This is a genomic window from Paenibacillus sp. EB106-05-06-XG162 (assembly GCF_058791655.1).
The window spans coordinates 1-57,671 of the sequence record NZ_JBYTDT010000004.1 but is presented as its reverse complement, the minus strand read 5'-3'; the positions used below and the strand labels follow the sequence as shown (position 1 = coordinate 57,671).

Annotated in this window: 55 protein-coding genes and 1 other annotated feature (1 of these 56 running past the window's edge); of the genes, 43 read left to right on the top strand and 12 right to left on the bottom strand. The window is 46.7% G+C overall.

Annotated features, from left to right (window positions below):
• Positions 1–205, bottom strand: partial view of a YitT family protein gene (locus AC3WU2_RS11340; RefSeq protein WP_018755343.1) — the beginning only. Its footprint begins 665 nt before the window's first position; the window shows 205 of its 870 coding nt (coding positions 1–205); it begins with the start codon at positions 203–205; its stop codon lies off the left edge, out of view.
• A gap of 175 nt (positions 206–380) precedes the next feature.
• Here AC3WU2_RS11340 and AC3WU2_RS11335 point away from each other — a divergent pair, with 175 nt between their 5' ends.
• The 32 genes from AC3WU2_RS11335 (at position 381) to AC3WU2_RS11180 (ending at position 30,455) form a co-directional block, all read left to right on the top strand.
• The gene (locus AC3WU2_RS11335; RefSeq protein ID WP_314585437.1) at positions 381–722 is read left to right on the top strand and encodes a nucleotide pyrophosphohydrolase; all 342 of its coding nucleotides are present in this window, start codon (positions 381–383) and stop codon (positions 720–722) included.
• A 70-nt stretch (positions 723–792) separates the two neighbouring features.
• A complete protein-coding gene (locus AC3WU2_RS11330) occupies positions 793–1,341 on the top strand; it encodes a tetratricopeptide repeat protein (protein ID WP_492454146.1) in 549 nt (182 codons plus the stop codon).
• Complete coding sequence (gene dapB / locus AC3WU2_RS11325; protein ID WP_492454144.1) at positions 1,325–2,128, top strand: 4-hydroxy-tetrahydrodipicolinate reductase; 804 nt, start codon at positions 1,325–1,327, stop codon at positions 2,126–2,128. The genes AC3WU2_RS11330 and dapB overlap by 17 nt, the downstream gene beginning before the upstream one ends.
• Positions 2,129–2,173: 45 nt before the next feature.
• Complete coding sequence (mgsA, locus tag AC3WU2_RS11320; protein ID WP_379348155.1) at positions 2,174–2,596, top strand: methylglyoxal synthase; 423 nt, start codon at positions 2,174–2,176, stop codon at positions 2,594–2,596.
• On the top strand, positions 2,593–3,291 hold the full coding sequence (gene bshB1 / locus AC3WU2_RS11315; protein ID WP_492454141.1) for a bacillithiol biosynthesis deacetylase BshB1: 699 nt from the start codon (positions 2,593–2,595) through the stop codon (positions 3,289–3,291). The genes mgsA and bshB1 overlap by 4 nt, the downstream gene beginning before the upstream one ends.
• 59 nt (positions 3,292–3,350) lie before the next feature.
• Positions 3,351–4,520 carry an N-acetyl-alpha-D-glucosaminyl L-malate synthase BshA gene (gene bshA / locus AC3WU2_RS11310; RefSeq protein ID WP_492454139.1) on the top strand — a complete coding sequence of 390 codons (1,170 nt, stop codon included), beginning with the start codon at positions 3,351–3,353 and terminating at the stop codon, positions 4,518–4,520.
• Entirely contained in the window at positions 4,521–5,861 is a 1,341-nt protein-coding gene (locus AC3WU2_RS11305; protein ID WP_492454137.1) for a CCA tRNA nucleotidyltransferase, read from the top strand.
• Entirely contained in the window at positions 5,848–6,828 is a 981-nt protein-coding gene (locus AC3WU2_RS11300; RefSeq protein WP_492454135.1) for a biotin--[acetyl-CoA-carboxylase] ligase, read from the top strand. Before AC3WU2_RS11305 ends, AC3WU2_RS11300 begins: the two co-directional genes overlap by 14 nt.
• A gap of 265 nt (positions 6,829–7,093) precedes the next feature.
• Positions 7,094–7,975, top strand: coding sequence for a 3-methyl-2-oxobutanoate hydroxymethyltransferase (gene panB / locus AC3WU2_RS11295; protein ID WP_492454699.1), 882 nt, complete (start codon positions 7,094–7,096; stop codon positions 7,973–7,975).
• Positions 7,972–8,850, top strand: a complete 879-nt coding sequence (panC, locus tag AC3WU2_RS11290; RefSeq protein ID WP_492454133.1) for a pantoate--beta-alanine ligase — start codon at positions 7,972–7,974, stop codon at positions 8,848–8,850. The genes panB and panC overlap by 4 nt, the downstream gene beginning before the upstream one ends.
• Positions 8,851–8,864: 14 nt before the next feature.
• Positions 8,865–9,248, top strand: coding sequence for an aspartate 1-decarboxylase (gene panD, locus AC3WU2_RS11285; protein WP_492454131.1), 384 nt, complete (start codon positions 8,865–8,867; stop codon positions 9,246–9,248).
• Between the two features lie 101 nt (positions 9,249–9,349).
• The gene (locus AC3WU2_RS11280) at positions 9,350–9,979 is read left to right on the top strand and encodes a tetratricopeptide repeat protein (RefSeq protein ID WP_018755355.1); all 630 of its coding nucleotides are present in this window, start codon (positions 9,350–9,352) and stop codon (positions 9,977–9,979) included.
• Between the two features lie 73 nt (positions 9,980–10,052).
• Positions 10,053–12,944, top strand: coding sequence for an ATP-dependent DNA helicase DinG (gene dinG, locus AC3WU2_RS11275; RefSeq protein WP_492454129.1), 2,892 nt, complete (start codon positions 10,053–10,055; stop codon positions 12,942–12,944).
• The gene (locus AC3WU2_RS11270) at positions 12,922–13,587 is read left to right on the top strand and encodes a redox-sensing transcriptional repressor Rex (protein ID WP_018755357.1); all 666 of its coding nucleotides are present in this window, start codon (positions 12,922–12,924) and stop codon (positions 13,585–13,587) included. Before dinG ends, AC3WU2_RS11270 begins: the two co-directional genes overlap by 23 nt.
• On the top strand, positions 13,562–14,875 hold the full coding sequence (locus AC3WU2_RS11265; RefSeq protein WP_492454127.1) for an amidohydrolase: 1,314 nt from the start codon (positions 13,562–13,564) through the stop codon (positions 14,873–14,875). Before AC3WU2_RS11270 ends, AC3WU2_RS11265 begins: the two co-directional genes overlap by 26 nt.
• An 11-nt stretch (positions 14,876–14,886) precedes the next feature.
• Positions 14,887–15,381 carry a cell wall elongation regulator TseB-like domain-containing protein gene (locus AC3WU2_RS11260; RefSeq protein ID WP_018755359.1) on the top strand — a complete coding sequence of 165 codons (495 nt, stop codon included), beginning with the start codon at positions 14,887–14,889 and terminating at the stop codon, positions 15,379–15,381.
• A 100-nt stretch (positions 15,382–15,481) separates the two neighbouring features.
• Positions 15,482–15,883, top strand: coding sequence for a cytochrome-c oxidase (locus AC3WU2_RS11255; RefSeq protein WP_492454124.1), 402 nt, complete (start codon positions 15,482–15,484; stop codon positions 15,881–15,883).
• A gap of 148 nt (positions 15,884–16,031) precedes the next feature.
• Complete coding sequence (locus tag AC3WU2_RS11250; protein ID WP_492454122.1) at positions 16,032–16,571, top strand: hypothetical protein; 540 nt, start codon at positions 16,032–16,034, stop codon at positions 16,569–16,571.
• On the top strand, positions 16,564–18,069 hold the full coding sequence (locus tag AC3WU2_RS11245) for an AAA family ATPase (RefSeq protein WP_492454120.1): 1,506 nt from the start codon (positions 16,564–16,566) through the stop codon (positions 18,067–18,069). The genes AC3WU2_RS11250 and AC3WU2_RS11245 overlap by 8 nt, the downstream gene beginning before the upstream one ends.
• Positions 18,070–18,174: 105 nt before the next feature.
• Positions 18,175–19,047: a 3-hydroxyacyl-CoA dehydrogenase family protein gene (locus AC3WU2_RS11240; RefSeq protein WP_492454118.1), complete on the top strand. Its 873-nt coding sequence runs from the start codon at positions 18,175–18,177 to the stop codon at positions 19,045–19,047.
• Positions 19,044–20,249: an acetate/propionate family kinase gene (locus tag AC3WU2_RS11235; protein ID WP_492454116.1), complete on the top strand. Its 1,206-nt coding sequence runs from the start codon at positions 19,044–19,046 to the stop codon at positions 20,247–20,249. Before AC3WU2_RS11240 ends, AC3WU2_RS11235 begins: the two co-directional genes overlap by 4 nt.
• Before the next feature lie 34 nt (positions 20,250–20,283).
• The gene (gene asnS / locus AC3WU2_RS11230; RefSeq protein WP_018755365.1) at positions 20,284–21,579 is read left to right on the top strand and encodes an asparagine--tRNA ligase; all 1,296 of its coding nucleotides are present in this window, start codon (positions 20,284–20,286) and stop codon (positions 21,577–21,579) included.
• 42 nt (positions 21,580–21,621) lie between these two features.
• Entirely contained in the window at positions 21,622–22,332 is a 711-nt protein-coding gene (locus AC3WU2_RS11225) for a DnaD domain protein (protein WP_492454114.1), read from the top strand.
• Positions 22,333–22,433: 101 nt separating this feature from the next.
• Positions 22,434–23,408 carry a 2-hydroxyacid dehydrogenase gene (locus tag AC3WU2_RS11220; RefSeq protein WP_492454112.1) on the top strand — a complete coding sequence of 325 codons (975 nt, stop codon included), beginning with the start codon at positions 22,434–22,436 and terminating at the stop codon, positions 23,406–23,408.
• A gap of 251 nt (positions 23,409–23,659) precedes the next feature.
• Positions 23,660–24,580 carry a COX15/CtaA family protein gene (locus AC3WU2_RS11215; RefSeq protein ID WP_492454110.1) on the top strand — a complete coding sequence of 307 codons (921 nt, stop codon included), beginning with the start codon at positions 23,660–23,662 and terminating at the stop codon, positions 24,578–24,580.
• Between the two features lie 187 nt (positions 24,581–24,767).
• The gene (gene cyoA / locus AC3WU2_RS11210) at positions 24,768–25,676 is read left to right on the top strand and encodes a ubiquinol oxidase subunit II (protein WP_492454108.1); all 909 of its coding nucleotides are present in this window, start codon (positions 24,768–24,770) and stop codon (positions 25,674–25,676) included.
• A gap of 39 nt (positions 25,677–25,715) precedes the next feature.
• Positions 25,716–27,689, top strand: coding sequence for a cbb3-type cytochrome c oxidase subunit I (locus AC3WU2_RS11205; RefSeq protein ID WP_492454106.1), 1,974 nt, complete (start codon positions 25,716–25,718; stop codon positions 27,687–27,689).
• Positions 27,689–28,315 carry a cytochrome o ubiquinol oxidase subunit III gene (cyoC, locus tag AC3WU2_RS11200; protein WP_492454104.1) on the top strand — a complete coding sequence of 209 codons (627 nt, stop codon included), beginning with the start codon at positions 27,689–27,691 and terminating at the stop codon, positions 28,313–28,315. The genes AC3WU2_RS11205 and cyoC overlap by 1 nt, the downstream gene beginning before the upstream one ends.
• Positions 28,316–28,642 (top strand): cytochrome o ubiquinol oxidase subunit IV, encoded by a 327-nt coding sequence (gene cyoD / locus AC3WU2_RS11195; RefSeq protein ID WP_492454102.1) that lies wholly within the window; start codon positions 28,316–28,318, stop codon positions 28,640–28,642.
• On the top strand, positions 28,639–29,502 hold the full coding sequence (gene cyoE / locus AC3WU2_RS11190) for a heme o synthase (RefSeq protein WP_492454100.1): 864 nt from the start codon (positions 28,639–28,641) through the stop codon (positions 29,500–29,502). The genes cyoD and cyoE overlap by 4 nt, the downstream gene beginning before the upstream one ends.
• Before the next feature lie 23 nt (positions 29,503–29,525).
• The gene (locus AC3WU2_RS11185) at positions 29,526–29,861 is read left to right on the top strand and encodes a c-type cytochrome (RefSeq protein WP_492454098.1); all 336 of its coding nucleotides are present in this window, start codon (positions 29,526–29,528) and stop codon (positions 29,859–29,861) included.
• 18 nt (positions 29,862–29,879) lie between these two features.
• Entirely contained in the window at positions 29,880–30,455 is a 576-nt protein-coding gene (locus AC3WU2_RS11180) for an SCO family protein (RefSeq protein WP_492454096.1), read from the top strand.
• 70 nt (positions 30,456–30,525) lie between these two features.
• Here the strand turns inward: AC3WU2_RS11180 and pdxR are convergent, their stop codons facing one another.
• The 9 genes from pdxR to AC3WU2_RS11135 all read right to left on the bottom strand — a co-directional run bounded on the left by pdxR (position 30,526) and on the right by AC3WU2_RS11135 (position 40,246).
• Positions 30,526–31,962 (bottom strand): MocR-like pyridoxine biosynthesis transcription factor PdxR, encoded by a 1,437-nt coding sequence (pdxR, locus tag AC3WU2_RS11175; protein ID WP_492454094.1) that lies wholly within the window; start codon positions 31,960–31,962, stop codon positions 30,526–30,528.
• A gap of 327 nt (positions 31,963–32,289) precedes the next feature.
• The gene (locus tag AC3WU2_RS11170; RefSeq protein ID WP_492454092.1) at positions 32,290–32,934 is read right to left on the bottom strand and encodes a methylthioribulose 1-phosphate dehydratase; all 645 of its coding nucleotides are present in this window, start codon (positions 32,932–32,934) and stop codon (positions 32,290–32,292) included.
• On the bottom strand, positions 32,931–33,617 hold the full coding sequence (locus AC3WU2_RS11165) for a 2-hydroxy-3-keto-5-methylthiopentenyl-1-phosphate phosphatase (RefSeq protein WP_492454090.1): 687 nt from the start codon (positions 33,615–33,617) through the stop codon (positions 32,931–32,933). Before AC3WU2_RS11165 ends, AC3WU2_RS11170 begins: the two co-directional genes overlap by 4 nt.
• Positions 33,614–34,831: a 2,3-diketo-5-methylthiopentyl-1-phosphate enolase gene (locus tag AC3WU2_RS11160; RefSeq protein ID WP_492454088.1), complete on the bottom strand. Its 1,218-nt coding sequence runs from the start codon at positions 34,829–34,831 to the stop codon at positions 33,614–33,616. Before AC3WU2_RS11160 ends, AC3WU2_RS11165 begins: the two co-directional genes overlap by 4 nt.
• Before the next feature lie 4 nt (positions 34,832–34,835).
• The gene (gene proC / locus AC3WU2_RS11155; protein ID WP_492454086.1) at positions 34,836–35,684 is read right to left on the bottom strand and encodes a pyrroline-5-carboxylate reductase; all 849 of its coding nucleotides are present in this window, start codon (positions 35,682–35,684) and stop codon (positions 34,836–34,838) included.
• Between the two features lie 60 nt (positions 35,685–35,744).
• Positions 35,745–36,989 (bottom strand): glutamate-5-semialdehyde dehydrogenase, encoded by a 1,245-nt coding sequence (locus tag AC3WU2_RS11150; RefSeq protein ID WP_492454084.1) that lies wholly within the window; start codon positions 36,987–36,989, stop codon positions 35,745–35,747.
• Between the two features lie 32 nt (positions 36,990–37,021).
• Positions 37,022–38,119 (bottom strand): glutamate 5-kinase, encoded by a 1,098-nt coding sequence (gene proB / locus AC3WU2_RS11145; protein WP_492454082.1) that lies wholly within the window; start codon positions 38,117–38,119, stop codon positions 37,022–37,024.
• Positions 38,120–38,184: 65 nt separating this feature from the next.
• Positions 38,185–38,398: a binding site (T-box leader), on the bottom strand.
• A gap of 60 nt (positions 38,399–38,458) precedes the next feature.
• A complete protein-coding gene (locus tag AC3WU2_RS11140; RefSeq protein WP_492454080.1) occupies positions 38,459–39,682 on the bottom strand; it encodes a pyridoxal phosphate-dependent aminotransferase in 1,224 nt (407 codons plus the stop codon).
• Positions 39,683–39,781: 99 nt separating this feature from the next.
• Complete coding sequence (locus AC3WU2_RS11135) at positions 39,782–40,246, bottom strand: hypothetical protein (protein ID WP_379348082.1); 465 nt, start codon at positions 40,244–40,246, stop codon at positions 39,782–39,784.
• Positions 40,247–40,391: 145 nt separating this feature from the next.
• Between AC3WU2_RS11135 and AC3WU2_RS11130 the strand changes: the two genes are divergently transcribed.
• On the top strand, positions 40,392–41,189 hold the full coding sequence (locus AC3WU2_RS11130) for a carbon-nitrogen family hydrolase (RefSeq protein ID WP_492454078.1): 798 nt from the start codon (positions 40,392–40,394) through the stop codon (positions 41,187–41,189).
• A gap of 61 nt (positions 41,190–41,250) precedes the next feature.
• Here the strand turns inward: AC3WU2_RS11130 and AC3WU2_RS11125 are convergent, their stop codons facing one another.
• Positions 41,251–42,591 (bottom strand): SEC-C metal-binding domain-containing protein, encoded by a 1,341-nt coding sequence (locus tag AC3WU2_RS11125; protein WP_492454076.1) that lies wholly within the window; start codon positions 42,589–42,591, stop codon positions 41,251–41,253.
• Positions 42,592–42,695: 104 nt separating this feature from the next.
• Between AC3WU2_RS11125 and AC3WU2_RS11120 the strand changes: the two genes are divergently transcribed.
• Positions 42,696–44,594 (top strand): glycoside hydrolase family 3 protein, encoded by a 1,899-nt coding sequence (locus AC3WU2_RS11120; protein WP_492454074.1) that lies wholly within the window; start codon positions 42,696–42,698, stop codon positions 44,592–44,594.
• Here AC3WU2_RS11120 and AC3WU2_RS11115 read toward each other — a convergent pair.
• Positions 44,582–45,502 carry a LysR family transcriptional regulator gene (locus tag AC3WU2_RS11115; RefSeq protein ID WP_492454072.1) on the bottom strand — a complete coding sequence of 307 codons (921 nt, stop codon included), beginning with the start codon at positions 45,500–45,502 and terminating at the stop codon, positions 44,582–44,584. The genes AC3WU2_RS11120 and AC3WU2_RS11115 overlap by 13 nt on opposite strands.
• A 357-nt stretch (positions 45,503–45,859) precedes the next feature.
• Between AC3WU2_RS11115 and leuC the strand changes: the two genes are divergently transcribed.
• From leuC to AC3WU2_RS11070, 9 genes are all read left to right on the top strand, one after another.
• Positions 45,860–47,281 carry a 3-isopropylmalate dehydratase large subunit gene (gene leuC / locus AC3WU2_RS11110; protein WP_492454070.1) on the top strand — a complete coding sequence of 474 codons (1,422 nt, stop codon included), beginning with the start codon at positions 45,860–45,862 and terminating at the stop codon, positions 47,279–47,281.
• A 42-nt stretch (positions 47,282–47,323) separates the two neighbouring features.
• The gene (leuD, locus tag AC3WU2_RS11105; protein ID WP_018755391.1) at positions 47,324–47,917 is read left to right on the top strand and encodes a 3-isopropylmalate dehydratase small subunit; all 594 of its coding nucleotides are present in this window, start codon (positions 47,324–47,326) and stop codon (positions 47,915–47,917) included.
• Between the two features lie 200 nt (positions 47,918–48,117).
• Positions 48,118–49,626, top strand: a complete 1,509-nt coding sequence (locus AC3WU2_RS11100) for an N-acetylmuramoyl-L-alanine amidase family protein (RefSeq protein WP_492454068.1) — start codon at positions 48,118–48,120, stop codon at positions 49,624–49,626.
• A gap of 179 nt (positions 49,627–49,805) precedes the next feature.
• Complete coding sequence (locus AC3WU2_RS11095) at positions 49,806–51,311, top strand: N-acetylmuramoyl-L-alanine amidase family protein (RefSeq protein ID WP_492454066.1); 1,506 nt, start codon at positions 49,806–49,808, stop codon at positions 51,309–51,311.
• Between the two features lie 15 nt (positions 51,312–51,326).
• Positions 51,327–51,842 carry a GerMN domain-containing protein gene (locus AC3WU2_RS11090; protein WP_492454064.1) on the top strand — a complete coding sequence of 172 codons (516 nt, stop codon included), beginning with the start codon at positions 51,327–51,329 and terminating at the stop codon, positions 51,840–51,842.
• 88 nt (positions 51,843–51,930) lie between these two features.
• A complete protein-coding gene (locus tag AC3WU2_RS11085) occupies positions 51,931–54,813 on the top strand; it encodes an S-layer homology domain-containing protein (RefSeq protein ID WP_492454062.1) in 2,883 nt (960 codons plus the stop codon).
• Between the two features lie 98 nt (positions 54,814–54,911).
• Positions 54,912–55,577 carry an endonuclease III gene (gene nth, locus AC3WU2_RS11080; RefSeq protein WP_018755396.1) on the top strand — a complete coding sequence of 222 codons (666 nt, stop codon included), beginning with the start codon at positions 54,912–54,914 and terminating at the stop codon, positions 55,575–55,577.
• A 30-nt stretch (positions 55,578–55,607) separates the two neighbouring features.
• Complete coding sequence (locus AC3WU2_RS11075) at positions 55,608–55,880, top strand: hypothetical protein (protein ID WP_018755397.1); 273 nt, start codon at positions 55,608–55,610, stop codon at positions 55,878–55,880.
• 79 nt (positions 55,881–55,959) lie between these two features.
• Positions 55,960–57,671: dynamin family protein (locus AC3WU2_RS11070; RefSeq protein ID WP_492454060.1), on the top strand; the 1,712-nt coding region annotated here is incomplete at its 3' end.

Here is a 57,671-nt window from a genome sequence, read left to right as displayed (position 1 = left end):
AGAACAGAGGGATATTAAGCAGTAATGTTGATAATGATGGCTTGACGTTAAAAGCATAGTTCAGGATAAGCGCAATCCCTGTCAGACCGCCTTCCATCAACTGATTAGGAATAATGAAATACAGGAGTCCGAAAGCATAGATTGCCGTACCGCATAGGATTGGAATGACGGTCTTGATTGTGCTGCCTAAGTTATGTAATTTCATGGGATCCCTCTCTATATTGTTCATAATATCATTAGTATACCTTCTTTAGGTTGTTTAAAAAATGATTTGTTTTCAAAGGTGCTTTGAAGTAACATATGGATAATAGTACATGTTCATAAAGTGGTCAAAATGAGTTAAATGAATTGACAACAATGCGATAGGAGTAAAGAACCGCATGGAAGAGAAATCATTAGCTGGCATTCAGCGTGAAGTCGATCAGTATATCTCGCAGTTTAAGGAAGGGTATTTCAGCCCGCTCGCACTACTCGCACGGATGTCCGAAGAAGTCGGGGAACTGGCGCGTGAAGTGAACCATGAATTTGGCGAGAAGAAGAAAAAAGCATCCGAAGCCGATAACTCCATTGAGCTGGAGCTCGGAGATATTTTATTCATTACGGTTTGTTTTGCAAATTCATTAGGTATTGATCTGACCGAAGCGCATAATAAGGTCATGCATAAATTTAATACACGAGATGCAAACCGTTGGACCAAGATTGAGAACGCAGCAAAAGAATAAGGTGGAGGATACACCGAAACCATCCTCGCATCATATGCTTAACCAAGTGTACTGATAGAGAGGTGAGCGTATGACTGCGGAGGAGTGTATTCATAAAGCATTTCAATCCATATTACAGAACGACTTCGAACAGGCGATCGATTGGTTCGAGATGGCGATCAAGCTTGAGCCGAATAATCCCAATCATCATTATAAACTCTCGATGACGTATATGCGCAGCAACCGTCTGTCGAATGCGCTCGAACAGGCGCGAATAGCTTTGCAATATGACCCGAGCAATGAAGGATTTCGCACGCATTTGAATTTCCTTCTGGCAAAGCAGCATACACAGGAGGCAGAGAAGGTGCTCACACAGACAGTTCGTGAGACCCATTATGCCATTCTGCTGCTGCGAGAAGCCGTTCAACTGGATCCGCTCGCAATTGAGTCATATATCATGCTAGCGATGGCTTATGCGGAGTTGAAGGATTATCACCAAGCCATTCAAGTGATCAAAGAAGCCCAGCAATTAGATCCTTATAATAGGGCGGTTGAAAATTTATTGGAACAGTATAAAGATCATTTACATTTGGATCTGAACAATATATCGAAGGAGAGTTACTATGTCACAGACGATTAGCGTGGCGGTTGTTGGAGCAGGCGGCCGTATGGGTAGAGAAGTCGTTAAAATGGTGTTAGAGGATGAGAAGCTGCAGCTTGTTGCAGCCATTTCCCCGAGCAAGGTCGGGCAAGACGCAGGAACGATGGTTGGCCTGCCGGCTTGTGGGGTGGAGGTCACAGGGGATCTTGAGCTTGCGCTGGTGGAATCGAAACCTGATGTGATGGTAGACTTCACAACCCCACATACGGTCCTTGCCAATACTCGCTTAGCCATTCAGCATAAGGTTCGTCCGATCATCGGTACTACCGGGTTCACCCCAGAACAAATTGCAGAGTTGGACGAGCACTGTAAGCAGCAGGGCATTGGAGGACTCATCGCCCCGAATTTCTCAATTGGCGCGATTCTCATGATGAAGTTTGCTGCACAAGCAGCAAAATATTTCCCGAATCTTGAGATCATTGAGTATCATGGCGATCAGAAGCTCGATGCACCATCAGGTACAGCGGTGAAGACGGCGGAACTAATTGCGGAGGTTCGCGAGGAGCTGCGTCAGGGCAACCCGAATGAGCATGAGACGATCGAAGGGGCACGTGGCGGATATTATAATGGATTCCGCATACATAGCGTACGCCTGCCGGGTGTATTTGCTCAGCAAGAAGTCATTTTTGGCGGATTTGGCCAGACGCTCAAAATTCGTCACGATTCTTATGAGCGTGCGGGTTATATGCCGGGTGTCAATTTAGCCGTGCATAAAGTAATGGAATATACAGGACTCATTTACGGTTTTGAACATTTTATTGATTGATCCAGCATGAGGCTGGAAATAGATAAGAGAGTGGAGAGATGAGACATGTTGAAGATTGCATTTATCGCACATGACCGCAAGAAAGATGAAATTGTGAATTTCGTTATTGCCTACGAGCAGGTTTTTAAAGGACATCATTTATATTCGACTGGGACGACAGGACTTCGTATTATGGAACAAACTGAACTCGATATCCATCGTTTCATGTCGGGTCCGCTTGGCGGAGACCAGCAAATTGGTGCGCTAGTTGCTCAGAATGAGATGGATCTGATTATCTTCTTGCGTGATCCATTGATGGCGCAGCCCCATGAACCGGATATTATTGCTTTGCTGCGTCTATGTGATGTACAAGGCATTCCTGTTGCGACCAATATTGCAACAGCGGAGATTCTTGTGAAGGCGCTAGGCCGTGGGGATTTTGCATGGAGAGAGCTTGTCCATAAATATAAACCAGGTGTAGAAGAATGAGTGTAGGTTTAGATATCCTCGTGTTCGGCGCGCATCCAGATGATGCGGAGATCGGCATGGGGGGGACAATTGCGAAGCATACGAATGCAGGGCAGCGTGTTGGGATTTGTGATCTAACCTTTGCCGAAATGTCCTCGAATGGGAATGTAGAATTAAGACAACAAGAAGCACAGACTGCGGGCCAAGTATTACAATTGGCAGAACGAAGCATTCTAGGACTACCGGACAGAGGACTTCGTTCAGTTCCGGAGCAGATCGATCAGATCGTAGCAGAAATTCGTCGATTGCGTCCGCGAATCGTGTTCGCACCCTACTGGGAAGATCGTCACCCCGATCATGTTCAATGCGGACGGTTGGTCGAAGAGGCTGTCTTTAATGCCAAGCTTCGTCGCTATATGCCTGAGGTAACTCCATGGACGGTAGAGCAGTTTTATTTTTATTTTATTAACGATCTAGGACCTGCGACGATGATGGTGGATGTTACAGAAGTGTACGATCAGAAGATGGACTCTCTACGTGCATATGGCTCTCAATTCGAAGCGCCAAAGGCAGGGAATGATATCGTTGCTACACCGCTGAATCAAGGGTATTTGGAGCGGGTAGAGGCTCGTGATCGGATGCTTGGGCAGAAGCGTCTTGTAGGTTATGCAGAGGGTTTTGTGAGCAAGCCACCTTATTTGGTTAATCTTTTTTAGAGAATGACGGAATATAATTTTGTAGCTAAGACCCTTTAGTTATTAGGAGGACCGAGAGTATGGGAGAATCGTTGAAAATTGGAATAACCTGTTACCCTTCTCTAGGCGGTTCGGGTGTTGTGGCGACAGAATTAGGAAAACTATTAGCAGAAAAAGGACATCAAGTTCATTTTATTACGCACAGCATTCCGTTTCGCTTGGGAGCATTTCAGAAAAATATTTTCTATCATGAAGTCGAAGTGAACGATTATTATGTATTCAAATATCCACCTTATGATCTTTCGTTAGCTTCGAAGATGGCTCAGGTTGCTAAGATGCAGCAGCTGGATATTCTTCATGTTCATTATGCTGTGCCTCATGCGGTATGTGCTTATCTCGCGAAGCAAATGGTTGGTGATCATCCTTTGAAAGTGGTCACGACACTACACGGCACCGATATTACGGTACTTGCTCAAGATGAGTCCTTGAAAGACCTGATTCGGCTTGCAATTAATCAGAGTGATGCCGTCACAGCGGTCTCCAAGGATCTGATTCGTGAGACGCATGAGTTGCTTGATATCACGAAGGACATTGATCTCACGTACAACTTCGTGGACAAACGTGTATATTATCCGCGTAACTGTAACGGATTGCGTAAAGAGTTCGCCTTGCCTAACGAGAAGATCATGATGCATATCTCGAACTTCCGTCCCGTCAAACGCGTTAGCGATGTAATTGATGTGTTCGCGAAGGTTCAGAGCAAGACCCCGACACGATTGTTGCTGGTTGGCGAAGGTCCGGATTTACCGAAAGTTCAGTCTAAAATTCGTGAGCTCGGCATAGAAGATCGCGTGACATTCCTAGGTAAACAGGACGATGTCGCACAGGTGATCTCCCTTGCAGACCTGCTGTTGCTTCCTTCGGAGAAGGAAAGCTTCGGTCTCGTTGCATTAGAAGCAATGGCGTGCGGTGTTCCAACGATTGGTTCAATCGCTGGAGGAATTCCTGAACTCGTCACGCATGGCGAGACAGGTTACTTGGCAGAGATTGGCCATGTTGATGATATGGCAGATTATGCGCTGCGTCTCTTAACCGATCCGCAACTAATGGAACGATTCAGGGTAAATTGTCTCAATCGGGCTCGCAATGTTTTCTGCAATGATCTTATTACAGCTGAATATGAGAAAATCTATTATCGTGTACTGGGGCGTCCCATTCCGGAGTCCTTGATAAAGGTGGGCTGCTCGTAAATGTGGGATCAAATTCAAGCGGATGCATCTTTGATTGCGGGAGCGAAATCCGTGCTTGTGCAGTTAAATGAGGCTGGATTTGAAGCCTATCTTGTTGGGGGCTGTGTTCGAGATACCATTCTCCATAAACCCATTCATGATGTTGACATTACAACCTCTGCGTTACCAGCAGAGGTTATGTCTATTTTCGACCATACCATTCCAACAGGGCTTCAGCATGGAACGATTACGGTTGTAATCGACGATAACTTGTTCGAGGTAACCACATTCCGCGAAGAATCTGAATATGAGCAATATCGACGACCAACGGCAGTTGCTTTTATTCAGAATCTTGATGGCGATTTGCAGCGCAGAGACTTTACGTTTAATGCCATGGCATTAGATGTCAAAGGCAAGCTTCATGACCCATTTCAGGGGCAGAGTGATTTGATACATCGTATTGTCAGATGCGTCGGTGAGGCAGATGCGAGATTTCAGGAGGATGCGCTTCGGATGCTTCGTGCGATCCGTTTTGCAGCCTGTTATGATTGCGAGATCGATGAACCGACTTGGCATGCGTTGCAGATGCACCGAGATAAGCTGCAATTTATTGCAATGGAGCGCGTGCGTACGGAACTGGAGAAGATCGTAGAGAAGTCTCTATTGAGCCTTGTACAAGGGATGAGGCTTCTCGTACGAAGTGAACTATTATCTTGTACCAAGTCATCTCTATCCGAGCTTGTTATAGACGATAATCTCTTCCAATCCCGGATTGAACTAGCCAGCGATACGGTATTTAGGGAATCATGGGATGGTTCAGCAGATGCTATTACGCGATGGGCTCTACTCTTCACACGCTGTGAGGTCTCACCCGGGACGGCAGGAAGTCTGATGCAGCGATTGAAATTTGCTAACCATACAGCTGCGAATATCGTCCAGCTGCTGCAGTTGGTAGAGCGAGTCGAGTCTGCACAGCAATTAGGTGTACAGGGGCTGGTACGTCCAATATGGACACGTGCGATCGTGGACTATGGCAAAGTAACTGCAGGAAGAATGTTAGACCTGCTTAAGGTCGATCAGCTATTTGCGCTGCGCTGGTTCAAGGATAGTGAACAAGAAGGAACCTTGCTCCATGAACTCAATATACATGGAGCAGCATGGCTAGCGGCACTTGAGATCAGCCAGTTAGCTGACCTGGCCGTGCGAGGACAAGATATTGTCAAGCATCTCAAGAAATCGCCTGGGCCATGGCTTGGGAATTTATTGAAACAAATGTTGTACCGCGTTGCGACCGGAGAGATTCCGAATACTCGCAGCGCAATCCTAGACGAAGTGAATCGAGTGATCCATGAATATGAGTGAACCCTTATTACAATTGTTGTTAGCCAATACGAACTCGTACATCTCAGGTGAGGAAATTAGCCGACAGCTGCAAATTAGCCGTACGGCGGTATGGAAACAAATCAACAAACTGCGGAATCAGGGGTATGAATTCGACGCTATTCCGCGTGTCGGTTATCGTCTGAAGCAGAAGCCGGACCGATTGAATACCCTTATGCTGCTCAGTCAGTTGAAATCATCAGTGATGGGTCAGCAGATCAAATTGTTGGAATCAACACCCTCAACTCAGATCATAGCCCAGCAAATGGCTGAGCAAGGAGCGCCGGAAGGAACTCTAGTCATCGCAGAAGAACAGACGTCTGGGCGAGGCCGCATGGGGCGAGCGTTCCATTCTCCATCTGGTAAAGGGATCTGGATGAGTCTGATCCTGAAACCGCAGACATCATTACAGTTCACACCACAGTTAACGTTACTTATTGCCGTGGCATTATGCCGTGCCCTTCAAAGACTTGTTCCGATATCGATTGGCATCAAATGGCCGAATGATCTCCTCGTGGGAACGAAGAAAATTAGCGGAATTCTGCTCGAGTCAAGTGCAGAGGATGAGCGGGTCCGCTACTGTATCGCAGGCATAGGTATTAGTGTGAATTTGGATCCGGAAGACTACCCTGAGCCGCTGCGAGAGGTTGCCACTTCGCTTAAGATTGAATCTGGCTCTAAGGTAGATCGTACAGTGATTATTACAGAGTTTTTGGCTGAATTCGAGACGCTGTACGCGCTCTATAACGAACAAGGCTTCGCGCCCATCCGAACATTGTGGGAGGCATTATCGATCTCGCTGCACCGTCCGATTACCATCAATACGCTGCAAGGCAAGGTGATAGGGATCGCAGAGCAGCTGGACGAGCTTGGCGCACTATGGATTACCGAATCAGCAACAGGCGAACGACGCAAAATTTTCTCAGGCGATGTGGAATTTCACAGATGAAAATATGCAATGAATTTGTTATACTGGTCTGTATAGAGGCAGTATCAATCTCAAATTGAACTGCACTCTGACAGATTTGTACTAGCATTCCAATTGAACTCTATATCTTAGTGGACTATGGATTCTGCTCTGAGCCGAAGGGACCGAGACAGAAGGATCAGCACCATGATTCTTTTTTGTACGGTGACCTTTTTAGTGGAAATGCTAAAAGGTTTTTTTGTTTTGCGCACAATACAAAAAAGAAGGGATGATGAACATGACAGAAATGAAACGCAAACAACGACTGACAATTCCGAAGTTCAAACAAATGAAGGTGGATAAGAACCCCATCACCATGATTACAGCGTATGATTATCCATCTGCGATTTTAGCGGAGGAAGCCGGGGTAGACATGATCCTCGTAGGAGATTCCTTGGGGAATGTGGTTCTTGGTTATGACTCAACACTTCCGGTGACGATCGATGATATGGTCTATCATACCCGTTCCGTCGTTCGTGGTGCCCAGGACACCTTTGTGGTCGCTGATATGCCGTTCATGACGTATCACGGCAGTGTAGATCAGACGCTTCGCAATGTGGCGCGGTTGATGCAGGAAGGTAGAGCGCATGCGGTTAAGATGGAGGGCGGGGCAGAGATTGCACTTGCTGTGGATGCGGTCGTCAAAGCAGGCGTACCTGTCGTCGGACATATTGGCTTAACACCACAGTCGGTTCATCAAATTGGCGGATTCCGTGTACAAGGGAAGGTCCCGGAGGATGCAAAGCGATTGCTCGAGGATGCCAAAGCATTGGAACGTTCCGGTGCATTTGCCATCGTCTTGGAGCTCGTAACGGAAGAAGTGGCGACATACATCTCGGAGCAGCTAAACATTCCAACCATTGGCATTGGTGCAGGGCGCGGATGTGATGGGCAAGTGCTCGTATTCCATGATGTGGTCACCTATGCATCACCTTATCGGAATAAGAAATTCGTCAAAACCTATGTCGATGTTGGATCGTTAATCCGGCAGGGCATTTCACAATATGTGCAAGAGGTTAAAGAAGGCAGCTTCCCAGCGCCTGAACATGTCTTTACAGCAGAAGATACCGTTGTAGAGAGCCTCTATGGCGCACGCAAGCAGGAACGAAAGGCGGAAACCGTGCAATGATCGCAATCGAGCAAATTACAGAGCTACGCCATCAGTTAGCTCATTTACGTCAAGAGCGTTCAAATGAAGGACGTATCCCAACAGTTGGCTTTGTGCCGACGATGGGCTATTTGCATGAAGGCCATGCAAGTCTAATACAAGCAGCGAAAGAGCAGTGCGATATCGTAGTATTGAGCATTTTCGTCAATCCGATTCAATTTGGTCCGAACGAAGATCTCGATAAGTATCCTAGGGATGCGGAGCGCGATTTAGCACTCGCTAAGCGGTTAGGCGTGGACCTTGTCTTCTTGCCAACGGTGGATACAATGTACCCGACACCAACGAAGACGAAAGTCAACGTCGATGAAGTTACGACGCTCCTGTGCGGAGCTAGACGCCCAGGACATTTTGATGGCGTTACGACGGTCGTCTCCAAATTGTTCAATATCGTTCAGCCTGATTATGCTTTCTTCGGCATGAAGGATGCACAGCAAGTGGCTGTAATCCAACAAATGGTCTCTGATTTGAATTTCCCAGTGACGATCGTGCCATGTCCGATCATTCGCGAAGAAGACGGACTTGCGCTAAGCTCGCGCAATGTCTATTTGTCGGAACAACAGCGTCAAGAAGCACTCGTCTTATCACAGTCCTTATTCCAGATTGATACGTGGATGCAATCCGAAGAAGTCTCAACCGTAGCACAATTACGGGATCGTATTATCCAGCATATTGAGACATCGCCAGGGGCGGATATTGATTATGTAGAAATCTTATCCTTTCCGCAATTAACGGAGTTAGATGCAAGTGCATCGCTTCAAGCGCATAAAGGTCAAGCGATCATCGCACTCGCGGTTCGATTTGGTACAACACGCTTAATCGATAACCGAATTTTATAAGGGGTTGACGGAATATGATGAGAAATATGATGAAATCGAAGCTGCATCGGGCAACAGTAACCGAAGCGAACTTGAATTATGTTGGAAGCATTACGATTGACCGCGATTTAATGGAAGCAGCAGATTTGTGGGAGAATGAGCGCGTACAGATCGTGAACAATAACAATGGCGCACGACTAGAGACATATGTCATCCCTGGAGAGCGGGGGTCAGGCGTGATTTGTCTGAATGGCGCTGCCGCAAGACTTGTTCAACCGGGCGACCAGGTCATTATTATTTCTTATGCGATGATGTCGAATGAAGAAGCCAAGAATTATCAACCACAAGTTGTAATTCTTGGAGCGAATAATCAAATCGTAAGCCAGACCAATCAGGAAATTCACGCCACGATTCTTTAATCGTTGGTTTCCAGTATGAAAAGCCCCGCCTTTACGAAAAATGAACATGTAGCTGTTGTACATCATCATTATTTCACTTTCGCTAGAGGTGGGGTGCATTTATGTTTCAACATTTATTTGCGACGATGAACGAAATGTTGGATGAGATTCTTGTGCATTATCCAAAGGCTCAAGGTGGGGCTAAGCAGGACTTGCAGCAAAAATTAACTTTGCTGAAATCCATGAGTGACGGGATTGTCGAGGAATGGCTCCGGTTCGAAGAGAAGATGGGAGTGCTGCGTGAAAGTCAGCCTGATCATGCATCGGTGACTGTACTTCCTGAGAGCCAGAGTGAAGCTTTTCAACGTGGACAAGGATATTACAAATTATGTATGTATGATTTGTCCGCTGAAGCGTTCGAGCAAGTGATCCGGCATTATCCCGATTCATTGGTTGGACGTATTTATTTGGCCATGGCTTACCTGCAGCTGAATGAGTTCAATGATGCTTATCGACATTTTCAATTTATTATTCCCCTTACCGAGAGCAAGAAGCTGAAGGCCATCTCTTACAATGCTCTAGGCTGTATTCAAGCGCAAAATCAGAATATCGAGAAAGCGCAAGAATATTTCCATCATGCCCATCAAGCGGATCCGACTTTTCAAGAACCGCTCACCAATTTGAAGCTATGCGAAAGCACGGAATACGAAGGCGCTTATCAGTATGGCAGCGAATTAACTTCCTTTATGTAATCCATTCTGATTCCAAAATTCCGGGTGATCTGTTATGCTTAAGAGATCATTGGAACGAAGGGACCTTATTACGATGAAATTCGCAGTTCTCGATTTTGAGACAACAGGAAACCAGCCCACCGATGAAATTATTCAGGTTGGGCTTGTTATTATAGATCATGATTTATCCATAGATCGAATTTTCACTTCTCTTGTGAAACCAAGCACGAATATACCACCTTTTATTACCCAATTAACCGGGATATCAATTGATGATGTGGCTGATGCACCAACGCTAGATGATGTGATGATGGAGATGGTATCTCTCCTTGGTGATGTCGTGCTGGTGGCACACCATGTCGCATTCGACTTTAACTTTCTGCAGCAGGCACTGGATCAGACGGGTTATTTGCCATTCACAGGTCGAATCTTGGATACGATCGATTTCTTGCGGATTTGCTTTCCTGCATTAACGACGTATCAATTAAGCGCAGTAACATCGTGGTTTGATATTCCGCACGAGCGTCCTCATCAAGCGGACAGCGATGCCTTAGCCACTGCTCATGTATTACTGAAGTGTCTGGAGAAGTTGGATGATCTTCCGCTCTTAGCTATTCAACGATTAGCTGATTTGTTCGCGCAAGATGACAGCGATCTGAACTGGTTCATGCATGAACTGCTGGCTGACCGAGAGATGCGTCCGGTCATTACCGATGATAGTGGTCGTGCATTTCGTCAGTTCTCGCTCCATATTGAGGATTGGACGGAGATTCCTCCGCCTCGAGAAGAACTGCTTACCAACCCGCTAGAAGGTCAGAACTTCGAACAGTTCTGTACCGATTCGATTGATCGTCTACGACAATTCCTTCCTCAATTCGAACAGCGTGAAGCGCAGAATATTATGTTCCATGAAGTGAATTCAGCGCTAGAGGATGATCATCATCTTCTGTTGGAAGCGGGTACAGGAACGGGTAAATCCTTAGGGTATTTGATCCCTTCGATTTATTACAGCGTCAAGAATGACAATAAAGTGGTCGTCAGTACACACACGATTAATCTGCAAGAACAGATTCGACAGCGAGACGTACCGCTCCTCAAGACGATATTACCGGTTGATTTCAGAGTATCGGTATTAAAAGGTCGCAGCCATTATTTGTGCTTGCGGAAGTTTGAACATAAAATAAATACAAAAGATTTCATTACGCCAAAGGAAGATATTATTACAGCAGCACAGATGCTGGTATGGCTTGCCGAGACAGAGCATGGCGATAATGAAGAGCTGCATTTTGGCAATAAAGGAGCCGATTTCTGGGATACGGTTGCTAGTGATACGGATTCTTGTCTGAATCGAGCTTGTCCTTGGTTCCGCAAATGCTTCTACCATCGCGCTCGCCATGAAGCAAATATCGCAGATGTGATTATTACGAACCATTCCTTATTATTTACAGATATCAAGGTGGATCATCGATTCTTACCTGTTTATGATCATCTTGTCATTGATGAGGCCCATCATCTCGAGGAAGTCGCCGGGAAGCATCTCGGTCTGCATGTGAAATATTTCAGTCTTGTTCATACCTTGCTGCGCTTGCTTAAGGATAGTAAGAATGGACAATTGCCGACGCTGCGCAATCGTCTCCATGTTATTCCTGATGAGAAGGCACAAATGGCATGTGAAATTATTGAAGATTCCTATTCGCAGCTTGTTGATGCCAAAGAGATGTGGGATAAGTTAACGGAAATTTTGTTCAGTATGATGCCGCAGCGGACAAGTGATGCGAATCAAGAGCAGGGCCAATTTGTATATCGACTGCAGACAGAAAAAATGCCAAATGATTGGGATGCAGCTTCGGTACTTGAAGATCAGCTGAATGCCCTCTTGAACGAAATCGTTCGTAAATCTGAGCGTTTGCTGCAAGATCTGCGGGATATACAGGAGGAATATGGGATTCAAGCGGCCGTGACGGATTTATCCGGAACAGTGAAGGATTTGGCGCGTGCGCGTGATGACATCCGATACTTTATGAAAATGAAGGAGCCGAATGTCGTATTCTGGATGGAAGCAAGCAGTCATTTCCGTAGTAAATCCTTGCAATTATTCGCTGTTCCAGCGGATGTCAGCGCTCAGCTGAAGGAATATTTCTTCGATGCGAAGAAAAGTATCGTGCTCACATCAGCAACCTTATCGGTTGATAAATCTTTCCAATACATGATTGAGCAGTTAGGATTGCAGGAAGCCCAGGATCAAGGACGGCTTCAGAGCATGGTGCTCCCATCGCCTTTCCAGTATCGTAAACAGGCGCTAGTGGTGATCCCACGCGATTTCCCGATGCTCAAAGGATCGAATCCGGATGCACATTTCGTGCAGACCTTAGTGAAGTCTCTGGCTGACGCAGCTGTGGCTACGCATGGCAGAATGCTCGTCCTGTTCACATCGTACCGGATGATGAAGCAGGTGTACGATCCACTCAAGGAGCTTCTAAGCCCGCATCAAATTCAGGTTATCGGACAAGGGATTGACAGCGGGAATCGGAGTAAGTTAACTCGCAGGTTCCAGGATCAATCGGCGTCCGTTCTCCTCGGTACAAGCAGCTTCTGGGAAGGCGTCGATATTCCTGGTGATGCGCTAACCTGTCTGGCGATTGTGAGGCTTCCGTTCCAGCCGCCGAATCATCCGCTCATTGAAGCAAAGTCGGAGCTGCTGCAGAAGGAGAAGAAGAATCCATTCATGAAATTGTCAGTTCCGCAGGCGGTTATTCGCTTCAAGCAAGGGTTTGGGCGATTGGTACGTACCGCGCAAGACCGTGGGATCGTCATTATTTATGACACACGTGTTATTGAATCTTATTATGGCAAGTATTTCTTATATTCTTTACCAGGTCCGAAGATGGAGCATATGCGGCTAGATCAAATCGTGCCTCGAATGCAAGAATGGCTGTCGGACGAGGAAGAGAGGGGAGTCATCCATGAAAACAATGAAAATATCTGAAGCAGTTGTACGCCGTCTTCCCATTTATTTGCGCTATTTGAGTGAATTGCAGCAGCGTGAAGTCCTTACGGTCTCCTCGCAGGATCTCGGATTGAAGCTGGATTTAAATCCAGCTCAAATCCGTAAAGATTTAGCGTATTTTGGCGAGTTCGGGCGTAAAGGGATTGGCTATGATGTTGCTTATTTAATTCAGAAAATCCGCCAAATTTTGAAGCTGAATCAGCAGATTAATGTCGCTCTTGTCGGGGCAGGTAATCTTGGCCAAGCATTAAGTAACTACAATACATATCTTAAGGATAATATGAAAATTGTAGCTGTTTTTGATGCACATCAGCCGAAGATCGGCAGCAAGATTAATAATATTGTTGTTCAGCCGATGGAGGATTTAGAAGCGACTGTTCGTGAGCATAATGTTCGTATCGGTATTATTACCGTTCCTGCGATGGAAGCACAAAATGTGGCAAACGCTTTTGTGAATGCGGGTGTAGAAGCAATTCTGAATTTTGCACCGGTCATCTTAAAAGTGCCTCAGCATGTGCGTGTGCACACAGCTGATTTTACAACGGATTTATTGAGCTTGGCGTACTACTTGCACAATGGGAAGGATATGGACGAAGATGAAGAAGAATCTATGGATCATTAAGAACGGCTATTTCGCCGTTATGAACGCAGATAAACCTGTAATTCACGGGGTTATGGTGATAGAAGGGGATCAAATTCGGTATGTAGGCGAGCAGCTTCCAGCGGATTTGGTGATTCCTGAAGATGTAGAGGTTATGGATGGCAAAGGGCTATTGTTCTTACCTGGATTAATGAATACGCATGGTCACGCAGCAATGTCCCTGTTGCGCGGTCATGGTGATGATCTTGCACTGCAAGTATGGCTCCAAGAGAAAATGTGGCCGATGGAAGGTAAATTCACCTCGAAGGATGTCTATTGGGGTACATCGTTATCTGTCCTGGAAATGTTAAAAGGTGGAACGACAACCTTCCTCGATATGTACGATCACATGGATCAAGTGGCAAAAGTGACAGACGAATCAGGTATTCGCGCGGTGCTGATGCGTGGAGCGATTGGTCTATGTCCTGAGGATGTTCAGCTGGCGAAGCTTGCGGAGGCGGTTCAATTTGCGAAGGATTGGCATGGGAAGGCGGATGGCAGAATTACGACGATGATGTCACCACATGCGCCTTATACCTGTCCTCCTGCGTTCATTGAGAAGTTCGTACAAGCAGCGCATGATCTAGACCTGCCAATGCATACGCACATGTCGGAGACGGCAGCGGAAGTACAGCAGAATGTGAATGAATATGGGCTTCGCCCTGTGGCGCATCTCGAGAAGTTAGGTGTATTCACACGTCCGACGCTTGTTGCGCACGCGGTACATTTGACGGATGATGAGATTGAGACGCTTGCACGTTACAACGTAAGTGTATCGCACAACCCTGGCAGCAATTTGAAGCTTGCGAGCGGTGTTGCTAGAGTACCGGATCTGTTAAAAGCAGGCGTAACGGTATCGCTTGGTACGGATGGCGCAGCGAGCAACAACAACCTCGATATGCTTGAAGAAATGCGTCTTGCTGCATTAATTCATAAAGGGGTATCGGGTGATCCGACAGCTGTTCCTGCTTTAGAAGCCTTGCGTTTAGGCACGGAATATGGAGCGAAATCGATTGGGCTGGAGAATGTGACGGGATTGCTTCGTGCAGGGATGAAAGCCGATTTCATCGCTGTTAACATTGATCAGCCGCACTATAAGCCGCATACAGATCTGATTTCCCATGTGATTTACTCGGGTGCAGCACAAGATGTTTGGCATGTATGGGTAGATGGCAAACAGGTCGTCAAGAACCGTGAATGTCTAACCCTCGACGAAGAGAAAATTATGCGTGAAGCACAAGCTTGCTTCGACGGATTGTTAGCGCGTTAAGGGAGTTACAGATGCAAAGAAGATGGATCGTTATTATCATATCTGTCATTATACTGATTTTGCTCGGACTGCATTTATATTATCGGAATGTACAGAGCGGTGAATGGCTTGCAGAAGATCGGGCAACGAAAGCTGCTTTAGAGCAATCATCCTTGAAGAAGGTAACAGGGATACAGAAGTCTGTATGGGAAGATGTATATTATATCGTCAATGGACTGGATGAGCAGGATCAGAATTTAGTGGTGTGGGTCAATCAAGAGGGAACTTCCGTACACACGGAGCAACTGAAGCAAGGTTCGACGAAGGAAGCGATACAAGCGAAAGTATTAAGTCGATCGCCTGGCGCAGATATCATTACAATCGTACCTGGCATTTGGGAACAGCAGTATGTATGGCAGGTGTTCTATAAAGCCTCCAAACCGAACGAAAACGTACACTACTACTATGACTTTTACCGTTTCTCGGATGCAGGGTATTTGACAACGTATACCTTGCCTAATCGATAAGATAACCTTCGGAAAAAAAGTATTCTAAAATAAGGATCTCGTCGATATACTAATCCCGACCGAGTAGGGTCATATTGATCGGAAGGGGTTGGTTCAATCCATGGGTATTCGATTTCTGAAGATTGGTGTGCTGTACTTTATCTTGTCAATGGGTTTGGGGATTTATATGTCAATGGCCAAAGATTATGTGCTTGCAGGTGTTCATGCGCACGTAAATCTAATCGGTTGGCTATCTATGGCGGTATCTGGCGTGATCTATATATTATTCCCTAGGGCGGATAACAGTGCTCTGGCGAAGTGGCATTTTTGGTTAATGAATTTAGGTGTCATCATCATGATGGGCTCTCTAATCACCTTATTGCTTACAAAAGAAGAGACGCCGTGGGGACCGATTATTGGTGCAGGTGGTGCACTACTTATCCTTAGCGCCATTTGTCTCCTGATCAATCTCTTTAAAAATGTGAATATCAATGAGACGCGTACATCGAGAAATTCGAAGTGACAGCGGAATTTGAAGAGCTTGCCTTTTAAGGCAGGCTCTTTTTCAATTGTTCGAGCGATGGTTGGCAGGGCTTCCACACATTACATTCTTCAATCGTATATATCCTATGATATACTGTGTGATATACGAAATGAAGGAGGGCGTTACATTGAAAATACGTGTTAAACCACTTGTCCTAACACTGGTCGGATCGATGGCCGTCCTTTTTGGCGGCTGGTTCTTCTATCAGAATGTAGCTGTACAAAGTCCTGTAGAGAAGGTAGCCAAAGAAGTATCGACGGTATCTGATGCGAAAGCAAACATTACGCGTAATGATGTTCAACTCGTCATTCAAGTTCAGCCCGATGCGAATTTGCGAGAAATCGTTCAACATATATATCAGTCCGGTAATAAAGTCATTGGTGATAAGAAATTGAATATTACCGTAAGTAATCCATCGTCTCCACTGCTTGATGATTGGTGGTCTCATGCGTTGTTCGGCGTCGCACAAGCGATGGAGAATAAGCAATACTCAGAGATTCCACAAGTATTAGAAAAGACGAGCAAGTCGTTAAATCTAACACAAGTTCACACATCTGCTGAGATGGATGAACGAAATGTATATGTAACCATTACCGATGGAAAGGCAAGCAAGTATATTATTCTTCCTCGCAAGGGTGAGCCCGTGGGGGTGTGGCCTAATGCTTAAAGGGTGGAGAGAAGTCGTTATTGGGTTTGTGATCGCGTTATTTATTTTTCTCGGCATCATTGGGGTGAACATCTTGCCTTTTGTTGGTGTCGCCCTTGTGATCGGAGTTATCTATTTAGCCATGAAGAGCCGTGGGGGCAGCTTGACAGTTGGAAGACAACAACGACGAGTAGGCGGGTCGTCTAAGCCTAGTTATTTGACCTTTGAACAGATTGGCGGTCAAGAACGTGCGAAGCAGGAATTGATTGAAGCGTTGGATTTCCTCATCAACCACGAGGAGATTAAGAAGTTCGGGATCAGGCCGTTGAAAGGTATTCTATTAACGGGTCCTCCGGGAACCGGGAAGACGTTAATGGCAAAAGCTGCAGCGCATTATTCGAATGCGGTGTATGCTGCAGCTTCTGGTAGTGAGTTCGTTGAGATGTATGTCGGGGTTGGTGCAGGCCGTATCCGTGATTTATTCAAGCAAGCAAGAGATCAAGCCGTGAAAGAGAAGAAAGAAAATGCGATTATATTCATCGACGAGATCGATGTCATCGGCGGGAAGCGGGAAGGCGGCCAGCAGAAGGAATATGATCAGACGCTCAATCAGCTTCTAACCGAAATGGATGGGATTTATTCGAATTCTACCCCTCGTGTGCTCGTGATTGCTGCGACGAACCGAAAGGAAATGCTCGACAGCGCATTGCTGCGTCCAGGCCGATTTGACCGACATATTCGTGTCGATTTGCCGGATAAGAAAGGTCGATTGCACATCTTGAACATTCATGCGGAAAATAAACCAATGGATAATTCGGTGCAGCTGGATACGATCGCTGTTCAGTCGTTTGGATTCTCCGGCGCACAGCTCGAAAGTGTCATGAATGAAGCTGCAATTTATGCAATGCGGGAGAAGCTGGAGCAGATCGAGCAGCGCCATTTGACCATGGCGATCGATAAAGTCATGCTCGGTGAGAAGACGGATCGTGAAGCGACGAATGAAGAACGCAGACGTGTCGCCATTCATGAATTGGGACACGCGATTATCGCTGAAATTGTTAGACCTGGCAGTGTGGCACAAGTGACCGTTAGTCCGCGTGGACAGGCGCTTGGATATGTTCGACATAATCCATTAAAGGATCAATATCTGCACACCAAAGAGTTTCTAGAAAGTCAGATTATGATTGCGCTAGGCGGAGCTGCAGCGGAAGAAATTTTCTACGGCGGACGAAGTACAGGATCTTCGAATGACTTCGAGCAATCGCTGCAAATTGTCGAGACGATGATGAATGCGGGATTGACCAATTTAGGGATCACCAATGTTCAGATCGTGACGCAAGAAGAGCGAATGAAAGAAAACGAACGAATCATGAATGAGCTCTTCGAACGGACGCGCAACGAACTTGAATGCCATAAAATGGTATTTGAGAAGACTTTGGAATTCCTTATTTCGGAAGAAGTAGTATCTGGCGACCAATTTAGAAGAATATTTTGTGACAATATACAATTACCAGCGTAAAATGTGCGCTGGTTTTTTGTCTAATTTTTTTCGACATGTTAAAATAGATGGCGGAGTTCTGAGAGATGATATATACAGAGTTGTCGGAAAGGATGGTTTATAACCATGCAATTTAAGAAAATTGGCGTCATTGGCGGGGGAACCATGGGTCAAGGGATCGCTGAAATGTTGGCGGTTCGTGGACTTGATGTATTATTAGTGGAGCAATCGGCTGAGAAATTAGATTACGCATACAGCATGATTGAATTAAGTCTGGATAAACAGCTTGAGAAGTGGGGCATTACGATGTCGGAGAAGAAGATAATTCTCTCCCGCATTCAAAAAGTATCGCATTTTGCAGAGCTTGGAACATGCGATATGGTCATCGAGACAATTTCGGAAGACTTGGAACTGAAGAAGCAAGTATTCGCAGAACTGGATGCTGTATGTCCAGGTCATATTATTTTGGCGAGCAACACGTCTACACTCAGTCTTACAGAGCTTGCGAGCTCGACGAAATATCCATCGCGTGTGATCGGTATGCACTTCATCTACCCTGTTGCGAAAGTGGATTTGGTGGAAATTATTCGCGGTCTGAAGACTTCGGATGATACATTCATCCAGACGAAGCACTTTGTTGAAGAAGTTGTGTCGAAAAAAGGCATCATGGTCTACGAATCTCCTGGATTCGTAACATCGCGTATTATTCTAACATTGATTAATGAAGCATTGCATGTCTTGCAAGAAGGCGTTGCAACAGCAGACGATATTGATGATGCGATGCGTATCGGTTATGCATTCCAACATGGGCCGCTTGAGATGGCGGATCGTTTTGGTCTGGATTCCGTATTAGCAGCGATGGAGCGTATGTTCCGTGAGTTTGGCGATTTGAAATACCGTCCATCGGTACAGCTGAAGAAGATGGTTCGTGCCGGTCATTTAGGCGTGAAATCGGGCGAAGGATTTTTCAAGTACAATAAGGATGGGGATCGAGTATGAAGATTTTAGTTATTAATGCAGGTAGTTCTTCGGTGAAATATCAGTTGTATGATATGACAGATGAGTCTGTTCTTGCGAAAGGTCTTGTAGAACGTATCGGAATGGATTCTTCAATCCTCACGCATGAGCCGACTGACGGCCAAGAAGTGAGCGAAGTAAGCGAAATTCTCGAGCATACAACAGCGGTTCGTAAAGTCTTGGATATGCTCGTACATCCGCAGCACGGTGTGATTAAATCCATCGATGAAATTGAAGCTGTAGGGCATCGTATCGTCCATGGCGGGGAATCATTTAGCAAGTCTTCAATTGTTACGCCGGAAGCGAAGTCAGAAATCCGCCGTCTGTTCGACTTGGCGCCTCTTCACAATCCAGCACATATGTCCGGTATTGTAGCGGTAGAAAAGAATATGCCGAACGTTCCGCAAATCGTTGTGTTCGATACGGCTTTCCATCAAACCATGCCGGAAAAAGCGTATTTGTATGCCATTCCGCGCGTATTGTATAAGAAGCATAAAGTTCGCCGTTATGGCTTCCACGGAACATCTCACAATTTCGTAAGTGCGAAGGCTGCTGAATTCTTGAACCGTGATATTAAAGACATGAAGATTATTACATGCCACATTGGTAATGGCGGTAGTGTAACAGCGATTTTGAACGGTCGATCTGTCGATACGTCGATGGGGATGACACCGCTTGAAGGCTTGATGATGGGTACACGTAGCGGGGATTTGGATCCTGCGATTGTTCCTTTTGTCATGAATAAAGAAGATCTAACCGTGAATGAAGTAAACTCGATGTTGAACAAACATAGTGGATTACAAGCCATCTCTGGCGTGAGCAGCGATATGCGTGAAATTATCGACGGCATGCTGGCAGGAGAACCTAATTCGACATTGGCTTTTGACATGTACGAATATCGCATTCGTAAATACATCGGGTCATACGCTGCAGCAATGAACGGTGTAGATACCATTGTTTTCACAGCTGGTGTGGGTGAGAATGCAGTTGTATTACGCGAACGTGTCCTTGAACAATTAACATTCTTGGGCATCGAGCTCGATATAGAAGCGAACAAAGTACGTTCGAAGCAGCCTCGACTGATCTCAACTCCTAATTCGAAAGTACAAGTGCTTGTCGTACCGACGAATGAAGAATTAATCATCGCTCGCGATACACATCGCTTGGTGTTAGAATCGAAGTAAGCAATATCATTTGTTGTTAAAGGGGAGAATTAGGATGGCTGCACAAACTGTCATTCGTCAAGTAAGTCAGCACGTCGGACAGCCTGTTAAAATCGGCTGCTGGGTGCACAATAAGCGTTCAAGCGGTAAAATTCAATTCCTGCAATTGCGTGACGGCACAGGCTACATTCAAGGGGTTGTCGTTCGTAGTGAAGTGCCTGAAGAGGTATGGGATGCGGCGAAAAGCTTAACGCAAGAGAGCTCTCTGTATGTAACGGGTGAAATTCGTGAAGAGCCTCGCAGTCAGTCCGGCTACGAAATGACGGTAACGGGTATTGAAGTGATTCATATTACGGAGAACTACCCGATTACGCCAAAAGAGCATGGCATCGATTTCTTGATGGATCATCGCCACCTATGGCTTCGTGCGCCGAAACAGCGCGCCATTCTGGTAATTCGTTCGCAAATTATTAAAGCGATCCAAGATTTCTTCGATAATAACGGATTTACGCTCGTCGATCCGCCGATTCTTACACCTTCTTCCTGTGAAGGTACTACGAACTTGTTCCATACGAAATATTTCGACGAGGATGCGTATCTGACACAAAGCGGTCAGCTCTATATGGAAGCTGCAGCGATGGCCCTTGGTAAAGTTTACTCCTTCGGACCAACGTTCCGTGCGGAGAAATCGAAGACACGCCGTCACTTGATCGAGTTCTGGATGATCGAGCCAGAGATGGCGTTCGTAGATCATGAAGAGAACTTGCGTGTGCAAGAGTCGTTCATTGCTTATGTGGTGAAATCCGTTCTGGATAACTGCCGCAGCGAGCTTGAGACGATTGGCCGCGATATTTCCAAATTGGAGAAAATCGTTGGACCATTCCCGCGCATCACGTATGATGATGCTATTAAATTCTTGAATGAACAAGGTCATGATATTCCTTGGGGTGAAGATTTCGGTGCGCCGCACGAGACAGCCATTGCGGAGAAATATGAGACACCGGTATTCATCACGCATTACCCAACGAAGATCAAAGCATTCTATATGAAACCAGATCCGAGCAATCCGGATGTTGTACTATGTGCCGATATGATCGCACCAGAAGGTTATGGTGAGATTATTGGCGGTTCGCAGCGTATCGACGATCCTGCATTACTCGAAGAGCGCTTCACCGAGCATGAGCTTTCTACAGAAGCGTATCAATGGTACCTGGATCTTCGCAAATATGGTACGGTACCTCATTCCGGCTTCGGTCTTGGGCTTGAGCGTACAGTCGCATGGATTTGCGGATTAGATCATGTTCGGGAGACGATTCCGTTCCCACGGATGCTCTATCGTTTGTATCCATAAGCCTCAATCGATGATATGATGAGGGGATGGAGGTGAGCTGACATGAGTAATGATGCATGGCGGGCATTTGCCAAGGGGATTACGATGGGTATGGAAGTGGGTACGATTCACTTTCCATACGCGCTTCTTCGATATTATCGCCGCATGAAGCTCAGTGACACGGAAATGATGCTCATTCTTCAATTAACTGGGTTCCAGCAAATGGAGCAGAATGCATTTCCGACGATTGAAGAATTGCAGGATCGCTTGGGCGCTTCACCGGATACAGTCATCAAAGCCATACAGAAGCTCATGCGCGAGAAATACTTATCGATTGATGAAGAATTCGATCCGCAGACGGGGATTCAATATGAGCGTTACAACCTTTCAGGAATTTATGAGAAGCTGGGACAGCTTTTATCCGATGATGTAAAGGAAGAACGGAAGCAAGAACAGCGAAGCGGCAAATCTCAAGGAAGCGGTACAGCTTTTGCAGCAGGGGAGAGTGAAGAGAGTAATCTCTTCATTATTTTCGAACGCGAATTCGGCCGTCCGCTGTCGCCGATGGAGTGTGAGACGATCTCGGGATGGCTTGATCAAGATCAGTATCCTGAGGAACTCATCTTATTGGCACTGAAAGAAGCGGTATTCGCAGGGAAGGTTCACTTCCGTTATATCGACCGTATCTTGCTTGAATGGATGCGTAACCGCGTCCGAACAGCAGAGGATGCAAGAGCCTATGCACAGAAATTCCGCGGAGCACGAGGGAATTAAGAGACAGTCTGAGTCACATGGATCATGTGGTTCAGGCTGTTTTTTTGCATAGGGATGGATTATGATGATAACAGGTATACAGATCATGGAGGGGGCAGAATATGAAACCGAATATTTATGTCGCACGACCGGTTCCAAGTGAAGTAGCGCAATATTTGGAGACACATTGCGAGGTTCGATATTGGACAGGGGAAGAATCCATTACGAAAGATCAATTAGTTCATGAAATTGGCGATGCTGAAGGATTGTTATTGAGTGGGACGCCGGTTACGGCCGAAGTGATCGAGGCTGCACCGCACCTGCGAGCGATCTCGAATATTGCCGTAGGCTACAACAACTTGCGGCTTGATCCCATTATTGCCCGTGGAATTCTGGCGATGCATACGCCTTATGTACTCGATGAGACGGTTGCTGATCTGGCGTTTGCATTGATTCTAGCTGCTGGTCGACGTGTCACGGAGCTGCATGAATGGGTACGAGAAGGCAAATGGGAGAAGGGGCAGGAAGAAGAATTATATGGACTCGATATTCACCATACCACGCTTGGCATTATTGGGATGGGGCGGATCGGTGAAGCGATTGCTAGACGTGCCAGGTTCGGATTTGAGATGAATGTACAGTATTATAATCGGAATCGGAAGCCGGACATCGAAGAGAAGCTGGGTGTCACATATGCAGGATTGGACGAGCTGCTTGCGACCTCGGATTATGTGCTACTTATGCTGCCCTTGACGCCGGAGACGAGAGGGTTGATCGGTGCGCGCGAGTTCGATCTCATGAAGCGGACTGCCGTATTCGTGAATGTCGCACGCGGTCCAATCGTCGACGAATCCGCCTTGTACGATGCGCTCGTGCAGCGTAAAATATTCGCAGCTGGACTCGATGTGTATGCTCAGGAACCGATCGATCCAGCGCACCCGCTGCTTACGCTTACGAATGTCGTAACCTTGCCACATATCGGATCTGCCACAGCGGCGACACGTCTTGAAATGGCAAGTCTAGCAGCCAGAAATCTAGTCCATGCGCTGCAAGGCAAGCCGGACATTGCGCTTATACCAGAATTGCGGAACGTATAAGGCAGAATAGAAATGAGATCCCCCTTGACTCTTGGTCTAGGGGGATTTTTGATATGCGCTTCGATTTTATTGCCCATTGGTTGGTGAAGAAAACGATGGAGTGGATGGTTACGATCATTCCCTGATCCGATACGATCAGGAAGCAATAAGCAATCGTTTGTGAAAGGAAGTAGAACCAACATGAATGACAACGAGACAATGCTATTGAGGGTATTCGAGCATCATACTGTCGACGGAAGAGGGGGAATCATATGATATCTTCCCGTTATCGATGGTTAGCTTGGTCGACATTTATTGGGATGTTCCTCGTGCTGCTAGCAGGAGCATTGGTGACGAAGACAGGTTCTGGCCGAGGCTGTGGTGATGATTGGCCTTTGTGTAATGGAAAATTTGTACCTGCTTATACGCTAGAGTCTATGATTGAGTATTCCCATCGTATGGTGACGGGAATTGTGGGGATCCTTGTCCTCATCACATTTATATATACATGGCGTTACCTGAAGCATCATACCGAAGCCTTAATCTATGCTGGCGGTACGCTGTTGTTCACCGTGATCCAGGCGATCATGGGAGCGGCAGCGGTCATTTGGCCTCAGCAGCCAGCTGTAATGGCACTGCACTTCGGGATCTCATTGCTCGCTGTTTCTAGTAGCATGCTGCTGGTCGTCTGGATAAGGCGGCAGGAACGGGCTGGCGACTCAGATGTCTTCGTGACGATGCCGAGATCGATTTATCTGATGTCTTGGGGGATATGGATCTTTTGTTATGTTGTTGTCTATCTTGGGGCGTACATTCGGCATATGGATGTGGAAGCGGGATGTATGGGCTGGCCGTTATGTAACGGGCAAGTCATTCCCTATTTGGAGGGTGCTTCAGGGATTGTCTTCCTCCACCGTGTTGCTGCAGCGATTTTATTCCTGCTCATCGCCGCATTCTATGTTCTCGTTCGCCGAAGTGAATCGGGAGGACAGCATTCCGTCATGAGAAGGGCTGGGATGTATGCACTTATTTTCGTGTTGGCGCAAATTTTAAGCGGAGGACTGCTTAATGCGACGATCAACAATGAAGATGTGTATCTATTTGCAAGTCTGCTCCACAATGTGCTGGCCACGGCTTTGTTCTGCATTCTTACAGATATCGCCACTCGGTCTTGGAAACATCGTATACGATAAATCAAGAGAGTTCTTCATTTTGAATGAAGAGCTCTTTTTTTTGCTGATATTAGGCCCTGATTTGTTTCGAAACCTTGAACATGGTTGGTTCAACGGCTCTTGTAGTGGTTGGTGACATTTATCACATTCCCTCTTATCGTAAGACGTGGCTATAACGTACTTATGCAAATCGAAAGGAGCCGCAAACATGAAATTACCTAAAGCACGCCGCTGGTTCGCTTCATTATCGATGCTGCTGATCCTGCTGCTTACGGCCACTGGATGCACGGAGAAAATGATTGTCCTGAATCCGAAAGGGCCCATTGCCGAACAACAGCGCGATTTAATGATCATTTCGTTGCTATTGACATGTATTGTCATCGTACCTGTACTGATTTTGTTCGCGATTATTGTATGGCGATATCGGGATCGAAAAGGAAGAACCTCGAAGTACACGCCGAACTGGGAGCATAGCACGAAGCTGGAAGTGATCTGGTGGGGGATACCGATCATCATTATTTCCATTCTAGCGGTTATTACCGTGAAATACACATATGCGCTGGAACCATCCAAGCCGCTAGCAGCCGAAGAAAAACCGCTGACCATTCAGGTGACTTCGCTGGACTGGAAATGGTTGTTCCAATATCCGGAGCAAGGCATTGCCACGATCAATTACATTCAGATTCCGGAAGACGTGCCGATTCGATTTGAGATCACTGCCGATTCGCCCATGAATTCATTCTGGATTCCGCAGCTCGGCGGTCAGATGTATGCGATGTCCGGCATGGCGATGACACTGCATTTGCAAGCGGATGAGCAGGGAGATTTTTGGGGATCAGGTGCCAACTTCACCGGGAAGGACTTCGCGAAAATGTATTTTGACGTGAAATCGACCTCGAAGGAAGCATTCAACACATGGGTAAATGAGGTGAAGGCGTCATCGCCTGCATTGACATTGGACGGTTACAAGAAGCTGGTTGAGCCTGCTGCATCGGATGTCAGAACGTTCTCAGCTTTCCCGGAAGGATTGTTCGAGATGACAGTGACGAAGTATGCCTCCTCGCACAACCATGGATTGTCTTGGAAGGACATTCAGAAGATTAACAAACAAGAATAACGGATTTTTGATCCGACACGTAAGGAGAGAGAATCATCCATGTGGGAAAGAGTGAAAACCTTTGCCTCGGAGTTTTTTGTAACGGGAGATCCGTTAATTTATGGGGCAGATGTTAGCATCGTCATCACCATCTTAGGTATTGTAATTGGACTGACGTACTTCAATAAATGGGGCTGGCTATGGCGGGAATGGCTAACGACTGTCGATCATAAGAAGATTGGCATCATGTACATTTTAGCTGCCTTCATCATGTTATTCCGCGGTGGGGTCGATGCGCTTCTAATGCGTGCACAGCTGGCCGCACCAGAGATGAACCTACTGCCGCCGGACCACTATAATCAGATTTTCACGACGCACGGCGTAATCATGATTTTGTTCATGGCGATGCCATTTATGTTCGGATTGTTCAACGTCATGGTGCCGCTACAGATCGGTGCGCGCGACGTGGCCTATCCGTTCCTGAATGCGCTGAGTTTCTGGCTGTTCTTCTCGGGCGCCATGCTGTTTAACTTATCCTTCGTCATTGGTGGTTCACCAGATGCGGGTTGGCTGGCCTATCCGCCATATTCGGGCATTATGCATAACCCAGGCGTCGGACAAGACTTCTATATTTGGGGGATTCAGATCTCAGGGATCGGAAGTCTGATGACGGGGATTAACTTTATCGTCACCATTCTGAAGATGCGTGCACCGGGTATGAAATTAATGAAGATGCCGATGTTTCCTTGGTCGGTACTATCCAGCTGCATCGCGATCATATTTTCATTTCCGATTTTGACGGCAACACTGGCACTCCTATTCCTAGACCGCTATGCAGGTGCGCATTTCTTCACCTTGGATGGCGGAGGAAACCCGATGATGTATATTAACCTGATCTGGATGTGGGGACACCCTGAGGTATATATTATCGTATTGCCTGCCTTCGGGATCTTCTCAGAGATCGTATCTACGTTTGCGAAGAAGAAGCTGTTTGGTTATAAATCGATGGTGTATGCCATGATGATCATCAGTATTTTGTCGTTCCTCGTGTGGGCGCACCATTTCTTTACGATGGGTTCCGGTGCGGATGTGAATGCCTTCTTTGCACTGACGACTATGTTGATTGCAATCCCGACAGGGGTGAAGGTGTTCAACTGGCTCTTTACGATGTTCCGCGGGAAAATTACCTTCGAGACCCCGATGCTGTGGACGATGGGCTTTATTCCTTGCTTTATCGTAGGGGGACTAACAGGGGTTCTACTGTCGGTAGCTCCGGCTGATTTTCAGTTCCACAATAGTTATTTCCTAGTCGCGCATTTCCATCAAGTCATCATTGGCGGTGTCGTATTCGGATATTTCGCAGGCTTATATTATTGGTGGCCTAAATTGTTCGGCTTCAAGCTGAATGAGCGGATAGGCAAATGGGCCTTCTGGTTCTGGAATATCGGCTTCTATCTCTGCTTCATGCCGCAGTATGCGCTCGGACTGATGGGGATGACACGTCGTGTCGTAACCTATGGATGGGACAAAGGTTGGTGGGAAATGAACTTGGTATCCACCATTGGAGCGGGGCTCATGGGTATAGCGTTCTTGTTCCAAGTGTGGCAAATCGTATATAGCGTGAAGCATCTACGAAAAGATGAAACGGGAGATCCATGGAACGGACGGACCTTGGAATGGTCAATTCCTTCACCTGCGCCGGTGTATAACTTCGCAACCCTGCCTCACGTTACATCTCAGGATGAGTGGTGGGAGGAGAAGCAGCGAAGATTGCAAGGACATCCTGCTCCTGCACCAGCGAAGATAGAACCGATTCATATGCCGAAAAACTCTGGAATCCCAATCGTGATGTCCATGTTCTGGTTCTTCACCGGATTTGGCTTCATATTTGATTGGCTCTGGTTAGCGATCCCCGGACTTGTAGGCGTAGCGGCATGTATGCTGGTTCATTCCTTTAATTATGATACGGATTACTACATCCCTGTTGAAGAAATTAAGCGAACAGAATCTGCGATAAGGGGGGTTACGAGCTAATGGCTCAATTACACGATTCCGGATTAACCGGTCACCAGGTGTCTCATGTGGAACATCATGACCATCCGGATATGGAAGAAATGCGCACCTTCGGCTTCTGGATCTATCTGATGACCGATGTCATTATATTTGGCACATTGTTCGCTGTCTACATTGTGCTGCAAGGTAACACAAACGGCGGACCCGGTCCGAAAGACTTATTTCAAATGGGAGGTATTATCGCAAGTACCTTCATTCTATTAACGAGCAGCTATACAAGCGGTCTAGCGGTGCTCGCGATGCACAAGGGGAATAAGAAAGCCTTGTTGGGTTGGCTTGGGGCAACCGTATTACTCGGTGCGACCTTTATCATCATGGAAATCAATGAATTTACGCATCTGGTGCATGAAGGAGCGACGATCAGTACGAGTGCATTCCTATCCGCATTCTTTACCTTGGTTGGCACGCATGGACTTCACGTCCTGCTTGGATTGGTGTGGATGATTGCACTGATGATGCAGATTGCGAAGCGCGGGATTACACCGGTTACGAAACGTAAAGTCAATGTCATTAGTTTGTTCTGGCATTTCCTTGATGTGGTCTGGATTTTCGTCTTTACGATTGTTTATTTGATGGGGGTGAGCTAGATGCAGCATGACATGAGTCCTTCCCATGCGCACGAGAACCATGGCTCCTTAAAGTCGTACACCATTGGATTTGTATTCTCGATCCTGCTCACGATCATTCCGATTACCGTGGTGATGAATGGTTGGCTCGCTGGGAAGGCGAGCGCGATCATTCTGATGGTAACGGCTGTATTGCAGCTCGTTGTTCAATTGATATTTTTTATGCATCTGCGCGAAGAGAAGAAGCCGCGGTATAACCTGCTGACGTTGATCCTAGGCTTGATTATTTTACTGGTTATCGTCATCGGCTCCATGTGGATCATGATGTACAATATGGTCGCGCTATGATCAGAGATTGGATCGAGCTGACGAAGCCGCGGATTCTTCAATTGAATCTCGTTGCTGCGTTTGGCGGGTATTGGCTAGCATCGAAGTGGACGGTGGATTGGGGTGCCCTGTTGTGGGTACTCTTAGGCACCGTACTCACGATGGCCTCCTCGTGCGTCATGAATAATGTATGGGACTGGAAGCTGGACCAGCGGATGGATCGAACGAAGGATCGACCATTAGCAACGGGACGTTTGAATAAGTGGAGTGTACTGGTTTACGCCCTATTGCTAGGGATATTGGGTGAAATGATCTTGTTTATGAAAGTGAACGTCCTGTGCGGATGGCTCGGGGTCCTTGGGATGTTCGTTTATATCGTCGTATACACGATGTGGCTCAAGCGGACTTCAACTTGGAGCACATCCATTGGTGGCATATCGGGAGCGATGCCGCCGATCATCGGCTATTGTGCCTTTACGAATGAAATAGATGCCGGAGCCGTACTCTTATTCGCGCTGCTGTTTCTTTGGCAGCCCGCTCATTTCTGGTCGCTTGCGATTCGCAGGGTGGACGAATATCGGGCGGCAGGTTTTCCGCTATTGCCCGTCCATAAAGGTGTAAGGCGGACAAAGCTGCAAATGATTCCTTACGTCGTCCTACTACTTCCCACAGTCGTATTGATTTACTCGTACGGATACGCAGGCACTGTCTTTCTCACGGTCTCTGTGGCAGCAGGAATTGTATGGACTTGGCATACGTTAAAGGGTGCTGCATCAACGAACACGGAGAAATGGGCCAAAACGAACTTCCTGATTTCGGTGAATTATTTGATGGTTGTATTTCTGATGATGATTGTCGATACGGCGGGGCGTCCATTTTAATGCAGAAGGTTGGAGGAATCGGAATGAAGGCAAAAATGACAATATCTCTTATTTTGTTGACTTTACTCGTTCTTCCTGCATGCGGACAAGGTAATACTTCGCAGGGGATGGACGTTGGAACTACAGCTCCTGAAGATGCGAATGCCGTAGCGTTGTACAAAAAATCTTGTCTATCCTGCCATGCTGCCGACCTAAGCGGGAGGGTTGGACCGAGTTTACAGGAGATTGGCTCCAAATTGTCACAAGAGCAGCTGTACACGATCATACATGATGGCGCAAGAGGCATGCCGGCGTTCCAAAAATCGCTAAGCAACGAGGAAATTGATGCGCTTACCCAATGGCTCTCGAAAAATAAATAGCTGCAAGGGGGGATAAAGGTGAAAAAAGCAGCCTTGGGCGTGATATTTGGTCTGATGATTCTTGTTATCGCCGCGTGCGGCAATGGCAAGTCCAAACAGCTGAATATGCAGGTTCAACCCTTTGAATTCATTAATCAGGACGGAAAATCGGTCGCTTTGGCTGATTTACAAGGAAAGGTTTGGGTTGCAGACTTTGTATTTACCTATTGTTCAACAGTGTGTCCGACGATGACGGCCAACATGTCCGAATTGCAAAAGCGATTAAAGACTGAAGGCGTAGAGGCAGAACTGATCTCTTTCTCCGTTGATCCGGAGCGGGATGATCCTGCCGCACTGAAAAACTATCTATCGAAATTTAATGCTGATTTCTCGAATTGGCATGCATTGACGGGTTACGATTTTGAATCAATAAAGACATTTGTTCTTAAATCATTTCGAGCGACCATCGCCAAAGATATGGCATCGGATCAAGTCATACACGGTACATCGTTCTATTTGGTCGATCAAGCAGGTATGGTCGTTGCCAAGTACGATGGGATGACAGATACGCCTTTTGATCAGATTATGAAAGACATCAAAGCGTTGCAAGAGTAACATAAACAACAATAAAAAAGGTGAATGAAGCACTTGTACTTAGCGACAAGCTCTCATTCACCTTTTTCATTTAGCCAAGAACACTGCGAAGTGCCGCAGCAAACTTGGATATTCCTTGCACAATATCTTCCGTATGTGGTCTTGCATAAGTGAACCGAACATACCCTGAATCGGATCCGTAGACGCTGCCGGGTACGAAGATGATACCTTGTCGAATGGCTTCCTCCAACAATCGATGATCATTCACTTTGGGGATGATCTTGCACCATAGATGTAAGCCCCCTTGAGGAATAGAGAATTGGACAAGGTCTGGCAGCTCCTTCTGAAGTGCTTCGATTAATAAATCCCGCTTATACATGAGATTCATCCGCAATCGTTCCAGATGGGGCTGGAATAACGGAGAATTCAAGAACTGCGCAGCAACCTTCTGAGGAACAACACTGAGTCCGTAATCCATCTGCTGCCTTGCATCGGCGAGCCGCTCAACAACCGAATGCGGAGCAACCATCCATCCCACGCGCAACCCGGAAGCTGCGATTTTGGAGAAAGAGCCAATGTACAGCACGGAACCGACGGTGTCCATCGATTTAAGCGGCATCGGGGGCACGCCATCATAGGCTGTCAAGCTGAATGGATCATCCTCTACGACGGGCAGTCCGAGTTCACTTGCTACATTGAGCAATTCGATTTTACGTTCTTGAGCCAGTTGAACACCTGTGGGATTCTGAAAGTTCGGATTTAGGAACACCATCTTAATCCGATGCTTCTTATAAAGCGTGCGCACATCTTCAGGCCGGGCACCATGTTGATCAACAGGAAGTCGGAACAACCTAAGGCCTGCCGATTGGAACATCGGTAACGAATAGTTATATGATGGATCTTCAATCGCAACGGCATCACCAGGGGTGAGCAGACATTGTGTGATCAAATACAAGGATTGCTGGGATCCGGATGTAATGAGGATAGAAGATTCTGCCGTCTGGATACCCCGATATCGACTTAGATAACTGACGAGTGCTTCCCGCAGGGGAATGAAGCCTTGCGGGTTGTTGTAACCGAGATATTCGGTATGATGGTTCTCAGCCATGAGCATATTGATTTCTGTCACGGGTGAAATATCTGCTCCCAATTCGCCACTAGCAAAATCAATCAGTGTGTTGTCCTGTTGAAGTGCTTCCCGGATGCGACGTAAGAAAGGTAAATTAGGCAAAAAATTGCCGCCTTCCACATACCGATGCCAGTTCGGGGTATGCTTCGGCGTTGCTTTCCATTTATATTTACTAACCCTCGTACCGCTACCCGTACGACTCTCGATGATCCCGAGGGCACGAAGCTCTGCATAAGCAAGAATAACCGTGCTTCGGTTCACTCCCAATTGCTCGGCTAATTTGCGTTCGGAAGGAAGCAGGCTGCCTGGTGGGAACTCCCCGTAAGATATTCTTCGTTCGATTTCATCGGCAATTTGTTGATAGATAGGAAGGCTGCTGTAACGATCGGGCTTCCACATGATTGCTCCTCCTAGCCTTGTGTTATGTGTGATTTTTGTCACGAAATCATTCTCATCATAACATTCGTCAAGTGAAAATCGTAACTTACTTTTCATCAAAAGCATGTCGAATATATAGCAATCTCATGAACATGGATGGTGCTTCGATGGATGAATTGGAGGGTCTCGATCAGCCAATTCATCGTCGTTATTGTGTGAGCGATATGGAATGAAATTACCCGGTGCAGGGAAGGTTGGAAGGCTAGGGATATGATTTTGAGGATTGAATAGAAAATAGAAGAGGGCTGCTGGCCCCCTCCTATTTGTGATGGTATGGATTTGGTCTTCTTAACGCTTAAGTAGCTCTGAGCGGTAGACGTATTCGAATAGGAATTCGAACGCTTCGAGGTGACGTTTCGCTTCGAATGCATTGGCACCCCAGGCGTAGATGCCGTGATTACGTAAGATGATACCAGGAATTTGTGGATTGAGCTTCTCTGTCACATGAGGGACAATGCTTGGAATATGCGCGAAATTCGGTACAATTGGAATCTCAATCTCCGCATCTTCTGTCCAGATATTGAAGGCTTTGATCAATTCAACGCCTTTCACAGGGATGGATCCGCGTTCATGGAACAACTCCGAGACCAAATTATTGAATACCGTATGTACGTGGAAAATCGCACCGCAGCCTGTCATCCGATAGATTTCACAATGGATGAGTGTCTCAGCGCTTGGCTTAAGGTTAGTGGCTTCAGCAGGTTTGCCTTCGGCATCCACAAATAAGAAGTCTTCTGGTGTATTCACGGATTTATCTTTGCCGCTCGCGGTAATCGCAAAATGGAAATCATCCGGTGTATGCTCACCGACACGAATGGATAAGTTGCCGCTTGTGCCAGGGAACCAATTTCTTGCTGCGAACTGGGTCTTAATCTCACGCAGCTCATGCAAGACGCGCTGCTTCTGTTCTAATGGGATCTTTGCAAATGTCATGATGATGCTGCACCAACTTTCATCGCTTCCATATGACGGATAATGTCATAGAAATCGTTATAAGGTACATGTGCTAACCCAAGCTGCTCACATTTCGTCGTGAGGTGAGAGCGGGAATAGACATGTTCAACCAATTTTGCTCCAGCAAAATCGGTAATGCTATCGCCAATAATATATCGATCATACTCGCCATTAGAGAAGGAACGAATAATTTTCGTTTTGCACATGCCGCAATCATTGTCGCAAACATCATCACAAGCATTAGGCCATAGAATTTCGATATGCGAGCCGGTGAAATCGCTGGTATTGCAGAAGATGCGTTCCTTTGGAATATCGAAGCGCTCCAAGATCGGATAGATGAAGAAGTCTATTCCACCGCTTGTGACATAGAATTCGATTTGCTGCTCCTTGCAGAACGTAAGAAATTCAGCGAAGCCAGGACGGATCTGAACTTGGTCGATGGCGAAGCGGGTAATTTCTTCACGTTGTGAAGTGGGCAGCAATCGGAACATCTCGCCGACACCGACGCGAACCGATTTACGCTCCGCAATGACATCATCCACAATGGATTTCCAACCGGGTGGATCGAAATGTTGGATGATCGCAACGATATTATCATTGATTGTTATTGTACCGTCGAAATCACAGAAGACGACAGGTTGTTTGGATCCGGACTGTATCATGATCTAACCCCCCAGATATCAATCGCAGCATGGAGTTCAGGATGGGTTATGGCATACTCCTGCAACGAAATGCCTTGCAATGTCGCATCAATCGCTTGATTGAAGGCGCGCCCGCCAGCTGTTGCTCCTTGCGGATGTCCGTGAACGCCACCACCAGCATTGACCACCACTTCACGTCCGAAATCACGCAGAATAAGGGGTACAAGTCCCGGGTGAATGCCCGCGGAAGGGACAGGCATTGTTGTGCGGAGTGATATCTTATCACTTAGCAGCGCATCTCGAATGCCCATGTTCTCTTCTTTTGGCATGACGACAGAGCCATACGGTGAAGGGAAGAGGGATAGATCGGCTCCGGCGATACGCAACAGCTTACCGAGTAAGAGTGGAGCGGCAATCCCGTAATGCTGAGATGGGTAGAATGCTCCAGCCAGCGCTGGATGCGCAGCGATGGGAATGTTAATCGACGAATCTGAACTTAACTCATGCAGGACGTCGAACCCATAGGACAACACATTGAATAATAGCGCATTCGCGCCTGCATCAATGGCTTTGCGCGCTTGAACCGCGAGCTTCGAAGTGGGCCCCGTTAAATTTACAGCATAGAGCAGTTTTTTGCCTGTCTGTTGTTCAGCTTGCTTCGCTGCGTCCATACAGACTTGCACGCGCCGCTCAATTGGCGTTAGAGGGTTCTCGAATAGAATCTCGTCATCTTTGATGAGATCGACACCGCCAAGCGCCTGCTGATAGAACTGCTCCCGTAAACCATCGAGATCATGGCCGATCACGGATTTGAAGATGCTCATGAGCAGAGGACGGTCATGAACGCCGAGTAGGCTGCGAATACCTTCGATCCCGAATTTCGGACCTGGGAAAACGGACAAGAAATCTTCTGAGAGATCCAAATCCATCAATTTGATCTTGCCGTCCATCGACAGCTTGCCGAATACGGTAACCAATAACGCAGGGATATCGCGACTGAAGTTAACGTCAGGATAAGCAATTTGGATATCCGCATATCGCTCGTTACTTTCTGTTGCAGGATATTCTGTCACTTGGACCACTTGTCCCAAATGACGCTCCATTTCCTTTTTCTTCGCTTCAGGCAGCTCTGTCCAGCTTCCGACTGTTAATCCGACTGCGATGGATACAGCTTTCTTATGGAAATCTGCTTTATCGTCATAGCAGCGGTAGGTAGCGATGCATGTGTGTCTCATTTCCTTATTTCCTCCCGATCAGAGCGCCCATCTCACCTGCACGATCCGCAGCACGGTGTATGGCAGTTATTAATGCTTCGGTGAAATGGAACGACTGTAGTGTTTCAATAGCTGCCTGCGTAGTTCCTCCCGGGGAAGTCACTTTCCGTCTGAGTTCAGCTGGGTCTTCACCTGTTGATTGTACCATATGTGCAGCGCCAATCAGCGTTTGTATGGTTAAATTTCTAGCTTGTTCGGTCGAGAGTCCACCTTGTATTCCGGCTTCGATCATCGATTCGATGAGATAATAGACGTAAGCAGGACCGCTGCCAGAAACACCCGTCACGATATCCATCTGCTTCTCCTCAACAATGCTGACGACGCCGATGGCTTTGAACATATTTAACGCGATCTGTTGCTGGATCGCATTCACGCTTGCTGAGAAGCACATGCCCGTTGCTCCAAGCCCAATCGTACTTGACGTATTTGGCATCGTACGCACGATTGGATTATGAGACTCGAGCAGCTCCTGCATGGTTCCGATCGATAATCCAGCAATGACTGAAATGATAAGTTGTTGCGGATTTACGAGTGGGCGTATCTCCATTAACGCCTCGGCTGCATCTTTTGGTTTCATAGCAAGTACGATGATCGATGCTTCGCGTAGAGCTTGCTCTTTTGCCGCGGGTTCGTTCGTTGTCTGTACGTGATAGCGCGCTTCAAGCTCATGAAGACGTGCATGGTTCTGCCGATTGAGCAGCGTCATTTGCTCTGGGGCAGCGATATTTTTATCGAGTAAGCCCCGAACGATTGCTTCCGCAATCGAACCTGCACCATAGAAGCAAATTTTCTGTCCTGCGATGGATGATTTCATAGCTACTTCACCTGATTCTTCTCAAAATAGTAGTTTCGATTACAACATAACTCGATATTTTTATCGGATCTGGCCCGTGCCGTAAATCCGATATTTCGTCGACGTCAACGCAGGGAGGCCCATCGGACCGCGCGCATGTAGCTTCTGGGTACTAATGCCGATCTCGGCACCGAAGCCGAATTCGTAACCATCCGTGAATCGTGTGGAAGCATTATGGTAGACCGCAGCAGCATCAACTTCTTGCAAGAAACGTTCTGCATGTGCAGCAATCTCCGTCACGATACATTCGGAATGCATGGTTCCAAATTGACGAATGTGCTCCAATGCTTCATCGAGATTGTTCACCACTTTAATGTTCAAAATATAATCGTTATATTCGGTCGCATAGTCTTGCGCCGTAGCGTTCTGATCAAGCTGGATATAACGCGCTGTACGCTCACAGCCACGTAATTCAACGTTGTTGCTGCGCAATTGCTCCGCAATCGAGCTCAAATGAGCTCCAGCGAAATCTTCATGAACGAGCAGGGTTTCCATCGAGTTACAGACGGAAGGACGTTGGACTTTTGCGTTGATCACAATCGGCGCGGCCATGTCAAGCTTCGCCGTTGCGTCTAGATACGTATGGCAGATGCCTGCGCCAGTCTCGATCACAGGAACGGTCGCGTTCTGGACGACATTTTGAATCAAGGAGGCGCCGCCGCGAGGAATGACGACATCAAGCAGTCCGTTCAGCTTCAGCATTTCATCAACGGATGCGCGATTTGTATCTTCAATCAATTGAAGGGCTTCTACTGGGATGGCTGAATTCGCAAGAGCTTGCTGCAACACCTCGACGATACGTTTGTTGGAGCTGATGGCAGATGAACCACCGCGCAGAACGACGGCATTTCCCGTCTTAAGACAGAGGCCTGCTGCATCGACCGTTACATTGGGACGCGCTTCGTAGATGATCCCGATCACGCCAAGCGGAACTCGAATTTTCTCAATCTTCAGTCCATTCGGTCTCTCGATATGCTCGAGTTCATCACCGATGGGATCCGGCAGTTCTACAATTTGACGTAACCCTTCCGCCATCCCCGAAATTCGGGATTCATTCAATGCGAGTCGGTCAAGTAGCGAAGAGCTGGTGCCATTCGCACGACCACGCTCTAAATCTTCTTGGTTCGCTGCAATAATCGAATGCTGCTCCTCGACTAGCGCGTCTGCCATTTTCATCAAAGCATCATTTTTCTCCGCTGCAGTCAAACGATTAAGTGTAACTAGCGTTCCTTTGGCTAACGACGATTTCTCCCGAACTTCACTCATATTCTTCAGCCTCCCTAATGGTTTATCCTCGTTCATTTCAATGAAATCCATTCATCTCGGTGGATCACTTCGATGCGAGGAACCTCGATACGTTTCTGTACTTCATCGGTGCTCAGCCCTGCGACGTTCCGCATTTGGTCGGCTGAATAATTGACGACCCCGCGCCCCACCAATTGGCTATGGAGATTATATACTTCGATCACATCACCCGCATGAAAGTCGCCATCCACTTCTCGCACACCCACGGGGAGCAGGCTTTTGCCTCCAGCTAACAGGGCTTGTTCGGCGCCTGCATCTACACAGACTCTTCCGCTCGGTGTGGAATGGAAGCCTAGCCACTGTTTCTTCGTGGAGAGCGAATGGAGCTTTGTATCGAAATACGTTCCACGTCCGTGTCCCTGCGAAGCCATATCGAGGTCCCCTGGCTCAAGAACACGACCTACAAATGCCGGCACACCGCCACGCATCGCGATACGCGCAGCTTCAACCTTGGAGCGCATGCCGCCCGTACCTACGAGAGATCCAGAGCCACCGGCACCTGCGATAATATCCTCGTTGATCTCTTGAACACGCTCGATGCGCACTGCATCGGGGTTATTTCGAGGGTCAGCGGTATATAGACCATCTGTATCCGTAATGATTATGAGTCCTGTTGCTCGAACGAGGTTCGCAACCAAGGCTGATAATGTATCGTTGTCGCCGAACTTCAGCTCATCCACGGAGACGGTGTCATTCTCATTAATGATCGGGATGATCCCTTGCTTCAATAACTCTTCAATCGTCATTTGCGCATTCTGGATACGCTGCCGATTGCTAAAGTCCGATCGGGTTAGTAGAATTTGAGCTGCACCGATCTGCTGTACACCAAATGCTTCCTGGTATGCACGCATTAGCAGTGCTTGCCCGACAGCGGCAGCAGCTTGCTTCTCATGCAGCAGCTTGGGCCGCGTTGTATATCCGATTTGTCGAAACCCTGCGGCCACGGCACCTGAGGTAACGAGTAAGACCTGAGCACCTGACGCACGGAGCGCTGCTAGCTCGTTGGCGAAGAAGTCGACTTTTGAGCGATTCAGGCCACCCTCGTCGGAGGTGAGGGAGCTGCTGCCAATCTTCACTACAATACGCTGCATTTCATCACATCCTTATTCATTTGAAAATCATTGTATATGACAAAAAAAGCTTTCGTCCTTTAAACATAAAGGACGAAAGCTTCTGCTTCCGCGGTACCACCTTAATTGATGAATTGCTCATCCAACTTGAACGCCTTGTAACAGAAGGCACTGTTCAGCTTTTCAGCCGACCGTTCGAGGATAGGGTTCTGAAAGCGTGGGCGGCAAGCTCTTACAGCCGATGAAGCTTGCTCTCTTATCGTCACGTCTCTTTCATACTGGTCCTGTCAATACGTTTAGATCTTCATTTCCTAATAGGATACATGGAAAATTGAGGTTTGTAAAGGGACGAATTCGGCGCTAAAAAAGGCCAAGTCGACCGATCCGTTCCACCGCTTCTTCAAGCCGAGATTCTGATGCCAAAAGACCAACGCGGACATAACCTTCGCCATGTTCACCGAAACCAATGCCAGGTGCGACGACGACATGCGCTTGTTCGAGCAGCAGGTCAGCGAATGAACTAGATGTATATCCTTCAGGAACCGGCAGCCAGCAGAAGAAGGATGCAGGCGTACGCACGGCTCTCCAGCCAATACGATCTAGCGCATCGTAAAGTGCATTCCGACGGCTTTCATACGTTGCGACAAGCTCTTCCACACAAGTCTGAGGAGCAGTAAGGGCAGTCGCTGCGGCCGCTTGAATACCACCGAAGAGACTCACATAATAATGGTCCTGCATGAGATTAATTAGCTTGATGACCTCCGAATTGCCAAGTGCAAAGCCAACGCGCCATCCTGCCATATTATACGTTTTGGATAGTGTATAGAATTCGACGCCGACTTCCTTGGCACCTGGTAATTCTAGGAAGCTCTTCGGTTTTTTGCCGTCGAAACCGATCGCCCCATAGGCGAAATCACTCGCTACAACGATATTGTGCTGCCGAGCGAATTCGATGGTCTTCGTATAGAATGCTTCATCTGCGATGGCTCCGGTAGGATTGTTCGGATAATTTAAGAACATCAATTTGGCTTTTTCCAGCGATTCTGCAGGGATTGCACTGAATTCCGGAAGAAATTGATTGTGCGCAACGAGCGGCATGAATACCATTTCAGCACCTGCTAGTGCAACGCCGGACCAATAATCAGGGTATCCCGGGTCAGGAACGAGACACACATCACCGGGATTGAGAAGAATTTGACTGATCTCGACAAGGCCTGTTTTGCCGCCGAATAGAATGGCAACCTCCGTCTCCGGGTCGAGCTCGACACCGTAATCTTCACGGTATCTTGTTGCAATGGCTTCTTTCAAGAAGCTGTATCCGCTAAATGGCGGGTATTTATGATACATCGGATTTGCAGCAGCTTCCTGCAAGGCCGATACAATGTGGGTAGGTGTAGGTTGATCAGGATTTCCTTGCCCTAAATTAATGACATCATGGCCTTCTGCTGCTTTAGCATTCGCGCGTTTCACGAGATTCGCGAAGAACTGGGTGGGCAGTCCTTGCATTCGCTTCGCGGGTTCAATGTGGACCGATGCTGCGTTATCGCGTTTGTCCGGCTGCTCGCTTTTCTCTGTCTTTAACATGTCTTACTTCACTCCATATCCTTCGAGATGTACAATACACCTAATTTAGCACGATTTACCTAAGGTGTATAGAGTGAGAGACAAGGGTGAGATGCGGCATTACTGGGCTTTATCGACCATGGTAATGAACGGCTTCACATCTGCACTGAACGTGAGCAAGAAAGGTTTGCGTTCTTTATTAAAGACGAGGATAAGCGGATCTTTGGTTGGGCAATAGATCAAGAATATTTCGCTCACGACAAACGTAAGTCCTTTGAACTCTTTGGTAATTTCTTTCTTCAGCGGCACTTTGTAAATGGATCCGCATTTGTCATCCAAGCTGAGCTGCGTCGATAATCCTGTTGCGGAATTCAGCCAAGACAGTGCTTCCTTCTGAAAGGCGTCATTGTTCGGAACAACCTTGACAATTTTCTCTGATTTCAACTCGAACTGCTGGACGGGCTGTAACTCATTGGGCTGAGCGATCGTTGCGGCAGCGTAGGATGGAGGCATGAACATCCCCATGCCTAACGCCATCAATAAGAAGCATAGAGCTAATGATTTGTACCATGGATTTCGTATCATTACATAGTCTCCTTTAGTCAGGTTTACAGGCTTCGGTTCTATAGTGCCCATCTTGACAGTGAACCATCACACGTTATGATTATTACAAAGCATAATGGTATTTTTTATAAGGAGTTCGTATGGAACTGAGGGAAGGACGAGATCAATGATCGAGCAAAAATGGAAGTTGTCCGTTCTGCAAATGGATGTTGCGATTGGGCAGCCAGATGAGAATTATAAGAAGGTGGAGCAGCTATTACAACAAGCAGTTCAGGTTGATGTAAAGCCGGACTGCATTCTATTACCTGAAATGTGGAATACAGGGTATGCCCTTGAGCAAATTCATGAGCTTGCGGATGTCCATGGTGAACGTACGAAGGCATTAATTTCTTCATTCTGTAAGGAACATGAAGTGCATGTGATCGCAGGTTCCATCGCAGAACGTCGTGATGATCAGATCTACAACACGATCTATGTCTTTGACCGCGCTGGTGAAGTGGTGGCGGATTACTCCAAAATTCATTTGTTCCGTTTGATGGATGAAGAGAAGTATCTAGCGGAGGGCAATCATATCGGTACATTTGAAACTGAAGGCGTGCAGGCTGGGATGATGATTTGTTATGATATTCGATTCCCGGAACTAGCACGGAAATTAGCTTTATCAGGTGTGAAAATATTGTTCGTACCTGCTGAGTGGCCCAACCCGCGTCTGCATCATTGGCGTACCTTACTTACAGCGCGCGCCATTGAGAATCAAATGTACGTTGTATCCTGTAATCGTGTCGGTACGAGTGGTACAACGGAGTTTTTCGGTCATTCGATGATCATCGATCCGTGGGGCGAGGTATTAGTGGAAGGGCAAGGTCATGAAGAGATCCTAACAGCGACGATTAATTTGTCCTTAGTTGATGAAGTGCGTGGCAGAATTCCTGTGTTCGAAGACCGAAGGCCGCAGCATTATTAGAATCGTATTGTTCCACACCAAAAAAGCTGCAATCCGCTCGCGGATTGCAGCTTTATCTTTATCATTGTTGCTTAACCCAAGCGTTAAGCGCATCATGCTGCTGCCAGAGGTGCATATGTGATTGCACATATTGTACCATTTCATTTTTGAAGGCAGGCATTTTCTTCGATTGCAGTAAATATTCAGATACGATTGGATGAGCTTGAACTGCCTCAGTCCACAGCGCAGTAAGCTGCGGTGTAATGCCATTCGCTAAATATTCGACGAGTACACGATTATAGACGAACGCAACCGATTTGTCCGAAGCGTAGGTCTCAATGAGATGTGTTGCGGATTTCAATTGATTCATTTCGACAAAAGATGTAATTAAAGGATTATGCACATGCAGATGATCTGTTGGATCAAGTCTGATAATTTCTTCGTTATGCAGAATTGATTCTTTCATACGTCCAAGCTCCATGCACTTGCGAGCGAACCCTGCTTTGGAACGAAGGTATGGACGAATTCGAACACTGCCCCATGCTTGTCCCTTGTTCTGTTCAATAAATGATGCGCCTAGTGCACTAACGCCAACGCGCATTCCTTCTTCATAATATCCGATAGCTTCCTCAGGTGTTGTCACAGCGCTCTCTGCAAGAATGTTGTATGCATCGCAATTATTCGCATCGAGCTCGAGTGCCTGCTTCGCAAGCTCCGTACGACGAGCAGGTGAAGGCTCTTCCCAAGCTTCGTAGAGCAATTCTTGTGCTTCCTCAGCAACAGTTTCCGTCTTCATGCCTTGAGTTATCTTCCCTTGATTGATAAGCTGAAGCATATAGTCTTTGGCTTCATCAATCGAAGCGAATTTCTGCTCTGCAAGAAGCTTTTCAATATGATGCATTTTGGATTCCGTTAGCATATGGCGAAGTTGTGGGATGCGTTGATCTAACGGATCATAGCACGGATGCTCATTCATATATTCACGAATTTGCTGAACGCGTTGGGACACGGTTCCTGGGGATACACTATATTTCGTGCCAAGACTGGATTGAGTCACTTGCTCAAGACCATGCGTCTGGGCTACATAATATTCGATCGCCGCAGTTAACGTTTCTGCCTTCCGAATCGTCGGAGACGTCTGGGTTGCATAAGCGTGCCAGATATGAAGTGCTTCTGTTATTTGATCCCAGCTGTAGCTGTCTTGCATATGCTCGACAATTTGCTCTGCGACCATGTTGTAGGAAGGAGATTCTGCGAACCATTCTTCCACAAGAGCTTGAACGCTTTGTGCATTCTTCTGAGCGACAGGGATAATAATCTTCGTATCCTGACTTTGCTCCTCACTCTTGTTCATACAACATTTTTTGTACTTCTTACCGCTGCCGCATAGGCAAGGGTCATTTCTTCCAACTTTATGAATCACGAGTACGAGTACCTCCTAGAAAAAAGGGCTAAAAGGAAATTATAGCATATATTCCGATTTAAATAAATTCATATCGTTAAATCTTGTCGAAGGATGTGGGAAAATTGCGAAAAATAATGCTTATCATCGCGAGTGTCTGTCTTATAGTCGTCATCTCGGCCATGGTTTATGTACAAAAGCCCACGTGGATATTCGGTCAGACCGCAGAACAACAGACGCCGATTCCGAATCACTCGGAACACACGGGGAACTCTTCTGTGAACCAATCTGATGAGGCAGTAGAGCCTGAGCCTTCATCATCACCAGATCCCGCGGATCTTGAAATCCAAGCCCAGCTTAAATCCATGACGCTTGCTCAAAAAGCTGCTCAAATGATGATCGTCGATCTAGACACGTTAGAACGCGAAGCCGATCAGGCGGCGGGATCCCAACTTAGGAAGCAGCAATATGCCGGGGTGATCTTGTTCCAACGCAATCTGAAATCAGCAGAACAGACCGTAAAGCTGATCACGGATTTGAAATCCGCTTCGACGAAGGTGCCGATCTGGGTTGCCATTGATCAGGAAGGCGGTGTCGTGACACGTCTCCCATGGCTGCCGCGATTTGCCGGCAATATGGCGCTAGGAGCAACAGGGAATGCGGACTACGCGGAGCAGACGGGTAAATTGATCGGAGAGCAGATCGAGTCGTTCGGGTTCAATCTTAACTTCGCACCTTCATTAGATATAAATAATAATCCCGACAACCCGGTCATTGGCATTCGATCGTTCGGCTCAGAGCCTGAGGGAGTTGCCGAGATGGGGATTGCTATGGTGAAAGGTTTGCAAGAGGTAGGGATGCCTTCGGTTGTGAAGCATTTCCCAGGGCATGGCGATACTTCGATGGATTCACATCTTGGACTGCCGTCCATTCTATATGATCGAAATCGTCTAGACCAAGTAGAGCTTGTTCCATTTCGTGAGGCGATGAATCAAGGTGTAGATATGATGATGACGGCGCATATTACATTCCCAAAGATTGAGAAGAAGACGGTTATTTCGAAAAAAGACGGTGCAAAAGTTCACATTCCTGCGACATTATCGCATACGTTTTTAACCAAGATTCTTCGAGAAGAGCTTGGTTTTGAAGGCGTAATCGTTACCGATTCCTTAGAGATGCAAGCCATCTCATCGAACTTCGGTGAAAAGGAGGCCATACTGCAGGCGGTTCAGGCTGGGGTTGATTTATTATTGATGCCACCGAATCCTGATGCCTCCGTCAAGTGGCTAACAGACGCGGTAAAGCAGGGTGTCATTACAGAGGATCGTATCAATGCCAGTGTGGAGCGAATCTTGAAATTGAAACAAAAGTACGGCTTGCTAGAAGCCCATAAGCCGACATCCTATGTTGATCAATTCCGCTTAGCTCAAAAAGCGATGCAAGACCAAGAAGCAAGGCAGACAGAGCTTGCGATTGCGGAGCATGCTGCGACACTGCTCAAGAATCAAGATCATCTATTGCCTTTCACGATCAATACAAACACCACATTGTACATTCTAGGTCCATCGGCTTTACTGCCAGAAATAAAGCGACAGTTTAGTGCGATTATTGCGATGGAAGGACAGGCACAATTCAAGAAAATTGTCACCCTACCTATCACAGGCGGATTAACAGCCGCACAGCAGCAGCAGATCGGAGCATCGGATTCGATCCTCCTTGTAACAAGGAATCTGAATACGGATAAGAAGCAGCGAGATGCGGTGCGCAAGGTATGGAATCAGCTTCGAAAAGCAAAGCAAAAAGCGGCCGTCCTCGCAGTCGGCGCGCCTTATGATATTCGATATATCCCTGATATTCCTGCATTCGTCGCTGTCTACGGGGATCGTGCAACAGCGAATCTGCCTGCAGGTGTTCGTACATTGCTCGGATTGAATATGCCGACGGGTAAGCTGCCCGTTCGAATTCCTGATCAAAACGGACAGATTTTGTTTGATGTAGGTTCAGGTCTATCTTATGAAGATTGAAATTGTTGATGAATGGTCGTCTTGAACACTTCAATGAATGCTTCGGCGGCTTTGGAAAGATAACGTCCCCTCCGATAGGCAATAACGAGCGTTCGTTTGGGCGACGGATCTTCCAGCGGCAGATAGGTTGGGATGAACTCACTACGACGAGCACGTGCGATGAAGTGAGGGACGAATGCAATGCCCATGCCGGCGGCGACAAGCGACTGCACCGTCTCCATATTGCTGCTCTCAAAGACGATACGCGGTGTAAATCCGGCCGCTTGGCATAATTCAATCGTAATCTGACGGAAGCCTTGTCCTTTCTTCAGGATAATGAATGGCTCGTCCTTTAGATCTTCGATGCGGATGAGCCGTTCCGGATTGCAGTTGGAGAGAGCAGCAAGGATGTGGTTCGGCGGCACGGCCAGATCGATTTTTTCCTCAATAACAGGCTCGTATGCCAAAGACGGCTCTTGGAGAGGCAAGGATAGCAGTGAGAAGTCGGTCTGACCGTTGGCCGTCAATTTCTCCAAATCTGCGGATGTATCCTCGACAAGAACCATTTCGATATCGGGATATTTCTCTTGAAAGACGGGCAGTACATGCGGCAAAATATGAGAACCCGTGATCGGCATACTTCCAACGACAACTTTTCCTGTTCGTGTATTGGAGATATCCGCCATTTCTTGCTTCAATTGATCGACGGCATCGATAATTTTCTGTGCTTGATTGATAAACGCTGCACCGGCATGCGTTAGCTCGACGGAGTTGGTGTTCCTTTGAAATAGGAGGACGCCGATTTCCTTCTCGAGCTTCGAGAGCTGTTGACTAAGGGAAGGCTGTGCGATATGAAGCTTCTCGGCAGCCCGGGAGAAATTTCGCTCTGCGGCGATTTGAATGGCATATTGTAATTGACGTAATTCCATTGTAGGGTGAGCCTCCTAATTGAGATAAACAATTACGTGTTCAAAAAGTTGACATTTCAGCACCGAGAAGGTTGCGAGAACCTGAAGAAGGAGGAACGGAGTTTAGGCGAAACCTAAATGAGTACCGGACTTCGAAGGTAAACGCAAGATTCGATGTCGATAATGCCTCTTGAATGACTTCGTGATCAAATGTTGACTTTTTGAACTTCATCTATAAGTAAAACCTATAGCGCTTATAGTTATTATATACTGGAGCAATCGAAATGGAAATGCTATGATTCATTCAAAGAAAAGATTTGCGTACGGAAATCAGCAATAACCGCAAATCTGAATGGTTTCGATTCGATGAAGAGGTGAATGATAATGGCGAAAAAAACGATGTTTGAGAAAATTTGGGAAAATCATGTGATTCATCAAGAGGAAGGCAAACCAAGTGTTTTGTATATTGATCTTCATTTGGTTCACGAAGTAACATCTCCACAAGCATTTGAAGGACTTCGCTTGTCCAATCGTAAAGTACGCCGTCCAGAGCTGACTTTTGCAACGATGGACCATAACGTACCGACGAAAGACCGTTTTAACATTACTGACCCCATCTCAAAGCAGCAAATCGATACATTATCGAAGAACTGCGCAGATTTCGGCGTCACTTGCTTTGACTTGAACAGCTTGGATCAAGGGGTTGTTCACGTAATGGGTCCAGAACTTGGATTAACGCATCCAGGTAAAACGATCGTATGCGGCGACAGCCATACATCAACGCATGGCGCATTCGGCGCATTGGCATTCGGGATCGGTACGAGTGAAGTAGAACACGTACTTGCAACACAATGTCTACAACAAGCGAAAGCCAAAACGATGGAAGTTCGATTTGTCGGCAACCGTAAATCAGGTGTAACGGCAAAAGATATGATTCTTGGCGTTATCGCGAAATACGGTACAGACTTCGCAACTGGCTATGTTATCGAATACACAGGTGAAGCGATTCGTTCCTTGACGATGGAAGAACGTATGACGGTCTGCAACATGTCGATTGAAGCGGGAGCCAGAGCGGGTCTCATCGCACCGGATGAAGTGACATTCGAATACCTACGCGGCCGTGAATACGCACCTCAAGGTGAAGCCTATGATCAAGCGGTAGCGGCTTGGAAACAGCTTGCATCCGATGAGGGCGCAACGTATGACCTAGTTGTTGATTTCGATGTCGACAGCCTGATCCCGCAAGTGACTTGGGGAACAAGCCCAGGAATGGGTACAGATATTACGGCAACGGTACCGAATCCGAATGACTTCTCTTCCGAGAATGAACGTAAAGCAGCTGAGAAAGCTCTTGAATATATGGATCTGAAACCAGGAACACCTATTTCTGAAATCGGTATTGATTATGTCTTTATCGGATCTTGCACAAATGGCCGGATTGAAGATTTGCGAGCGGCGGCAGAAATCGCTAGGGGCTACCAAGTATCGAGCAATGTAACTGCGATTGTCGTTCCAGGTTCAGGTCGTGTTAAGATTCAAGCCGAGAAGGAAGGTTTGGACAAAATCTTCACAGCGGCAGGATTTGAATGGCGTGATGCAGGATGCAGTATGTGTCTTGCGATGAATCCAGACGTATTACAACCTGGACAACGTTGTGCTTCGACTTCGAACCGTAACTTTGAAGGACGTCAAGGACGCGGTGGTCGTACGCACTTGGTATCTCCAGCGATGGCAGCAGCAGCGGCGATCAAAGGACATTTCGTTGATGTGCGTGATTGGGAACTAAAAGCAGCGAACTAATAGAATAGATTCGGAAGATGATGGACGAGAGGGGAAATAACGATGGAACCATTTAAACAGCTAACAGGGATTGTCGGACCGGTCGATCGCGTAAACGTGGATACGGACGCTATTATTCCAAAACAATTTTTGAAACGTATTGAGCGCTCTGGCTTCGGTCAATTTCTATTCTATGAATGGAGATTCCATGAGAATGGCGATGTGAATGCAGCGTTTGAATTGAACAAACCACGCTACGAGGGAGCTTCCGTTATGGTCTCTCGCGTGAACTTCGGTTGCGGATCATCCCGTGAACATGCACCGTGGGCAATCTTGGATTATGGCTTCCGCTGCGTAATCGCGCCGTCTTTCGCAGATATTTTCTACAATAACTGCTTTAAGAACGGGATTCTACCAATCAAATTGTCAGAAGAGCAGGTGGAAGATTTATTCAAGCGTACAGCGGAGCACGAAGGTTACCAGCTATCGGTTGATCTTGAGAATAAGAAAATTACAGATGAGTTCGGTCTGGAAATTCAATTCGACTTGGATGAGCATCGCCGTCAATTCTTGCTTCAAGGACTTGACGATATCGGTCTAACACTGCAGCACGAAGATAAAATCTCAGCTTACGAGCAAAAGCGTAATCTTGCATAAACGATCAATTTTTATCTATTGAATAGAAAGAGTTTCAATCCTTTCACAATTAGAGGGTTGAAGCTCTATTTTTTTTGTTTTATATTTACTATAACGCGCAACTTTTGTAAAGTTTTGGATGTCTATTCTTGTGAGAAGGTGTCATGTCTTATCATTTTTGTGTTGATAGAATATAAATCTATGAAGATCAGGAGAATCGGATGAGAAAAATAGGCGCTATCGTGTTGTTCTGTTGGATGTTGTTCTTGTTGCCGAGTATGATGCATGCGGAAGCGGGGTTGCAGTTATATCTCAATGGAGAGTCTGTCTCGCCGTCTGCAGAAGCGCAAATGATTAAGGGGTCAACGATGATCCCGATCCGGGTTGTCGTCGAAGAACTTGGCTTCCAGGTAGATTGGAATAAGAAGACGCGCATGGCCTCTATACATAATGATAAGAAGACGATTCAGCTCGTCGTTGATCAGAAATGGGCGACAGTGAACGATAAGAAAATCACACTGGATATGCCGCCGTCACTCAAAAAGGATACGACGCTTGTTCCGCTCCGTTTTGTCGGAGAACAGATGGGTCTCGTCGTCAATTGGGAAAATGAGAGTAAATCGGTTTTTTTATTTTCCTCCGACTTTAGTTCCGATGTGACGCAGCCCACGCCACCGACAACATTGCCAGAGCCAGATCAGGGCGGTGTAGTAGATCCTGCAAATTCAGGAGCATCGAGTGACAAGGATTTAGCTGAAGAGGTGAAGATGGGTGAACTCACAGACGTACAGTCTGTCACATTCGAGGATAACCGTCTTATTATCGGTGTCAGTAAAGGCGGGTTACTGCCTAAGCAGGAACGGTTGACGAATCCGGATCGTGTTGTCATTGATCTGCCGAACGCGAAATTTGCAGATTCGTACTTCAAAAGCGCTACATTTGGCATGAACGGACAAGGTGAAATCCAAGTGCCAAATCATGCCGTTGTCAGTAAAATCCGATTCTCGCTCTTCTCCAACAATCCATCGACCGTGCGGATCGTGCTGGATTTGAACCAGAAACAAAATTTTAGTCTATATACCGCGAATGATCCCAACACAGTCATCGTTGATTTTAATCAAGCGAATGTTGAAGTAGGGACAAACCCAGGTGCGGGACAGCCTGTTACTCCACCGCAATCAGGCAAATATATCGTCGTCATAGATGCAGGGCATGGCGGTAATGATTCGGGTACGAGCAGCCCGAACAACCGACGCGAGAAAGATTTCAATCTACCAGTAGCCCTTAAAGTCGCAGATTTATTCCGTGATGACCCGAATGTTCAAATTATTCTGACGAGATCAGACGATACATATCCAACACTGACTGATCGTGTAGCGTTAGCGAAGCAGGTTCAGGCGAACTTATTTGTGTCTATTCATGGGAATAGTATAGAGAACAAACCTACAATATCCGGGACAGAAACCTATTATACGCGAGAGGATGCCAGTAAAGCATTCGCACAAGTCATGCATGCCAAGCTGGTTCAAGCGACACAGCTTCCTGATCGCGGTGTACGCCAGAAGAGCTTGCATGTGACGCGTGAGACGACTATGCCAGCCGTGTTGTTAGAGGTTGGGTACTTATCGAATCTCTCGGATGAGGCGGCGTTATTTTCGGAAGAGTTCCAGAATCGCGTTGCTCAATCGATTAAAGACGGGATAAATGTGTATCTAGGATTTCAAGCTTAATTTGATTTGATAGATTATGGAAGAGCTTCAATTCCTTTGGAGATAAAGGGTTGGGGCTCATTTTTTTGTTGAGTTACCGCAACTTTTGTCGACAAATGGACGTCTAATTATTTGTTAGGTGTCGAGGCGTTCGATACCGTTGTTCACGCAAGTAAATCTATGAAAAGCAGGGGTGAAGGATGAAGAAAATTGGTACGTTGGTGTTTTTTTGTTTGATGTTGTTCATGTTACCGAGTTTAAGTCATGCGAGTGCGGGATTGCATTTGTATCTCAATGGCGTGTCACTCTCTCCGTCCGCAGAAGCGCAGATGATTAAGAGTACGACGATGATTCCAATTCGTGTAGTCGTTGAGGAACTTGGCTTCCAGGTTGACTGGAATAAGAAGACGCACACGGTAACCATACATAATGACAAGAAGACGATAGAACTCGTAGTGTCCCAGAAATGGGCAACAGTCAATGGCAAGAAAGTAAACCTCGATGTAGCTCCAATCATTAAGTCAGATACAACGCTCGTTCCCCTTCGTTTCGTTGGTGAGACGATGGGACTTGTTGTGGATTGGGAGAATGAGACCAAGTCGGTATACCTCTTCACATCGGATTTTGGATCTGAAGTAACGCAGCCGAAGCCACCGGTAACACAGCCAGAACCAGATCAAGGCGGTTCGACAGGTTCAGGCAAAGATGAAGGAAATAATTCTTCGAACAATGGCAATGCAGGCAATGATTCAAAAGTGGATTTGTCCGAAATCCAGACGATGTCCTTTGAAGATAACCGATTGATTATTGGGGTGAGTAAAGGGGATCTGAAGCCAACGCAGCAACGGTTGACCGGTCCTGATCGTATCGTCGTCGATATTCCGAATGCAAAGTTCTCGGATACCTTCTCGAAGACGCAGAATTTCGCCTCGAGTGGACAAGCTGAATTCATTGTTCAGGATCATCCTGTTGTTGAGAAAATCCGCTATTCACAATATAGCGATAACCCAGCCACAGTTCGGGTCGTCATTGATATGAAACAAAGTCAAAACTTCTCCGTATATACAACGAAAGATCCTAACACAGTTGTCGTTGATCTGAATGGCAGCAGTCCGGACCCGGGAAAGGACAATGGATCGGGAACGCTCCCACCGCACTCTGGCAAATATATCGTTGTGATTGATGCAGGGCATGGTGCGAAGGACCCTGGAGCTATTAGCCCTAATAAGCGAAATGAGAAGGATTTCAATCTGGCACAGGCTCTAAAGGTGGCAGAAGTGTTCAAAAACGATCCTGACGTAGAGATTATTCTCACACGTTCAGACGATACGTTCTTGGAACTTAAAGATCGTGTTGCTTTTGCAAAGCAGCATCAAGCGAACTTATTTGTTTCCATTCATGCGAACAGTATTAACAAGTCATCGATCAGTGGTACGGAGACGTATTACTCCAGAGATGATGAGAGCAAGGCATTCGCGCAAGTGATGCACATCAACCTTGTAAAAGGCACCGGACTCCCGGATCGAGGCGTTCGCAAACAAAGTCTGCATGTAACACGTGAGACCAATATGCCGGCATGTTTGTTAGAGGTAGGTTACTTAACGAATCAAACCGATGAATCGGCTCTCTACCAGGAAGATTTCCAGTATCGTGTGGCCCAATCCATTAAAGATGGGATTAAACAATATTTGGGATTAAAGTCCTAATACGAGGTGATAATTTTGAAGAAAACGATTCTAGTACTTAGCACATTATTATTAATGATAGCCATTGCGGCTGGATGCGGACAGAAATCTGCCGATCCACAGCCGGGAGATCAGACGGAGGTTGTGCAGTCAGCTGAGCAGACATTGAAAATTCAATCGTTCTATACGGATGATCAGATCTTGAATCTCGTACCGAAGGACACGGAAATCAAGTTCAGCGATGCGAAAGCTAAGTATCTGGCTGCATTGAAGACGTTGCAACAGACGGATGACGAGAAGCTAATTGCATTGTGGGATAAATCCGAATTCCTATCTGCAACGCTGAAAGATGATGGTGCATTAACCGTTGATGTGAAAATTCCGGAAGATGCGCATTTGGGTGCATCTGGAGAAGATTTGGCGCTTCAAGCGCTGCTCAAGACGAGCTTTCAGTTTGATGAAGTAAAAACTGTAGATATTCTTGTCGATGGAAAATCTGTCGATTCTTTGATGGGTCATGTCGAATTAGAACATCCTTTTAGCAGAAATTAAGAGAAAGAAGCAGGATCTTCCTGCTTCTTTGTTGAATTTATTATACTTAGCATTTTTTAATAGGTTACATAGAGAGAGGAGTCACATCATGTCTAAAAAGTTCGTCACATTGTTTCTATCAGCGGTTCTCGTATTCGGTGCGGCAGGAAGTGCGTACGCAGCGGTAACACCGGCTAATGGAAATTCATCTACTTCGACAACGAATAGCAAAGATAATTCGACATCAGATGCGAATAAAGGGAACACAGGTAACACAAATAACAACACAAGCAACACAGGAAATACAAATAACACAAGTAATACTGGAAATACTGGAAATACTGGAAATACAAACGGATCTTCAACCAATACATCCGTAGGCAGCGGCAGTGCCCTGTTTAGCGATGTCAAGAGTGGGTTCTGGGCAGAAAAGCATATTACGAAGCTTGCGCTAGAGAAGATTCTTCTTGGGAATAACGGCAAATTCAGACCAAACGATCCGGTTACGCAGCAAGAAGCGGTCACGATGGCGATTCGTTATATGAATCTAGAGAAAGAAGTAGATGCGACTTCGTCTGTAGCGTTCCAGAGCGGATTCGTCGTGGACAACTACTTCAAACCATATGTCGCGCTTGCGTTCTCCAAAGGTCTTCTTGATAAAAATGAAGAAATGACACCTGCTGGTTCCAAAGAGGCATGGGGATCGAAAAAAGCTTCACGCGAGTGGATCACGAAAATTCTCGTTCGCGCATTGAACAAACAGTCTGAAGCAAAGGTTGCGATGAATAAAGCAACGACATTCGCAGATAACAGCAAAATCTCCCCTTCCATGCTCGGCTATATTAATGTAGCCCTTGATTTGAAGCTCACGACGGGGATGGAAGGTAATAAATTCAACCCAGCAGGGAATGTAACGCGTGCGCAATTGGCTACGTTCTTCAGTCGTGGGGATCAACATACGAATATCAAATATGACAATGTCTATCAGGGTGTCATTACGAGCTTGTCGGATTCCGAGCTTAGCTTGTATGGTGAGGATGGCAAGATTCATAACTTTACGTTAAAAGGAACTTCTTATTACACAGCAGATTCGGAGACATCCGTACCTGTATCGACCGTACAAGCCTATACAAAAGTGAAAGTGATTGATACCCAAGGTACAGCAGGCTATGTTGAAGTGATCGATTCGAAGATTCAACTGGAGTCCGTAGAGGGTAAATTCCAACGTCTGCATAGCACAGGTACGAAATTTACTGTTCTGAGCAATGATGATTATGTTACGTATGATTTTGATGCAGGCACAGCATTCTTGGATCAGAATGGCAAAGCGATGTCTGCGAAGGATCTTGCGCCAGACAGTACGTTAGATATTAAGCGTGAGACGTTCTCCGGTCAGAAGAAAGTTGTTCTTGTTCAAGTGAAATCTGCACCCGTGAATAAGACGGGCGCAGGTACTGTGACGTCGATCGATGTTGCGAAACAGACATTCAAAGTAAGAGATGCATCCAATGTGGAAGAGACATTGACGCTCTCGCCGGATGCCATGCTTCTATATCAAGATCAACGTCTGAAAAGTCTAGCTGAATTGAAAGTGAATGACGTCATTTCCTATGTCGTGAAGAATGGTCAAGTGACGCAGCTTGAAGTGAAGCAGACCAGTGCGAGAACCGTACGTGGTACATTAATCAACATCAGCACAGCGAATAAGCTGGTGACTTATGTGAAGGAAGGGACTTCCCGTCCGGAAGTGAATCTCCTCGCAGACAAAGTTGATGTTGTAGTTGACGGCATCAAGACACCGACGATTGCAGATTTGATCGCGGATGATACGAATGGCGACGTGATTGAAATGACCATTACACCGGATGACCGTATCTCGAAAATCCAAGTGGTTGGTCGTAAAATGGAACAGCTGCAAGAATTAACGGTAGCTGGATACAATACCAAATTGCAATTGTTGACGGTAACGAATGCGAAAGGCAAAGCCTTCTCCTTCTACGCGACAGAGACGACGAAATTTGACTTTGGAATAGGGAATATTACGCTCAAAGATCTTGAAGCACAGCTTCCAGAGAAGACGAAAGTCAATCTGACCGTTCTTGGCGATAAAATTCTAACGTTGCAAAAAGTATATAAATATGATGGAAAATTACTCAGTTTGGATTCATGGAAACAGACGTTAACGCTTATGACGGATGCGGGTCAGACGATCACATTGCCATATGATAGCTCAGCGGTTGTATTCGTCTATGGTAAGAGCACTGGCACATCGTTATCCGATGTGAAAGTTGGCGATATGATCTCGGCACAACTTCGCACAACGCAAGATAAAGTCGGCCGCATTTCCATTAAATCGCAAGCGCAATTCGAAGTCTATTCGGTTGATGCAAGCAGAAATATGCTCAAAATTAAATCCAGCACGGGATATATCGAACAAGTGAATGATGGTGTATCACTGCTCGATGAGAACGGTACAGCGCTCAAAGCATCGGATTTTGCTCCGGGCCAAATTGTAAATGTGAATTTTTCAGGAAATGTTCCTGAATTGGTTCGCAAAGTAACACTCACTTATGGTAAAGTGGAATCTATTGATGCTGCGAACTCCAAGATTACGCTGAAAGATTTCTCCGGTCAGAAGAAAGAAATGAAGCTGACGGCGAGCTATCAGATTATTCGCAATCAAGCGATCAGTACGAACATCAATAGCTTATCGACATCAGATCGTGTCGAAGTGCGTCTTGATGCGGATGGAAATACGGTTGTGCGTGTTTTAGATACGTTAAGCCGCAAATTCGCTCGCTACACCGCTTCTACGAATGAAATTTATGTACAACGCGCGTCACTTTCGGATAATAACTATAAATTCAATTTTGTGACGAATGTTTATGTTCATAAAGGGGATTCCCTATTAAATCTGCAGTCCTTGACCGATGCAGATCAAATTCTACTCGTCTTCAACAATAATCAGGTCATCGAGATTGAGAAATTGTAGGAAATTAAATTACCTTTAGGCTGCATCTGAATGACCGTCTTGATGTGGTAGCCCCGCGTCAAGGCGGTTTTATGTTCAAGTAGAGGGGAGAATGAGACATGAATAACGCGACCGTGAGGCATATTTTGGATACCATTGGTGAAATGTTCCCTGATGCGCATTGTGAATTGAATCATTCAAATCCGTTCGAATTAGTGATTGCTGTATTGTTGTCAGCCCAGTGTACCGATGAAACGGTGAATAAGGTGACTGTGAATTTGTTCCAGAAATATCGGAAGCCTGAAGATTATATCGCGGTGCCGATCGAGGAATTAGAGCAAGACATTCGCCGCATTGGATTATTTCGCAGCAAAGCAAAACACATTCAACACTTGTGCATGATGCTATTAGAGCGTTATAATGGCGAAGTGCCCAAAGCGCATGATAAGCTTGTGGAGCTCCCGGGTGTGGGTCGAAAGACAGCGAATGTCGTCATGTCGAATGCATTTGGTGTTCCTGCGATCGCTGTCGATACGCATGTTGAACGTGTATCGAAACGACTTGGCCTTGCGAATTGGAAGGATTCCGTGCTTGAAGTGGAGAAAAAATTGATGCGACGTGTGCCCGAGGAAGAATGGACACTCACGCATCATAGAATCATATTTTTCGGTCGATATCACTGCAAAGCGCAGAACCCGAAATGTGAAAGTTGTCCGTTGCTCAGCATTTGCCGTGAAGGCAAAAAACGTATGAAACCTATCCAAGTAAGGAAAGATAAGGATTAAAGCAATCTAACAAAGAAGAGGATGAATGACATGAAATGCATCTCAGTGTACACGGACAATTTCGAATTGTTCTCTGACATCTACGAGACCGTAATGGGGACGAACTTACAAGAAAACGAAGAGACTGAAATTGAAGGCGTAACGGTGAGTGATTCGGGAAGCGTGCCTGAAAATTACCTCGAGAAAATGAAAGCAAAGCCTGAAGTTGTCGTGATGAAAGTCAAAGCGGGCAATATTACGATTCTACAACATGGAAAAGTTTTTGAAATCTTTATTCCAGAAGAACAAAATATGGTACACTAGAAACCGAAATCTTACGGAAAATTCAGGGAAACCGAATGCCGTGAGATTCGGTTTTATTTTTTTGTCGGGGAGAATAGCGATGCGTGTACTTACTACTAACGAATTACAAAATGTTTACAAGTTAAGTCTAGAGCCGCTCGCAGCGCAGCTAGCAGAAGCGGGCGATGAGGTTCATGCAGGGAAAATGAAGGACCTGATGGAGAAGTGGGGACAGGCACAATTTACGATTGCGTTCTGTGGGCATTTCTCGGCAGGGAAATCGAGTCTGATTAACCGAATCTGCGGGAAACGTATTCTACCTTCGAGTCCGATCCCGACAAGCGCCAACTTGGTGCGGATTCACAATGGCCAGCCGCAAGCGATAATTACGAAGATGCCGACGAACCTAGGCGCAGTAGGGGATAAAATCTCTGTACCTCTCAATGATCTGGAAGCGTACTGCGTGAACGGGGTAGAATTTGAATCCGTTGATCTATATGAGCAAATTGCAATCCTTGGTGAACATGGGACGCTGCTCGATACGCCTGGTGTGGATTCAACAGATGACGCGCACCGGATGTCGACGGAGTCGGCACTGCATCTGGCTGACGTTGTATTCTATGTCATGGATTATAATCATGTCCAATCCGAAATTAATTTTACGTTCGCGAAGCAATTGGCGGATTGGGGTAAGCCGATCTATCTGATCGTGAATCAAATTGACAAGCATCGAGAACGGGAGCTGTCCTTCGATGCGTACCGTACTGGGGTAGAGCAGGCTTTTGCGGCATGGAACATTAAGCCGGCGGGTATTCTCTATCTGTCTCTCAAGCATCCAGAACATCCTCACGATGAGTGGGAGAAGCTAAACTGGTTGATGGGTGCCTTGATGACACGTCAGGAGGCATTGCGAGAGCATAGTATCGTAGGTTCAGCGGCACAAGTAGTTGAAGCGCACTTACGACTCTATGCATCGCAGCAGGAGCCAAAGAAGCAGGAATTAATGGATAGAATGGGCGGGTCTGAACAGGCATCACGACTTGCAGAGGAGCTCGCAGCATTAGAGGCGGAAGAGCAGCGGTTAGCAGGTGAAGCAAGCCGCGTTCAAGCACAATTCAGGGACGATCTGAATCGTCTATTGGATCAGGCGAACATTATCCCTGCTCAGACGCGCGATCTGGCGGATACGTATCTGCAAAGTCGTAAACCGGGCTTCAAGGTCGGATTCTTGTTTACGGCGGGGAAGACGATCGAAGAGCAGACACGGCGCTTAAAGGCGCTGTATGATCATTTCATGGAGCAGGTTACTGCCCATGTTGATTGGCATGTGGGGGATTTGCTGCGGAAGCTCTCGGATCTATCCGGTGTGCCGGAAGCGGACTGGGCGTCGACGTTCGCTCAGGTGTCGAGGGAACTGACCCCGGCGTGGCTTGCAGCACGCGTCATCGAGGGTGCCTCGTTCACAAATGAATATACGATGAATTATTCAAAGCAGATCAGCACAGACGCTAAGGCGCTCTATCGCAAGCAGGCGCTAGCGATTGCGGAAGATTTGCTCGAGCAGCTGCGCCGAGGGCTGGAGGCGCAGGTTGCTGTTGTTCGCGAGCAGCATACGCAGCTGCTCGCCCGCTCGGCTGCGCTCGCAGAGCTGCGCAGCCTCGAGCACAGCGAGCGCGCGCACGCGGAGCGCATGCGTGCGCTTGGCGCGGCGCCGCAGGGCGCAGCCGCATCCGGCATGCTGCCGGATGTGGCGCAGGCGCCTGCGCGCAGCAGCGCCGACGCTGGCGCTGCTGCGCCGGGCGCCGCTAGCGC

Bases quoted from the DNA above. Each gene is read 5' to 3' on its own strand.
- AC3WU2_RS11335 (WP_314585437.1), top strand. From the start codon at position 381: ATGGAAGAGAAATCATTAGCTGGCATTCAGCGTGAAGTCGATCAGTAT.
- AC3WU2_RS11330 (WP_492454146.1), top strand. From the start codon at position 793: ATGACTGCGGAGGAGTGTATTCATAAAGCATTTCAATCCATATTACAG.
- dapB (WP_492454144.1), top strand. From the start codon at position 1,325: ATGTCACAGACGATTAGCGTGGCGGTTGTTGGAGCAGGCGGCCGTATG.
- mgsA (WP_379348155.1), top strand. From the start codon at position 2,174: ATGTTGAAGATTGCATTTATCGCACATGACCGCAAGAAAGATGAAATT.
- bshB1 (WP_492454141.1), top strand. From the start codon at position 2,593: ATGAGTGTAGGTTTAGATATCCTCGTGTTCGGCGCGCATCCAGATGAT.
- bshA (WP_492454139.1), top strand. From the start codon at position 3,351: ATGGGAGAATCGTTGAAAATTGGAATAACCTGTTACCCTTCTCTAGGC.
- AC3WU2_RS11305 (WP_492454137.1), top strand. From the start codon at position 4,521: ATGTGGGATCAAATTCAAGCGGATGCATCTTTGATTGCGGGAGCGAAA.
- AC3WU2_RS11300 (WP_492454135.1), top strand. From the start codon at position 5,848: ATGAATATGAGTGAACCCTTATTACAATTGTTGTTAGCCAATACGAAC.
- panB (WP_492454699.1), top strand. From the start codon at position 7,094: ATGAAACGCAAACAACGACTGACAATTCCGAAGTTCAAACAAATGAAG.
- panC (WP_492454133.1), top strand. From the start codon at position 7,972: ATGATCGCAATCGAGCAAATTACAGAGCTACGCCATCAGTTAGCTCAT.
- panD (WP_492454131.1), top strand. From the start codon at position 8,865: ATGATGAGAAATATGATGAAATCGAAGCTGCATCGGGCAACAGTAACC.
- AC3WU2_RS11280 (WP_018755355.1), top strand. From the start codon at position 9,350: ATGTTTCAACATTTATTTGCGACGATGAACGAAATGTTGGATGAGATT.
- dinG (WP_492454129.1), top strand. From the start codon at position 10,053: ATGAAATTCGCAGTTCTCGATTTTGAGACAACAGGAAACCAGCCCACC.
- AC3WU2_RS11270 (WP_018755357.1), top strand. From the start codon at position 12,922: ATGAAAACAATGAAAATATCTGAAGCAGTTGTACGCCGTCTTCCCATT.
- AC3WU2_RS11265 (WP_492454127.1), top strand. From the start codon at position 13,562: ATGAAGAAGAATCTATGGATCATTAAGAACGGCTATTTCGCCGTTATG.
- AC3WU2_RS11260 (WP_018755359.1), top strand. From the start codon at position 14,887: ATGCAAAGAAGATGGATCGTTATTATCATATCTGTCATTATACTGATT.
- AC3WU2_RS11255 (WP_492454124.1), top strand. From the start codon at position 15,482: ATGGGTATTCGATTTCTGAAGATTGGTGTGCTGTACTTTATCTTGTCA.
- AC3WU2_RS11245 (WP_492454120.1), top strand. From the start codon at position 16,564: ATGCTTAAAGGGTGGAGAGAAGTCGTTATTGGGTTTGTGATCGCGTTA.
- AC3WU2_RS11240 (WP_492454118.1), top strand. From the start codon at position 18,175: ATGCAATTTAAGAAAATTGGCGTCATTGGCGGGGGAACCATGGGTCAA.
- AC3WU2_RS11235 (WP_492454116.1), top strand. From the start codon at position 19,044: ATGAAGATTTTAGTTATTAATGCAGGTAGTTCTTCGGTGAAATATCAG.
- asnS (WP_018755365.1), top strand. From the start codon at position 20,284: ATGGCTGCACAAACTGTCATTCGTCAAGTAAGTCAGCACGTCGGACAG.
- AC3WU2_RS11225 (WP_492454114.1), top strand. From the start codon at position 21,622: ATGAGTAATGATGCATGGCGGGCATTTGCCAAGGGGATTACGATGGGT.
- AC3WU2_RS11220 (WP_492454112.1), top strand. From the start codon at position 22,434: ATGAAACCGAATATTTATGTCGCACGACCGGTTCCAAGTGAAGTAGCG.
- AC3WU2_RS11215 (WP_492454110.1), top strand. From the start codon at position 23,660: ATGATATCTTCCCGTTATCGATGGTTAGCTTGGTCGACATTTATTGGG.
- cyoA (WP_492454108.1), top strand. From the start codon at position 24,768: ATGAAATTACCTAAAGCACGCCGCTGGTTCGCTTCATTATCGATGCTG.
- AC3WU2_RS11205 (WP_492454106.1), top strand. From the start codon at position 25,716: ATGTGGGAAAGAGTGAAAACCTTTGCCTCGGAGTTTTTTGTAACGGGA.
- cyoC (WP_492454104.1), top strand. From the start codon at position 27,689: ATGGCTCAATTACACGATTCCGGATTAACCGGTCACCAGGTGTCTCAT.
- cyoD (WP_492454102.1), top strand. From the start codon at position 28,316: ATGCAGCATGACATGAGTCCTTCCCATGCGCACGAGAACCATGGCTCC.
- cyoE (WP_492454100.1), top strand. From the start codon at position 28,639: ATGATCAGAGATTGGATCGAGCTGACGAAGCCGCGGATTCTTCAATTG.
- AC3WU2_RS11185 (WP_492454098.1), top strand. From the start codon at position 29,526: ATGAAGGCAAAAATGACAATATCTCTTATTTTGTTGACTTTACTCGTT.
- pdxR (WP_492454094.1), bottom strand. From the start codon at position 31,962: ATGTGGAAGCCCGATCGTTACAGCAGCCTTCCTATCTATCAACAAATT.
- AC3WU2_RS11170 (WP_492454092.1), bottom strand. From the start codon at position 32,934: ATGACATTTGCAAAGATCCCATTAGAACAGAAGCAGCGCGTCTTGCAT.
- AC3WU2_RS11165 (WP_492454090.1), bottom strand. From the start codon at position 33,617: ATGATACAGTCCGGATCCAAACAACCTGTCGTCTTCTGTGATTTCGAC.
- AC3WU2_RS11160 (WP_492454088.1), bottom strand. From the start codon at position 34,831: ATGAGACACACATGCATCGCTACCTACCGCTGCTATGACGATAAAGCA.
- proC (WP_492454086.1), bottom strand. From the start codon at position 35,684: ATGAAATCATCCATCGCAGGACAGAAAATTTGCTTCTATGGTGCAGGT.
- AC3WU2_RS11150 (WP_492454084.1), bottom strand. From the start codon at position 36,989: ATGAGTGAAGTTCGGGAGAAATCGTCGTTAGCCAAAGGAACGCTAGTT.
- proB (WP_492454082.1), bottom strand. From the start codon at position 38,119: ATGCAGCGTATTGTAGTGAAGATTGGCAGCAGCTCCCTCACCTCCGAC.
- AC3WU2_RS11140 (WP_492454080.1), bottom strand. From the start codon at position 39,682: ATGTTAAAGACAGAGAAAAGCGAGCAGCCGGACAAACGCGATAACGCA.
- AC3WU2_RS11135 (WP_379348082.1), bottom strand. From the start codon at position 40,246: ATGATACGAAATCCATGGTACAAATCATTAGCTCTATGCTTCTTATTG.
- AC3WU2_RS11130 (WP_492454078.1), top strand. From the start codon at position 40,392: ATGATCGAGCAAAAATGGAAGTTGTCCGTTCTGCAAATGGATGTTGCG.
- AC3WU2_RS11115 (WP_492454072.1), bottom strand. From the start codon at position 45,502: ATGGAATTACGTCAATTACAATATGCCATTCAAATCGCCGCAGAGCGA.
- leuC (WP_492454070.1), top strand. From the start codon at position 45,860: ATGATAATGGCGAAAAAAACGATGTTTGAGAAAATTTGGGAAAATCAT.
- leuD (WP_018755391.1), top strand. From the start codon at position 47,324: ATGGAACCATTTAAACAGCTAACAGGGATTGTCGGACCGGTCGATCGC.
- AC3WU2_RS11100 (WP_492454068.1), top strand. From the start codon at position 48,118: ATGAGAAAAATAGGCGCTATCGTGTTGTTCTGTTGGATGTTGTTCTTG.
- AC3WU2_RS11095 (WP_492454066.1), top strand. From the start codon at position 49,806: ATGAAGAAAATTGGTACGTTGGTGTTTTTTTGTTTGATGTTGTTCATG.
- AC3WU2_RS11085 (WP_492454062.1), top strand. From the start codon at position 51,931: ATGTCTAAAAAGTTCGTCACATTGTTTCTATCAGCGGTTCTCGTATTC.
- nth (WP_018755396.1), top strand. From the start codon at position 54,912: ATGAATAACGCGACCGTGAGGCATATTTTGGATACCATTGGTGAAATG.
- AC3WU2_RS11075 (WP_018755397.1), top strand. From the start codon at position 55,608: ATGAAATGCATCTCAGTGTACACGGACAATTTCGAATTGTTCTCTGAC.